Here is a 55,690-nt window from a genome sequence, read left to right as displayed (position 1 = left end):
TGGATTTGATCCTGACCACCGAAGAGGGCGTCGACGACGGCAGCGAGACGCTGACCGAAATGGCGCTGCGCTGGACCGGGGCACCGGGCGGCACATCTTGGAAACGCCGCCCGCTGCGGCTTGCCTTCTGCACCAATTGCATCTTTCGACCCATCGTCCTGCGCAAGCTGGAGCAGGCGGGCATCGACTGGGAGATGGCCGTGCTTTCGGAGGATGATCGCGCGGTAGAAGCCCTGGTCAGTGCGGATCTGGCCGTCGGTGCGCTGCTCGAAGACAGTATTCCGCCACATCAGGAGGCGATCGAGCCGGGCAATGCGCTGCCCGATCTCGGGGTGCAGAAGATCAATCTCTACGCAAGGGCAGGCGGCGACGCGCTGATCGATCCGCTGTCCGACATGCTGCGCCAGGGCTTCTTTGCGCAGCCCGCGCCGGTCAGCCTGCGGATGGCGTGACCACGACCTTGCCGGTCGAGCGGCGGCTGCGCAAAAGCTCGAGCGCCTCTTCCGCGCGCTCGAGCGGCAGCACGTGGCTCACATGTGGCTTGATGCGCCCCTCCTCGTACCATGTGAAGAGGGTGCGCAGGCTGTCGGTCACCACCTCGGGGCGGAATTTCAGATAGCCGCCCCAGTAGAAGCCGATTACGCTCAGGTTCTTGACCAGCAGGTGATTGGCCGGGATTTGCGGCACCTCACCGCTGGCAAAACCTATGCTCAATATGCGTGCCTCGGGATTGCAGGCGCGCATTGCGGCCTTGAACAAATCGCCGCCCACCGGATCGTAGACCACATCGACGCCGCCCAAATCCTTGCAGATGGCGCGGATGTCGTCGGTTTGAGCGTCGATCAGGTGATCCGCCCCGGCCTTGCGTGCCACCTCAAGCTTGTCGCCCCCCCGGGCGCAGGCAATGACGCGCGCGCCCATCAACTTGCCGATCTCGACCGCCGTCAGGCCGACGCCGCCCGCCGCCCCCAACACCAGAAGCGTCTCGCCCGGTCGCAGCCGCGCGCTGTGCTTCAGGGCCACATGGCTCGTGCCATAGGCGATCTGAAAGGCGGCGGCATCGGTGAAATCCATCTTATCAGGCAGGACCACGGCGCGCTCTGCCGGAAAACAGCCATATTCGGCCAAGCCACCCTGGCCGCCGAATACCGCCACGCGCGTGCCGAGCGGCGGGCCTTGGGTATCGGGACCGAGCGCCTCGACCGTGCCCGCCACCTCCATCCCGAGGGTGAACGGGGCCTCGGGTGTGTCCTGATACACGCCCTTGATCATCAGCAGATCCGCAAAATTGAGCCCGCAGGCCGCGATGGCGAGGCCTATTTCGCCGATTTGCGGGGCCGGTCGCGGGATACTGTGCAGCGTCGGAGCGGTACCGGTGGCGGGAATGTGATATGCGCGCATGAGTTGCCAGCCTCGTTCTTGTCCCGAAACGCTACCCTCGGGACGTTGAAGGTTCAATTCGATTCGCCTGTCCGGGCAATCGGCACTGTCGCGCGTGCCGATCCGACCCACCCAAAAAGGTGGTATCCCGTCTAGATTGAGTGTTTTTCGTATAAGGCACGCAGGCGGCTAGCGATATTTCTTGTAATCCGGCCGGGATTTGCTAGTTTGAATTACACGCTGCTGGGATGCGTGGCGTGCTGGTTTTGGAGTATTGGCCCGCCTTCATCAGGTTCGGGACTGGAAGTGAGAGGAGTATCGTATGACGCACCCCGTTGATTTGTACGTCGGGAAAAGAATTCGTCATCGCCGATGGCTTGTCGGTATGACACAACAACAATTGGCCGAAGCGGTCGGGATCAAGTTTCAACAGATCCAGAAATACGAGACCGGAGCAAACCGGGTAAGCGCATCACGCCTCTGGGATATTGCGGACGCACTTGATGTAGAAATTAGTTTCTTCTTCGAAGGTCTTGGAAAAGAAGAGGAAATGCCGAAGCCGGGCAACCTGCCCGTTGATATAATCGGGGATAAGGAAGCACTTGATCTGGTGCGCTCCTACTATGCGATTCCCGAAAACCAGCGTCGTCGCCTGTTCGATCTGGCACGCGTGCTGAGCGAGGTGGCTTGAGCCACCGCGCCTCGCGCGCTAAGTCTCCTCTCGTGTTTTGATCGGGGGCGGGCATGGACAAGGACGCACTCAGAAAAACCGCCCACGCGGTCGCGGATGCGGCACGTAGGGCGGTTTTGCCGTATTTCAGAAGCGCGGGTCTGACTGCGGATAACAAACTCTTTGACGGCAGGTTTGATCCCGTGACCGAAGGCGATCGGGCGACCGAGCTCGCCATGCGCGACGTATTGGCGCGGATGCGTCCGGACGACGCAATCATTGGCGAGGAATATGGTGTGCAGGCCGGGACGAGTGGTCTGACCTGGGTGCTCGATCCGATTGACGGCACGCGCGCATTCATGTCCGGCACGCCGACATGGGGCGTATTGATTGCGGTCGCGGATGAGAGCGGCCCGATATATGGCATCATTGATCAGCCCTATATCGGCGAACGTTTTGAGGGTGGGCTTGGTCATGCGGCGCTCAGCGGACCGCAAGGCCATCGCGATTTGCGGGTGATCGGTGACCGGCCATTATCCGAATCGATCCTGTTCACAACCTTTCCCGAGGTAGGAAGCGAGGCCGAAGGTGCCGCCTTTGCCGATGTGTCCCGCCACGTGAGGCTTACCCGATTTGGTATTGATTGTTATGCCTATTCTCTTATTGCCGCTGGCCAGATCGATCTCGTGATCGAGGCCGGGCTGGCCGTATACGACATTCAGGCACCGATTGCCGTGATCGAGGCTGCAGGCGGGATCGTGACCGACTGGCAGGGCGGTCCGGCACATGCAGGAGGGCGCGTTGTGGCGGCCGGTGGGCGGGAGCAGCATGCAGAGGCGCTTGAAATCCTGTCACGGATCGCCTAGCGACTGCCTGCGCGGTTCTGGCCCCTTTCCGCCGTGCACCTGCTTCCAGAGGGGGTGAGGAAGCACATATAAGGGGCGGAACAAATGGCCGAATACCTGATACAGGCTGCGGATTACGTGATCACGATAGATGACGCGCGCCGGGAATTACGCGGTGCGGATATCCTGATTCGCGATGGTGTGATTGCAGAAGTGGGCCATGGGCTGGAGAGTTCGGGCGAGGTGATCCGGGCCACGGGATGCATCGTCACGCCGGGGTTGGTGAACACACATCACCATTTGTTCCAAACCCTTACAAGGGCCGTGCCGGGCGGGCAGGATGCGCTGTTGTTCGGGTGGCTCAAGACACTCTATCCGATTTGGGCGCGGTTCGGACCGGAGGAAATGCGCGTCTCTGCGATGATTGGCCTGGCCGAATTGGCACGCTCAGGATGCACGCTAAGCGCCGATCACCTCTACCTTTTTCCGAATGGGGCCCGGCTCGATGATACGATCGAGGCGGCAGTGGAGGTCGGTCTGCGGTTTCATCCCACGCGCGGCGCGATGAGCATCGGTGAGAGCGCCGGAGGCTTGCCGCCGGATGCGCTGGTGGAAGATGAAAAGTACATCCTGGGTGATTGTATTCGCGTCATAGATCGCTTTCACGACCCAAGGGACGGTTCGATGTGCCGGGTGGGTGTCGCCCCTTGCTCTCCGTTCTCGGTCAGCCGCGACCTGATGCGCGAATCTGCCAATCTCGCCCGCAATCAAGGGGTTATGATGCATACCCACCTTGCTGAAAATGCCGAAGACGTCACCTATTCGCTGGAACGGTTCGGGTGTCGACCGGGGCAGTATGCCGAGGATCTGGGCTGGACCGGGCCGGATGTCTGGCATGCGCATTGCGTGAAACTTGACGGTCAGGAGATTGAGTTATTTTCAGAAACAAGAACCGGCGTTGCGCATTGCCCCTGCTCCAACTGTCGGTTGGGTTCGGGAATCGCCCCGGTTCGCGAAATGCGGGACCGGGGTGTTCGGGTCGGGCTGGGCGTCGATGGCTCGGCCAGCAACGATTCGGCCAACATGATGGCCGAGACGCGGCAGGCGATGCTGTTGCAGCGGGTGTCACGCGGGGCGGACGCGATGAGCGCACGCGAGGCCCTCGAGATCGCGACGCGTGGCGGTGCGGAGGTTCTGGGGCGTAACGACTGTGGCCAGATCTCCCCGGGAAAGCGCGCCGATATCGCGATCTGGGATGTCAGCGGCATCGAAAGTGCTGGCAGTTGGGACCCCGCCGCGCTGGTGCTGGCAGGGCCGCAAGAGGTGCGCGACCTGTTCGTCGAGGGCCGTCAGGTGGTGCGGGATGGGCATATCACCACGCTCGATCTGCCGCAGGTGATCGCGCAGCAGACCCGGCTGGCGCGGCGTCTGGCGGAGCGGGTATAGCCTTCACCCGAAGATGCGGGGCGTGAGGTTCAGGATCGTCTCAGCCATCTCGGCACTGATCTGGCGCACGGCGGCCAGCACCTTCTGGTGGACACCATGTCCGGTGGCGACGGGGGCCTCGATGCTCGCGCCCTGGATAAGGTCGGGGGGGGGCTCGCGCGCATAGCCGTCACCAAACTTGGCGTCGATGGCCCGAACCGCATCGGCAAGATGGCAGGCTTGGGTGCTGTCGGTCGTTGCGGGCGCCCGTCACTGTCCGATGCAAGAGACAAGGCAGCGGGCCCAATTGTCTGCAAGCGAACCGCTCAGACCGCGCGCCCCGCGACCCAGACCTGCGCGACCGCGCGATCATCGCCCATCATGATCGTCGGAAAGAGCGCCTCCCATATATCGCCTGCACGCTCCGAACGCTGCGCAATGGCCGGCGTCGAGACCAGATCGAGCGCCACCAGATCCGCCTCCATCCCCGGGGCGATAGTGCCGATAAGATGGCCCATATGCAGCGCTTGCGCCGACCCGGCGGTGCCAAGCCAGAGAAGTTGCGCCGGGTGCAGGGCCGTGCCGGTCAGCTGCCCGATTTCATAGGCCGCCGCCATTGTGCGCAGCATCGAGAAGGATGAACCGCCCCCGGTATCGGTGGCAAGGCCCACACGATGGCCCTCGGCCACGCGGGCGGCCATGTCGAAAAGGCCCGAGCCGATAAACGTGTTCGAGGTAGGGCAATGGATCAGCGCCGCGCCCACCTCGCGCAGCCGGTCCCGTTCACGCGGGGTGAGGTGGATGGCGTGGCCGTAGAGCCCGCGCTCGCCCAACAGCCCGTACATCTCATAGGTATCGAGATAATCGCGCGCCTCCGGGTAGAGGGATTTCACCCACTCGATCTCGTCGGTCTGCTCGCTCAGATGGGTCTGCATCAGGCAATCGGGATGGTCCGCCCAGAGGTGCCCCAACGCACCCAGTTGCTCGGGCGTTGAGGTAGGCGAAAAGCGCGGGGTGATGGCGTAAGACAGCCGATCCACCCCGTGCCAGCGGTCGAGCAGACGGCGCGAGTCGTCATAGGCCGACTGCGGTGTGTCGCGCAGGCCGTCGGGCGCGTTGCGGTCCATGCAGGTCTTGCCCGCCACCGCGCGCAGCCCGCGCGCCTGCGCCGCCTCGAAAAAGGCGGTCACGCTGGCGGGGTGGATGGTGCAATAGCTGACGCAGGTGGTGGTGCCATGCGCCAACGTCAGGTCGAGATAGCGGGCGGCAATCTCGGCGGCATAGGCGGGATCGGCAAAACGCATTTCCTCGGGAAAGGTGTAGGTATTCAGCCAGTCGATCAGGCGCTTGCCCCAGCTGGCGATCATCGCGGTCTGCGGATAATGGACATGCGCGTCGACAAAGCCCGCGGTAATCAGATGCGCGCCCATGTCGTGACGCCGGGCCTGCGGATAGGCGGCGCGCAACTCGGCGACGGGGCCGATGGCGGCGATATGTCCACCCTCGATCACCAGTGCCTCGTGCAGGCGGGCGGAGTTGGCCGGGTCGCCATCGAAGGGCGTGCGGTCAAAGGCCAGGATCTGGCCGGTGAGGAGGGTTTGGTCGGTCATGGTGTCCGTCTGTCGAGGGGCTGTGCAGCGCCACGATACGCGCGGTAGAAGGCGGCGTAAATCATCCCAATGTCATTGTTTTTCGCGCGGCGCTTGATTACTCCTGCACCAAGGCGGCGTGAGGGGAGGGCGAGATGGCAGAGCAGAACCAGGAGACCGGGAACGAGCGCGACGAGGACGGCTATCCGCTGAACAAACAGGCCGTGTCGCGGATCATGTATGCCGTTGATACCGATGACCGCGAGATGCTCTGGGCCGAGATGGAGCCGCTGCACCCCGCCGACATCGCCGACCTTCTGGAACAGAGCAACGCCTATGACCGGCGGCGGCTGATCACACTCTATGGCGGGGAATTCGACGGCGACATCCTGTCGGAACTCGACGAGTCGATTCGCGAAGAGGTGATCGGCCTCTTGCATCCCGAAGTTCTGGCCGAGGCGGTGCGCGAACTTGATTCCGATGACGTGGTCGATCTGGTTGAGGACCTTGAGGATAAACAGCAGGACGCGATCCTTGAATATCTCGAGGACAGCGACCGTCTGGCGGTGCAGCAATCGCTGACCTATCCGGACTATTCCGCAGGCCGTTTGATGCAGCGCGAGGTGGTGATGGCACCCGAGCATTGGAGCGTGGGCGATGTCATCGACTTCATGCGCAATGCCGAGGACCTGCCGGAGCAGTTTTATCACATCATTCTGGTCGATCCGCGCCTGCATCCGGTGGGCAATGTGACGCTGGGGCGGATCATGGCGGCGCGGCGCGATGTGGCGCTGAATGATCTGGTCGAGGAGACGTTTCACGTCATCCCGGTCACTCAGTACGAGGGGGATGTGGCCTATGCGTTCAACCAGTATCACCTGATTTCCGCGCCGGTCGTCGATGAAGAGGGTCGGCTCGTGGGCGTCATCACCATCGACGACGCGATGATCGTGCTCGATGAAGAGCATGAAGAGGACATCATGCGCCTTGCCGGTGTCGGCGAGGGCGGGCTCAACGACAGCGTGATCGCGACCTCCAAACAGCGGGTGCCGTGGCTGGCGGTGAACCTCGCGACGGCGATTCTCGCCTCGCTGGTGATCGCGCAGTTCGAGGCGGCGATTGCACAGCTGGTGGCCCTGGCGGTACTGATGCCGATCGTGGCCTCGATGGGGGGCAATGCTGCGACGCAGTCGCTGACCGTCGCAGTGCGGGCGCTCGCGACCAAGGACTTGACCGGATCGAACGTCTGGCGCGTGCTGATGCGCGAGGTGCTGGTGGGTCTGATCAACGGGGTGATCTTTGCCGCCGCCATGGGCGTCGTGGGGGCGGTGTGGTTCGGAGGGCCGGAGCTTGGTTATGTGACCGCCGCCGCAATGGTGATCAATCTGGTCGTTGCCGGGTTTGCCGGGGCGGGCATTCCCGTGGTCATGGATCGGCTGGGTGTGGACCCGGCGCTTGGCTCTGGCACGTTTGTCACCACGGTGACCGATGTGGTCGGGTTCTGCGCCTTTCTGGGGCTGGCGGCGATGTTCCTGTTATGAGCGATTTGGCAGAGATCAAGCAGGTGGCACGCAAGGCCGCCTTTGCCCGACGGGCGGCGGCGCACCGGGCGGATGCCGGGGCTGGCGCGGGCCTGCTCTCAAGCGTTCTGGCGGGCTATCGCGGCGTGCCGCTGGCGGGCTACATGCCGATCCGGTCCGAGATCGACCCGCTGCCCGCGATGGCCGAGGCCGCAGCACATGGCCCCGTCGCCGTGCCGGTCATCGCGGGCGCGGGCCTGCCGCTCGATTTTTCGGTGTGGGAACCGGACTGTGCGCTGCGCGAGGGCCCATTCGGCGCAATGGTGCCCGAGGTCGACCGCTTCATCGAGCCGGAAATCCTGATCGTGCCGCTGGTGGCCTTCGACCGCGCAGGCGGGCGGCTCGGCTATGGGGGCGGGTTCTATGACCGCACGCTGGAGCGTCTGCGCAGCCGTCGCGCGACCCTGGCGATCGGTTTCGCCTATACCGCGCAGGAGGCCGAAGGTCTGCCGCTGGAGCCGACCGATCAGCCGCTCGACATGGTGGTGACAGAGGCCGAGGTGATCTCGTTCCGATAGGCGGGATGAGAGGAGACCCGAACGCGGGACCCTCAAGGGGGGTGTCGGAGGTGATGCGGGCAGGGCACTTGTAGGTTTGGCACGGTTGCGGACGTTCGCGACACACGCGAAATATAACCCGTCCCTGCCCGGCTGTTGCGTCATACCGGGTTGCAGCTGTCGGTATTAATGGCCTGAAGCGAACATTGCGCCTCGCCAGAAGATGCCGCAGGACGGCGTCATGCCAGAGGCATGCCTTCGGCATGACGATTGCGCGGCACGCTCAGAGCGTCTCGCACGGGATGCGGCAGAGCCAGATAAATCCCAAACCAAGCACCCATCTCTCACCAATTCAAAGCACCGTCAGCCACGGGCGAAGGCCTTTTGCAAAGGCCTTCCCACCCCGCTCAGAACCGGGCTCAGAACCGATCCAGCAACCGTTCGAGATAGTCGCGTTCCACGTCTGGCCGGTCGCCCTCGCCCGAGCGCCGCCGGATTTCGTCCAGCAGATCGCGGGCCCGGCGATAGACATCCTCGCCCTGCAAGAGATTGTCCTGCGTGCCCGCGCGTCGCCCCTGCCCGGCCTCGCGGCCCAAGGGATCGGCCTGCGCCTGCCCCGGCGCGCCCTGCTGATCGCCCTGCCCGCCCGGGTTTTGTTCGTTGGCCATCGCCTCGCCCATGTTGCGCATACCTTCGCGCAGTGCCTCCATGGCGTCGGCCTGGTCGTCGATGGCCCCCGCGAGATCGTCGTTGCGCAGCGCCTCCTCGGCCCCTTCCATCGCACGTTCGGCCCGTTCCAGTGCATCGCGCGCGGCCTCGCCGGCCTCGCCACCGAGCCCCGGCAGGCCCTGCCGCTGCCGCTCCAGTTCACGGCGCAGCGCCTCTTGCCGGTCAGCCAGTTCGCCTTCGGCCCCCTGCTGCCCGCCTTGGCCCTGATCGTCAGCGCGCTCCTGACCTTCACCGCCCTGACCCTGTTGCTGGCCACCCTGACCGCCCTGCCCGGGCTGGCTCTCATGGCTCTGGCCCCGGCCCTCGCCGCCGCTCTGGCCCTCATTGCTCTGCGATTGCCCGGATTGTGCGCCGGGGTTGAACTGTTCCTGCAAATCGCGGAACGCCTGATCCGACAGGCCTTGCTGCTCGCGCAGCGTCTCGGCCAGGCCCTCCATCGCCTGTTGCCCCGGCGACTGGCCCTGCTGGCCCTGGCCTTGGGTGACCTGCATGTTCTCCATCATCTGCTGGAACTCTTCCAGAGCCTGCTGCGCCTCGGCAAAGCGGCCTTGCTCCATCAGTTCCTGAATGCGGTCCATCATGTCCTGCAGATCCTGGCTGTTCATCTGCATCATGTTCTCGGCGCTCTGCTGATCGCCGCTGTTCTCGGGGTCCTCGCGCTGCGCCTGCTGCATCTTCTGGCGCAGGTAATCCTGCGTGGCGTCGCGCAAGTCCTGCATCAGCCGGGCGATTTCCTCCTCGCTGGCGCCGTTCTTCATCGCCTCGCTCAGGCGTTCCTGCGCGGCGCGCATCCGCTCCAGCGCGTCGCCCACATCCCCGTCTTCCAGCAGCACGCCCAGATCCCACAGCGCCTGCGCGATCTCGTCGCGCTCGTCGCCGTTCAGCCCGTCCCCACTGTCGGTCATCGCCTCAAGCTGCCGCAGGATCACCCGCAGCCGCAGATAGGCCTTCTCGGACCGGAAAAGCCCCTCGCGCGGCTTGTAGGACACCGCCCGCAGCACCTGCGCCACCCGGGTCGCATTGTCGCGCGACCACAGCAGATCGCGCCGCTGTTCGATCACTGCTGCCGCCATCGGGTTGAAAAACCGCCGCGCGGGCAGGTCCATCTCGACCGGCTTTGACAGCCCCTCCTGCCCCGCCGCATCCTCGACCCGCAAGCGCAAAGTCACCGGCAGATGCGCCCATGGATGCTCGGAAAGGTTTTCGATCAGTGTCTCGGTAAACTCACTGCGATCCCCCGCAAGCGGCATCGGCAGGTCGAGCCGAATGGCCTGGCGCGGCTCCGGCTCGGTGCTGAGCCCGTGGCGCCGGTTAATGCGGTCCATGTCCAGTTCGAAGACAGCCCCTCCGGCCACCACGCCATAATCGTCGCGCGCCTCGAAGGGCTGGCTCATCTGACCGTCAAAAGCGGTCTTGGCCTCGTTCTCCAGGATCCGAACGTCAGGCGCGGCATCGGCGATCGCCTCGACCTGCCAGCTGCGGCCACCGGGGCCGTCGATACGCATCTCGCCATCCTGCGCAATGGTGAATTCCTGTTCCGTCCCAGTCGCGAGCGGCACGTCACCGGCCCGGCCCGAGACCGTCTCATTCAGGCTGAGCGCGCCGACCTCGCCGTAGAACCGAAGAGTGATCTCGCTGCCCTCGGGCACGCGAATCTGCCCTGACTGATCGGCCAGGTAAAGGCTCGGCAACCCGGTATAGGCGGGCGGCTCGATCCAGCCTTCCCATGTCGGGCCAGAGGCGAGCGCCGCGCCGCCGCCCGCACCGGGCACCATCTCGGCCACCGAGCCTGCCCGCCAGACCGAGCCGAAGAGCAACGCCACCACCAGCCCCAGAAGCGCCACGTAACGCAATCCGAACGGATCCTGCCGCGACAGGCGCAGATCGGGCTCGACCGCCTTTGCCCCAGCCGCGCGCGCCGCCATCCGCGCCTGATGCGCCCGCCACAGCGCCTGTGACCCGGTATCCTGCGCGCCCACCGCCTGTGTGTCGGCCAACGCCGCCAGCGGCCGCCCCGGCAACGTCGCATCCAGCCGCGCCAGTGCCTCGGCCCAGGTCGGAAAACGGAACCGCGTGACCCCCCGCGCGGCAAAGACCACCAGCGCCAGACCGCACAGCAGCACAGCAGCCCAGACCGACTCGACGCTTGCGATATCCTGCACGCCCAGCATGGCGAGCGCCGCCGCACCCGCCAAAAGGCTCCAAACCGGCCAGAAGGCGCGCACCAGCCGCTCGGCGGTCAGCCCGGCCCAGGTCAGCGCCAAGGGCCGCCGCAGCCGCGCCGTCACGTCGTTCAGGGGCTTTCGCGTCTTTGCCATGGGCCACGCCTCTCTTGGGTCAGACGCGGGTATCGCGTCAGAGCCATTCGGGGATGGTATCGCGATTTATCATTTCGTCAAAGGTCGGGCGCGCCCGGATCACGGCAAAGTCACGCCCATTGACCAGAACCTCGGGGATCAGGGGGCGCGTATTGTACTCGCTCGACATCACCGCGCCATAGGCCCCGGCACTGCGAAACGCCACCAGATCGTCCTCGCGCAGAGGCGGCAACATCCGCCCCTTGGCAAAAGTATCGCCCGATTCGCAGACCGGGCCGACCACGTCATAGGCGCTCTGCTCGACACCCGGGGCCGGTTCGACCACGGGAATGATATCGTGATGGGCGTCATACATGGCCGGGCGGATCAGATCGTTCATCGCGGCATCGAGGATCAGGAAATCGCGGCCTTCGCCTTCTTTCACATAGATCACTTTGCTGACTAAAATCCCGGCATTCCCGGCCACCAGCCGCCCCGGTTCGATCTCGATCTCGCAGCCCAGATGGCCCAATGTCTCGCGAATTAGCGCGCCGTATTCGGTGGGCAGCGGCGGTGCCTCGTTCGAGCGGGTATAAGGAATACCAAGGCCACCCCCAAGGTCGAGCCGGCGAATATCATGCCCCTCGGCGCGCAATTTCTCCGTCAGGTCGGCCACCTTCTGATAGGCTTGGCGGAACGGCTCCAACTCGGTCAGTTGGCTGCCGATATGCACGTCGATGCCGATCACTTCCAGCCCCGGCAGGGCGGCGGCCTCGGCATAGACCGCGCGGGCGCGCGATATGGGAATGCCGAACTTGTTCTCGCTCTTGCCGGTGGCAATCTTGGCATGGGTTTTCGCGTCCACATCCGGATTGACCCGCACGGTGATGGGGGCCACGACCCCCAGGCTCACCGCCTCCTCGCTCAGCGCGCGCATCTCGGGCTCGCTCTCGACATTGAACTGCCGGATGCCGCCCTCCAGCGCCAGACGCATCTCATCCCGGGTTTTGCCGACGCCGGAAAAGACGATGCGCTCTCCTGGCACGCCCGCCGCCCGCGCACGCAGGTATTCCCCGCCCGACACCACATCCATCCCCGCGCCCAGCCCCGCCAATGTGCGCAGAATGGCCTGATTGCTCGCCGCCTTCATGGCATAGCAGACCAGATGCTCTGTTCCCGCCAGCGCCTCGTCGAACAGCCGGAAATGCCGCACCAGCGTCGCGGTGGAATAGCAGTAGAACGGCGTGCCCACCGCGCGGGCGATCTCCGTCAGCGGCACATTCTCGGCATGCAACACGCCGTCACGATAGAGAAAATGATCCACGCGCGCTCCCGCCCCGTTTCATCGTTCCAAAAATACTCAAATCCGGCCCTTACACCTCTCGCGGCATCCGCAGAAAAAGGTAGAGCGGCAAGCCACAGCTTACCCCGATGGAGAAGGACGCCGGAATCGCGATCAGCCCCGTCCAATGCCGGTGCCGCAGCACCTCGACCAGCACCCAGACGGTCAGTGCCAGCGCCGCGATGGTCAGGGCCCAGACCAACCCCGAACTCGCCGCATTCACGTGCCAGGCGTCGACCATGCCGCCAAGGTCAAAGCCGTTCTCGCGAAACCACGCGAGAGAATAATACACCGGATGCACGGCCCCCCAGACGGCCAGCGCCGCGAACACCCATCTCACAGGCCCAGCCCCACACCAAGGTTGACGCCACCCACGCGCACCCCGGTGCCGACGCGCGTATGCACGCCGCCGCTGCCCGCGCTCACCGTGGTGTTGACCGACGGCCGCACCGGCTCGCCATCCACGCCGCAGCCCAGAAGGGCCATGAGACCGAGACCGACCAAAATTGCTCTCATCATGCCAGACGCTCCTTCCACCGTGCCACCTGCGTGCGCACTTGTTCGGGGGCGGTGCCGCCATAGCTCATCCTTGACGCCACCGAATTATGCACACCCAGCACATCATAGACCGACGCGTCGATTTCGCCATGCACTTGCTTCATCTCGTCAAGGCTCAGGTCCGGCAGGTCACAGCCCTTGGCCTCGGCGCGGGCCACCAGTGCACCGGTCACATGATGCGCCTCGCGAAACGGCATGCCCGCAACCCGCACCAACCAATCCGCCAGATCCGTCGCGGTGGAAAAGCCCGACCCGGCGGCAGCCTCCAGATTGTCGGTTTGTGCCTGCATATCGCGCACCATCCCCTCCATAGCCGCCAGCGCCAGCATCAGGTTGTCGGCGGCATCGAATACCTGTTCCTTGTCCTCCTGCATGTCCTTGGAATAGGCCAGCGGCAGCCCCTTCATCACCATCATCAGCGCCACATTGGCCCCGAAGATCCGTCCCACCTTGGCGCGGATCAGCTCCGCCGCGTCGGGGTTCTTCTTTTGCGGCATGATGCTCGACCCGGTCGAGAACCGGTCCGACAGCGCCACGAACCGGAACTGCGCCGAGGACCAGATCACCAGTTCCTCGGCAAAGCGACTGAGATGCATGGCGCAGATGCTCGCCATGCCGAGGAACTCCAGCGCGAAATCCCGATCGCTCACCGCATCGAGGGAATTGGCGCAGGGCCGGTCAAACCCCAACGCCCGCGCCGTCATCTCGCGGTCAATCGGAAAGCTGGTTCCGGCCAGCGCAGCCGCGCCCAAGGGGCATTCGTTCATCCGCGCGCGCGCATCGCGCACCCGGCTCAGGTCGCGCCCGAACATCTCGACATAGGCCATCATGTGATGGCCCCATGTGACCGGCTGTGCGGTCTGCAGATGGGTGAAGCCGGGCATCACCCACTCCGCCCCCGCCTCGGCCTGTGCGACCAACGCGCGCATCAGCGCCACCAGCGCCCCATCGGCGGCATCCAGTTGATCCCGCACCCAGAGCCGAAAATCCGTCGCCACCTGATCATTGCGGCTCCGCCCGGTATGCAGCCGCCCGGCGGGCTCCCCCACCAACGCCTTCAACCGTGCCTCGACATTCATGTGAATATCCTCCAGCGCCGTCGAAAACTCGAACTCCCCGCCTTCAATTTCTGACAAGACCGTGAGAAGCCCTTCCCTCATCGCCTCGGCATCCTTATCACTGACGATACCCGTGGCGGCCAGCATGGCGGCATGGGCACGCGACCCGGCGATATCCTGCGCCGCCATCCGCTTGTCGAATGAGATCGAGGCATTAATTGCCTCCATGATCGCATCCGGCCCGGCGGCAAAGCGGCCGCCCCACATCTGGTTCGAGGTCGTGTCAGTCATGTCTTTTGCCCTTCGGAGGGATTTATGAAAACCATTCGTCAGATCGTCCTTTATATGGCCCTCGCCCTCGGTGCAAACGCCGCAGTGGCCGATACAGCCGCGCTCAACGCGCTGCGCGAGGGGGACATGAAGAAACTGATGTTCCATTCCGCGCCCAAGCCCGCGCCGCAGGTGGAATTCGAGCGCGAGGACGGTGCCACCGCCACGCTTGCCGACTATCAGGGCAAGCATATCGTGCTCAATTTCTGGGCCACATGGTGCGCGCCCTGCCGGGTGGAAATGCCGATGCTGTCGAACCTTCAGGCGCAGATGGGCGGCGAGGACTTCGCCGTCGTCACCATCGCCACCGGCCGCAACCCGCCCCCGGCGATGAAGGCGTTCTTTGACGAGATCGGCGTCGACAACCTGCCCCTCCACCGCGACCCCAAAAGCGCGCTCGCGCGTCAAATGGGCGTCTTCGGCCTGCCCATCACGGTGATACTCGACCCGGAGGGAAATGAGATCGCCCGCCTGCAAGGCGACGCCCATTGGGACAGCGAGAGCGCCAAGGCGATTATTGCGGCGTTGATTGATGGGGGTGGGGGGAGTTGAGGGGCAACCGCCGCGCTTAGGGCAGCCTCAGTGGAAAGGTCAAACAAACCGACCCCGGGACAAGTATATTAAACCGATAAACGAAAGCGTTGCTTGAACGCTCCATTCATTATTGCGTTTGCCTCATTAAGTCTAAAAACCATGCACAGTAAGGCTCACCCCAGTCCTTAAGCTGGCTTGGCAACGGGTTCTTGGCGATTCTGCTTCCATTCAAGCCGGTATCGGCGGGAAATTCAGAAAATTGTATAATTGACTCGTGATTTTCTAATTTTCCCGTGAAGAATGAAACACGGCGGCCCTGAGAGAAATCAAAGACTTCAACGTTTGCTGTACTTCCGCCAAACTCAATGTCACCACTAATTAGAATGCCTTTGTGAGGCATGCCAAGATCGCAAGAGCCCTGCCACCAAATTCGGCCATCAAGTTTGTTCCCATCATACACCTCCAGCTCTAAGGCAGCCTTCACGGGGCTAGATAATCTCAAGTCGTTAATATCCACTCTTCCTTCTGGAAACGCGTCGAAAATTCCTGACCATTCCGACGGAGAATAAAATAACTCCTCCACATATTTGGTGGCTTTCGGATAATAATCGCCAAAGTCTCCAATCAGTTTTGGTAACCCCAAAACATATGCAAAAGTTCCGGCAGCCACTACTAAAGCTGGATAGATTAGCTTCGGGTAACGCCAGACACGAGAAATATGGCACTTGATTTGACCCGCTCTTCCTCTGGGAGCCTTCGCCTGTTCTCGCGCGTCAGCCCTTTTTTGAGCCCTTTTGAGATTCAGTTTTTTCATTCTTCTTACCTGCCTACCCATCACTTCTTAACCCAAACTTATCACTCCTGTCCCTCTCATCCGAACATGATATTCTGCACCGGAGGTATAGGTCTGCACCGCGCGCCGAACCCAACCGCCCTCTTGCCATCCCCCCCCCAAACCCTTGCCTGCCCCCCTCAAACCCCCTAAAGCCAGCCCATGCTTGACGAGACCGACGATATCCATCCGCTCTTTCACGGGGCCCCCGCCAGCACCGAGTTCAAGAAGCTGCGCAAGCGCATCGTGCGGCACACGCGCGAGGCGGTGGAGCAGTACGGCATGGTTGAGCCGGGCGGCAAATGGCTGGTCTGTCTGTCGGGCGGCAAGGACAGTTACACGCTGCTCGCCGTGCTGCACGAGTTGCAATGGCGCGGCCTCCTGCCGGTGGAGTTGCTGGCCTGCAATCTCGATCAGGGGCAGCCCGGATTTCCCGCCACCGTCCTGCCCGAATTCCTGCAACAGCGTGGCGTGCCGCACCGGATCGAGTATCAGGACACCTATTCCATCGTCGTCGACAAGGTGCCGCAGGGGCGCACCTATTGCGCGCTTTGCTCCCGTTTGCGGCGGGGCAATCTCTACCGCATCGCGCGCGAGGAGGGGTGTACGGCGGTCGTGCTCGGCCATCACCGCGACGATATCCTTGAGACGTTCTTCATGAACCTCTTTCACGGCGGGCGGCTGGCCACGATGCCGCCCAAGCTGGTGAACGAGGAGGGCGATCTGTTTCTCTACCGCCCCCTCGCCCATGTCGCCGAGGCCGATTGCGAGCGGTTCGCGCGGGCGATGAATTACCCGATCATTCCCTGCGATCTGTGCGGAAGCCAAGACGGGTTGCAACGCCAGCAGGTGAAGCAGATCCTCGACGGGTGGGAGGCCAATTCGCCGGGCCGCCGTCAGGTGATGTTTCGCGCGCTGATGAACGCCCGGCCCTCGCATCTGCTCGACCCCAAGCTGTTTGATTTCGCGGGGCTGAGCACAGAGCCGCTAAAATCCGACGGAAATCCCGAAGGCTTGCCCAAGCTTCGTTAACCTTTGCCTGCCATGCTACGCCCCAACGAGGGGAAAGATGTCACACCTGTTGGGTAAATCTGGGATAATTCGGGCGTATCTGCCTGCGGCCTTCGTCTTTCTGCTGGCCGTGGCGCTGGCCCTGTCGTGGTTCGGGGCACAGGCGCTGGTCTTTGCCTTACCCTTTGTTTGTCTTGGTCTTATCCCGCTCTCGCAGGATCGACGGCGCACCGGCGATGCCGCCACGGACCTGCGCCGCGCGCTTGACCGGGAACTGGATAAGCCCCTGAACTCAGGCCATGATTTCGCCTGCATCCTGCTGCGGATCACGCCTGCGCAGATCACCCCGCTGACCCTAACACGCCTGCGCCAGTCGATCCGCCCCGACGACCGGATTTTCGATCTGTCGGAGGGCCAGATCGCCCTCCTCCTCGCCCCGGTACCCGGCCTCGGCGAATCGGCGCTTCCCACCCTTGGTCTCAGGTTCCAAGCCATTGTGAAAGAACAGGTTTTTACCGAGGATTCCCCACTTCATCCGACCGCATCATTGGCCCTTTGCCTTGCCCCGGCAGGGCGCACCCGGTCCGGCACCGCGCTGCTCGACGGCCTCACGGTGACGCTCGAAGAGGCGGCCCGTCGCGGACCCTCTACCTTGCTTGTCCATGACCCCGGTCCATCCTCGCGGCGCTAGCGTGACCGCGAAACGGGCCCCGCCACGCAGAGGCGGCGAATCCTCGCGCCCGCCTGCAAAACAACGGAATCCGCTTGACCTTTGGGGCCGCACTCTGTTGAACGCGCGGGACAGATAACAGACGGACGGCCCCCGGATATGGATGATCAGAACAAGAACCTCATACTCGCGACGGCGCTCAGCTTTCTCGTGATCCTTGTCTGGTTCGTGATGTTTCCGCCACCGGACACCGCGCCGACCGATCCCAACGCGCCGATTACCGCGACCGACGGAGAACTGACCCCTTCCACACCGTCGGCGGATGCCCCGGCCAGCACCGCAGGTGCGGCAGCCACCGGCACCGAGACCGCCGAAACCCCCGACGCCCCGCGGCTCGACATCGAGACGCCAAGCCTGACCGGCACGGTCTCGCTACAGGGCGGGCGGATCGACGAGTTGCTGCTCAAGACCTATCATGAGACCATCGACCCCTCCTCCGAGATCGTGCGCCTGCTGTCGCCCGTTGGCAGCGAAACGCCTTATTATGCGCTCTATGGCTGGGCCCCCGGCGCGGGCCTGACCATCGACAATGTACCCGGAGCCAACACGCTCTGGCAGGTCGAGAGCGGCGAGACCCTGACGCCCGATAACCCCGTCACGCTGGTCTGGGACAACGGCGCGGGCCTGATCTTTCGCCGCGAGTTGAGCGTCGATGAGGACTTCATGTTCTCGGTGCGTCAGAGTGTCGAGAACACCGGCGAGAGCGAGGTGAGCCTTGCGCCTTACGGCATTCTCGCGCGGCACGGGCGGCCGGATGATCTGAAGAATTTCTTCATCCTGCACGAGGGCATCGTCGGCATGGCCGACGGCACGCTCGCGGAAATCGACTATGACGATGTCGAGGAATACGAATTCAACCCGCGCGAAGGCGCGCCTGCCGAGGTCACGCAGGTCACCGAGAATGGCTGGATCGGGTTCACCGATCACTACTGGATGACCGCGCTGATCCCCGAGCAAGGCAACCCGTTCAAGGCGGTCACCAAATACGACCCGCAGCGCGGCATTTTCCAGACCGAGACGGTGCAGGCGACGCGCAGCCTCGCCCCAGGCGAGACCTCGGTCGCCGAAACCCGGCTGTTTGCCGGGGCCAAGGAATGGGCCATCATCCGCAACTACGAAAACGAGGAAGGCGTCCAAGGTTTTCTCGACTCGATCGACTGGGGCTGGTTCTTTTTCCTGACCAAGCCGATCTTTGCGGTTCTGCACTGGCTCAACGCGCTTATCGGCAACATGGGCTGGGCGATCATCGGCCTGACCCTGCTGATCAAAGTCATCCTGCTGCCGCTGGCCTTTAAATCCTACGTCTCGATGGCGAAGATGAAAGAGCTTCAGCCGGAGATGGAGAAGATCAAGGAGAGCGCCGGCGACGACCGTCAGAAGCTCCAGCAGGAGATGATGGCGCTCTACAAGAAGGAAAAGGTCAACCCGGCCTCGGGCTGTCTGCCGATCCTGTTGCAGATCCCGATTTTCTTTTCGCTCTACAAGGTGATCTTCGTCACGCTGGAATTGCGGCACGCATCCTGGATCGGTTGGATCAACGACCTGTCGGCGCCTGACCCGTCGTCGCTCTACAATCTCTGGGGCATCCTGCCCTGGGCCGCGCCGGAACCGGGCTCGATCACGGCTCTGATCTTCATCGGTATCCTGCCGCTCTGCCTTGGCGTGTCGATGTGGCTGCAGCAAAAGCTGAATCCGTCGCCGACCGATCCGACGCAAAAGATGATCTTTGCCTGGATGCCCTGGGTCTTCATGTTCATGCTGGGCAGCTTTGCCAGCGGCCTTGTGGTCTACTGGATCGCGAACAACTTGATCACCTTCACGCAGCAATACCTGATCATGCGCAGCCAGGGCTACAAGCCGGACGTGTTCGGCAACATCATGTCCGGCTTCAAGCGGGACAAGGCGGCCCCGGATACGGGCAAGAAGAAGTGATGACACGGGTCAGCGCCCTCTGGCGGCACCCTATCAAGGGGCACGGGCGCGAGGCGCTGACCGATGTCACCCTTGCCGCAGGGCAGGCCATGCCATGGGACAGGCTTTGGGCCGTGGCGCATGAACTGGCGCGCCTGACCGAAGGCGAATGGGCCCCGTGCACCAATTTCTCCATCGGGGCCAAGGCCCCGGCGCTGATGGCGATCAACGCGCGAGTGGACGAGACGGCGGGTCTGGTGACGCTGAGCCATCCCGACCGGCCCGACCTGACGTTTGATCCTGACCGCGACAACCAGGCGTTTCTCGATTGGGTGCGGCCGCTGATGCCGGACAACCGTGCGCAATCGCTGCGGTTTTTCCGGCTCGAAGGGCGCGGGGTGACGGATACGGATTACCCGTCGGTGAGCCTGCTCAACCTTGCGTCCAACGCCGATCTGGCGGCGCGCATGGGGGCCGAGGTGTCGCCGCTGCGCTGGCGCTGCAACATCCATCTCGATGGGCTGGCGCCCTGGGCAGAGTTCGATCTAGTGGGGCGGACGCTGCGCATCGGTGACGCGGAATTGCAGGTGCGCGAGCCGATCCGGCGCTGCATGGCGACCACCGCCAACCCGGCCACCGGCGCGCGCGATCTCGACACGTTGGGCGCGCTCAACGCCAATTGGAACCATCAGGATTTCGGCATCTATGCCGAGGTCACCCGGACCGGTGCCATCGCCGTCGGCGCCCCGATAGAGGTGCTGTGATGCAGATGCATTTTCCCGAAGCCGAGGCCCCCGACCCGGCCAGCGCCGAGCAGGGCCGCAAGCTCTTCGCCGGGCCGGTCGATTTTCTCAAGGGCGTGGTGGCGATGTCAGGCCTGCCCCCCGCCGACCGGCTGGAGGTCTGCTTCGCCGGGCGCTCGAACGTGGGCAAGTCGACGCTCATCAATGCGCTGACCGGACGCAAAGCGCTGGCGCGGGCCTCGAACACGCCGGGGCGCACGCAGGAGATCAACTATTTCACCTTGGGCGACAGCCGCTACCTGGTCGACCTGCCCGGCTATGGCTATGCCAACGCGCCGCTCGATGTGGTGCGCAAATGGCAGGCGCTGCTCAAGCAGTATCTGTCGGGCCGCCAGACCCTGCGCCGCGCCTTCGTACTGGTCGATGCCCGCCACGGGATCAAGCCGGTGGACGAAGAGATCATGACGCTGCTCGACAGCTCTGCCGTGACCTTTCAATGCGTGCTGACCAAAACCGACAAGATCAGCGAGAGCGCCCGCGAAAAGGTGCTGGAGCAGGTCCGCGGCAAGCTGGCGCCGCATCCGGCGGCCTATCCCGAACTGATTCTCACATCGAGTGAGAAAGGCTCTGGCATCGCGACCCTGCGCAGCGTGATCGCAACGCTGGAATAGCCCTGCCCGCTACCCTGCCCGCGTCTCGACGATCGAGGACCGCTCCAATGTGCGGTGCACCGGGCATTTGTCGGCGATCTCCATCAGCTTGTCGCGCTGCTCCGCAGTCAGATCGCCCTCGAGCCGCACCACGCGGGTGAACTTGTCGGCCTTGGCGTCGCTGCGGCTGTCGGCATCCTGCGCGTGCACCTTGTCGTGGCAGACATCGACGCTGACGTGATCCAGCGGCCAGCCCTTGCGGCGGGCATACATGCGGATGGTCATCGAGGTACAGGCCCCCAGCCCTGCGGCGAGAAAGCCATAGGGCGACATGCCGCGATCGGTGCCGCCATAGGCCGAGGGCTCGTCGGCCAGCATGTGATGGCCGGGGCCCGCGTTCACATCCTGCAAAAACCCCTCCGCATCGGCCTCGGAGACGCGAACCACGCCTTCGGGCGCGCCAGGCGGGGGGGCCGGCGGCGAAAGGTCGAGATACCGCGTGGCCCAGGCCGCGATCACCTGCGCGGCATATTCGGCATCCTCGGGATTGCTGATCAGGTGATCGGCATCGTCGAGCGTGACAAAGCTTTTGGGGTGTTTGGCCGCCTTGAAGATCTCGGCGGCGTTTTCGATCCCGACGGTCGCGTCGCGCGTGGCATGCATGACGAGGAGCGCGCGGCGCAAATGCGCGATCCGCTCGCCGAGGTTCTCGGCGCGCACATCCTCGACAAAGGATTTGCCGATCCGGATGGGTCGCCCGCCAAGCGTGACCTCGGCCACGCCATCGGCCTCGATCTGCTCCAGCGCGCCGTCGAAATTATGCGTCACATGGCTGGGATCGAAGGGGGCACCGATGGTGGCGACGGCGCGCACGCTGTCGATCTTGCCCGCCGCCGCGAGCACCGCCGCACCGCCCAGGCTATGCCCGATCAGCAGGCGCGGGGCCATATCGCGCGCGGAAAGCGCCTCGGCGGCCAACTCCAGATCGCGCACATTCGAGGTAAAGGAGGTGTTCTCGAACTCGCCCCCTGAATGGCCCAGCCCGGTGAAATCGAAGCGCAGCACCGCGATGCCTGCACCTGCCAGTCGCGCGGCGATGCGCCGGGCGGCGGGAATGTCCTTGGAGCAGGTAAAGCAATGCGCAAAAAGTGCGGTCGCGAGATGCGGCCCCTCCGGCAGATCGAGCCGCGCGACGAGATCGTCGCCGGAATGTCCGGTGAAGGTGAGGCGTTCGGTGGGCATGGCAGGTCCTCTTGCAAATCGCGTTGTCCTGAGACTAGGCAACCGCCCGACGCATCGCTACCCCCCGCCGGAAGGCGTCACGCGAAGGTGAGGGTTTGTCGCAATTTCTTCAAATCCTGCGCATTTCGCAGGGCAGCAGCCACCGGGCATTAACGGTTGCGCGCCATCCTGGACCGGGGTTGAAGGAAAGGGGTGCCCATGCTTTGGCAGGTCCAAACGCGAGGAGATCAAATCCGCTTCACCGTGGCGATGGCACTGATCGTTCTGGCGATCAGCACAGCGCTGCGCCCCCTGATGCTCCCGCCCGAGCTTGTGGCACCGACGCTTTTTCCGGGGTCCGTTATGGCAATTATGATCGCTGCACCGATCGGCTGGATCGTCGCGCGACGCCTGCGGGCCGTGCATGATCTCAGCGCGCGGCTGGAACACGCGCTGCATCACGATCTGCTGACCGGCGTGCGTACGCGGGCCAGCTTTCACGAGGCCGTGGCCGCGCTCGAAGGCCAGCCCTGCGCGGTGATCGTCGCGGATATCGACCATTTCAAAGGGTTCAACGATTGCCATGGCCATTTCGCGGGCGATCAAGCCCTGCGCCAGTTCGCGACCATCCTGGCCAGCAATTGCCGGGGCACGGACCTCGTCGCACGGTTCGGGGGCGAGGAATTCGTGATCGTGCTGCCGGGGGTCGACATGAAACAGGGCGGCAGGATCGCAGACCGCCTCGCCGACCGGGTGCGTTCGAGCGCCATCTACGTGGGAGAGCGCAGCCTGTCGCTGACCGCGAGTTTCGGTGTTGCGCCGGTGCAAGCGGGTGGAGACATGGATCAGGCGATCCAGCAGGCCGACCGGGCGCTATATCAGGCCAAGCACGCCGGGCGTGACCGCGTGTGCCGTTATCACCCCGGGTTGGACGGTCCGGCGACGCTGCGCGAAGTGAGTTGACCCCACACAACAGGTAAAATCACGAAACGTGATGTCATAGATCATAAACATTCGTTTTCATGATGAAAGGCGCATGCCTACCTCTTGTCCTGTACCCACCATACAAAGGACAGCACGATGCCACACGATATCCATCTCACCCCCGCCTCCCGCCCCGGTCACATGCCCCGCTTTGCTCTGGGGCTTGGCCTTCTGGCGCTGCTTGTGGCGATCCTCGCCTCAAGTCCCGCGCCGGAACCGAGCAACACGACCGCCGCCGCGCCCGCCCATGAGGATTGGCACGGCAATGTGCGCCGCTCACGCTGACCGGGGTCAGTCGCCCATCAGCGCCGCGTCGAACGGATAGCGCGTCAGGTTCTCGTACCCGTCCTCGGTGATGAGAACCTGATCCTCCAGCTTGATCGAGAAATCGCCCCCCACCTCGCCCACCAGCGCCTCGACGCAGAGCACCATGCCGGCCTCCAGCGGATAATCAAAGGCGCCGGGCACGGCGCGATCCGGATAGGCCACCAGCGGCCACTCATCGCAGAGCCCGACGCCGTGCATCAGACAGCCGTATTTCTGCGCCTGATAGCGGTCCTCCAGAACATGGGTGTTGGCGCTAAGTTCGGGGATCATCACGCCGGGTCTGAGCATCTCCATGTTGGTCTGGATATGCTCGACCGCATGGCGCATGGCGTGGATCATGTCGGGGCGTGGGCGTGCATCACCGATCCACCAGCTGCGCGAGATATCGACGCAGATGCCGTAGCTGCCTATGAGGTCAGTGTCGAAACTGACGATCTCGTTATTCTGCGCGATGCGCGGCCCGCATTCCTGAAACCACGGGTTGGTGCGTGGCCCCGAGGCCAGAAGCCGCGTCTCGATCCATTCACCGCCACGACGGATGTTCTCGGCATGCAGCACCGCCCAGATGTCATCCTCGCTGGTCTGGCCGAGCGGCACATTGGCGCGCGCGAACGCCTCCATCTCGGCGACTGCCGCCTCGCAGGCGTGGCTCGCGCAGCGCATGGCGCGGATCTCATCTGGCCCCTTGACGCTGCGCGCCTTCTCGGTGACCTCCTCGCCCTCCATCATCGTCAGCCCCTGCACCTCGAGCGCGCGCAAGCCATGCACCATCGGCTTGTCCACCGCCAGCCGCCGGTTGCCCGGCGCATGCTCGGCCAGGATCGCGCGCACGTCACCCGCAAAGGCATCGGCGGCCACGTCCGCCTTGTCGCCCCGGTCGAAATAAAACAGATCAGCACCCGAGCGCACCTCGCGCACCAGCGGGTTGAACGACGACAGGAACGGCGCGTTCTTGTAATCCCACATCACCATGTGCCCGTCGGCACAGAGCAGCACGGCGCGGAACGGGTTATGCGCGTTCCACAGCTGCATGTTGGTGCTGTCAGTGGCGTAGCGGATGTTCAAGGGGTCGAACATCAAAAGGCCCGCATAATCGCGGTCAACGATATGCTGCGTCAGCCGCGCCCAGCGATAGCGGCGCATTTCCTGCAGGTCGGGCAACTCAAGCCCCGCCGCCGCCCATTCGGCAAAGGCCAGTTGCGTCGGCCCGATCTCGATCCGGTCGGCATTGTTGGGCGTGTTGTCGCCCAGGGTGGCCCCGCGCGTCGGGTCGATCTTGCGGGTGTCGCGGTAATGGGTGTTCATCGGCGGTCCTCCTCCTACAACAAGAGTGGCAGATACCGCGCGCGTGGCGCGCCAGATTGCGACATGGCGCGTGGTCGTATTCTTGCCGTGCCTGCGACGTGACGCAAGGTTCCGCTTGAACCAGTCCGCGCGACCGGGATGATCCGGCCGCAAAGGAGCGCTTTCATGACCACGATCATCGACGATTATATCACCACCCTCACGCCCAGGGCGCGCGGGCGCATCAAGGGGGTGGCCAAGCTGATCATCGCTGATCATGGCACCGTCATGCTGACCGAATACGGGGCCGCGCAGGGCGACGAGGCGGCGGATGTGGTCCTGTCGGCCAGCGACGAGGTGTTCCGCAACATCCTGTCAGGCGCGCAAAACCCGGTCATGGCCTACATGTCGGGCAAGCTGAAGGTCGAGGGCAATGTACAACGCGCGCTCAAGGTCAGCGGCATCCTGACCGACGGGTGATCCGCAGGGCCGGTCTCAGATGCGCAGGAACGGCTGTGCGAGGCGGGGTATGATCGACCGGAAACGCAGCGGCGCGTCTGTCGCGGCAAGGCAGATGCAATCCGCGCCGATATCGGCTACCGGGGTGTGGTTCAGGTCTTCGTTCGCCACCTCGATATCGCCGGGGCCGAAATGATCGACCTCGTCGACGAAAGCGCCTTGCAAAACCAGCGTCAGTTCGGTGCCGCGATGGCCATGATCGGGCACCGAGGCCCCGGCGGGAATAAAGAGCAGCCGCGCCGTGGCATCGCGCGATGTGGGCAGGATCGCCTGCTTGACCCCCATGCCCACGGGCCGCCAGCGCACGCTGTCCAGATCACCGCCGATATAGTCGCGCAGCGGTGCGGGCACGCCATGCGACACCCTGCGCGGTGCAGGTTTCTCGACCGCCGCACCACCCCGGATGAGCGCCATCGTCGCCGCAAGGCTGTCGGCCCCCATCTCGACACTTTCGCACCGGTCCAGCAAGGTGCCGCCCACCGTGTCGAACGAGGCGAGCCGTGCGCGGCACTCATCGCACATCGAAATATGCGTCGCCACCGTCAGGCTGAACGCCTCGGGCAATGTCCCTGCGGAATAGGCCATCAGCAGGGCGTCGGTCAGATGATGTTTGATCATGGTTTCGGTCATGGCATTCACTTCATTTCATTGCGTGGCGCAAACGGTCCAGCGCCAGTCTGATACGTGATTTGATCGTGCCGAGCGGCAGCCCGGTCTGCTCGGCGATCTCGGAATGGCTCAGATCGCCGAAATACGCCTTTTCGATCAGCACCCTCTGTTTTTCGGGCAGGGCGGCGATGGCGTCGCCCAATTGGTCGCTTTCCTGTTGCAGGGCCAGAACATCGGCCTGGTCCGGTTCCGGGTCCTGACCCCAGGGCAGATCCTCGGGCTCGGGGCGTTTTTGCTTGCGCAGCGCGTCAATCTTGCGATTCCGCGCGATCGTGAAGATCCAGGTCGCGGCAGAGGCGCGCGCGGGGTCGAACATGTGCGCCTTCTGCCAAAGGGCAGCCATCACCTCCTGCGTGCATTCCTCGGCCAGTGTCGCATCCGCGCCCGAGCGCATCAGGAAGGCTTTGACGCGGGGCGCGAAATGCGCGAACAGCCGGGCAAAGGCGGCCTCGTCCTGAGCGTCGCGGATACGGGCGATGCAAGCCACCCATTCCTCGTTCTCCGCCTGTCTTTTCGTTCCGGTCTTCGATGTCACGATTGCCGTTCCTGCCATCTCGCCTGCGATAGGCCATCTCTTACCACGCGCCGCCGACACGGGCGAGGGCGCAGGCGCGTCAATGGATGTGGCATCGGTGTACATGGACCTTGTACGCGGGCAGGCAAGGATCGGATCACCGGGCCGGTCGGATTTCTTTCTAATCCGTTTCCGGATCCGCCGCGTAAGTCTGTGCAACACTCAGAACGCAGGTAAACATATCCATGCCATTCGAAACAGGCGCCATTGCGCGCAAGCGGATTGCCGTAATCGGCGCGGGGATCTCGGGGATGGGCGCGGCGGAACGCCTTTCAGCCTCTCACAATGTGGTGCTTTTCGAGGCCGAGCCGCGCCTTGGCGGCCATGCCCGCACCATCATCGCGGGCAAGCATGGCGACCGCCCGGTCGATACCGGCTTTATCGTCTTCAACTATGCCACCTATCCGCATCTGACCGCGCTGTTCGACCGGTTGGGCGTGCCCGTGGTCAAGAGCAACATGAGCTTTGGCGCCTCGATCAGGGGCGGGACATTCGAATACGGGCTCGACGGTGCGGCGGCGTTCTTTGCACAAAGGCGCAACGCGCTCAACCCGCGCTTTCTTGCCATGCTGCGCGACGTCTTCCGCTTCAACGCGGGCGCACTCGCCGCCTCGGCAGAGCCGGGTCTGACCATCGGCGGGCTGATCGAGAAAATGCGCCTTGGCCGCTATTTCCGTGATTATTACCTGCGGCCCTTTTCCGGAGCGATCTGGTCAACTCCGGTCGAGAAGATCCTCGATTTCCCGGCCCATGCCATGGTGCAGTTTTTCAAGAACCACGGTCTTCTGGGCTTTGACGATCAGCATCAGTGGTTCACGGTTCAAGGCGGTTCTGTCGCCTATGTCAACCGGCTGGAGCAGGCGATGCGCAGTAAGGGCGTCGATATCCGCCTCGGCGCGCCCGTGGACGGGGTCATCCGTCTGGAGGATGGCGTCAAGATCCGCGCGACAGGCGGTGACTGGGAGCTGTTCGACGAGGTGGTGATCGCAGCCCATGGCGACGACGCGCTGCACCTGCTGTCCGATGCTGACGAAATCGAGCGCGCCGATCTTGGGGCGATCACCTATCAGCCCAATGACATCACGCTGCATGCCGACGCCTCGGTGATGCCCAGGCGGCGCGCGGTCTGGTCGTCCTGGAACTATACCGAGGCAAAGGCCAAACGCACCGGCCAGATCGATCTCACCTACTGGATGAACAGCCTGCAACCGATCCCGCAGGACGATCCGCATTTCGTCACCCTCAACACCACGCGCCCCATCCGCGAGGACCTGATCTACGATCAGGTGACATTGCGCCACCCGGTCTATGACATGGCCACCCTCGCCGCACAGGGCCGGGTGCGGGCGATGAACGGGCGGCGCAACACGTGGTTCTGCGGCGCGTGGATGCGGCACGGATTTCACGAAGACGGGCTGTCGAGCGGTCTGGAAGTGGCCGAGGCGATCTGCGCCCGCGACGCTCTGGCGATGGCGGCGGAATGAGCAGGGTTGATCATATCGCGGGCCACACCTGGCACGGGCGCAAGGGCGCGGTCGAGAATGCCTTTCGCTACGGGATCGACTATGTTCTTCTGGATGCCGAGGCAGAGCCGCATGCGCCGTTGATCTTTGGCCGCAATCGCCGCGCGCCCGTCTCGCTGTGGGACAGCGATCATGGCGGCGCGCCAGGGCACGGGCGGGGTGCGGCATGGGTGCGTGAGACGCTGGCAGAACGCGGCCTGCCCGCGCCCGACCGGATCGAGCTGTTGGCGCAGCCGCGCATGCTGGGGCACGTGTTCAACCCCGTCTCGTTCTGGATCTGCCGCGACGCGCAAGATGACGTGCGGGTGATCATCGCCGAGGTGTCCAACACTTATGGCGAGCGGCATTCCTACCTGTGTCATCGCGATGATCTGGAACCGATCACAGCTCAGGACCGTCTCCATGCGACCAAGATCTTTTACGTTTCGCCCTTCCTGCGGATCGAAGGCGGCTATGAATTCCGCTTTGATCTGCGGCCCGACCGGATCGGCATCTGGATAGATTTCTCGGGCGGCAATGGCGGGATGATCGCCACACTGGTCGGGCCGCGAAAGCCACTTACGACCGGGGGTATGATCATGGCCGCACTGCGTCGGCCGTTCGGCTCGCGCCGGGTACTGGGCCTCATCCACTGGCAGGCGCTCAAGCTGTGGTGGAAGGGCGCGCGCTTCCGCTCGCCGCCGCAGCCACCCTCCGACGAAATCAGCCGGTGAGCCATGCCGCCACCATATCCGCGCCGGGCATTGCCCCGCGACTGCCCGGCTTCGCCGTATTCGCCGCGCTTCTGGCCGCGGCGGGGCTGCCGCTCTATATTCACGCGCCCAAGTTTTACGTCGATGAATATGGCCTCTCGCTGGCCGCTCTCGGCTCGGTGCTCTTCGTGCTACGCCTGCTCGACGTGGTGCAGGACCCGCTGCTTGGACGGCTGAGCGCGCGGCTGCGCAGGCACCGCGCAGTGAGCGTTGCGGTGGCTGTCGTGGCAATGGCGGCGGCGATGCTTGGATTGTTCGCCGTGACCCCGTTGATTGCGCCGCTCTGGTGGTTTGCAGCCATGCTCACCGTGGTCTTTTCCGCCTTCAGCTACCTCACCATCTGCTTTTACGCCCAAGGCGTGGCAAGCGCCGCGTATCTGCCGGGTCAGGGCCATCTGCGCCTCGCCCGCTGGCGCGAAACCGGCGCGCTTCTGGGCATCTGCGCCGCCGCCGTGGCCCCGCTGGCGCTTGGCGGTTATACCGGGTTTGCGGTGGGTTTTGCCGCCCTCGCCCTAGTCGCAGCCCTTGCCATGACCGGGCAGTGGGGGGCCGCGGATGTTCCCGACGGCACCGGGTTCGCCCCGGTCCTGCGCGATCAAACCGCGCGCCGGTTGCTGATCGTGGCGCTGTTCAACGCAGCCCCCGTCGCGGTCAGTTCCACGCTCTTTCTGTTCTTTGTCGAAAGCCGATTGCAGGCCCCGGGATGGGAGGGGCCGTTCCTGCTTATCTTCTTCCTGTCCGCCGCCCTGGCTGCGCCGGTCTGGGGTAAGCTGGCCGAGGTCTACGGGGCCAAGCGCGTGCTGCTCGGCGCCATGGTGCTGGCCATCGCGGCCTTTGCCTGGGCAATCCTGCTGGGCGCGGGAGATCTCTGGGCCTTCGGCATCATCTGCGTCGTGTCGGGCGCGGCTGTGGGCGCCGACATGACGCTGCTGCCCGCGCTCTTCGCGCACCGCCTGTCGGATATCTCGCCCGGTGCCGCCGAAGGCTTTGGCCTTTGGTCCTTCGTGTCGAAATTCACCCTCGCGCTGGCCGCCGTAGGCCTCTTGCCGCTGTTGCAGGCGGGCGGGTTTTCGGCGGGACAGGACAACGACGAGGGTGCGCTGCGCCTGCTCAGCCTGCTCTATGGCGGGCTGCCCTGCGCGCTCAAACTCATGGCCATTGCGCTCTTGGCCCGAACACCGATTGAGGAAAGGAACTGACCCGATGGACGCTTTTGGTTTCATCTTGCTGGGGGCCGCGATCATGCTGGCGCTGACGCTGCTAAATGAGCGGCTCACAGGGTTTTCCGCACAAACCCCACGGGACTACGCGCAGCTTGAACCGCGCTTTGACCTGCGCGAGCATCTCAACGGCCCGATCAAATGCGAGGGCGTGATCTATGGCCCGTTGGGCCGTGTCGCCTCGCGCTTCACCGGCGAATTCGAGGCGCAGTGGCAGGGCAATCGCGGCATCATGCGCGAGCATTTCCACTATGACAGCGGCAACAGCCAGGATCGCGAATGGCAGCTGGAACTGGGCAATGACGGCAGTATCCGGGCAGAGGCCGATGATCTGGTCGGCCCCGGCAGCGGTCAGCAGATGGGCGCGGCCACGCGGCTCTCCTATCGCATCCGCCTGCCCAAGCAGGCGGGCGGCCATGTCCTCAGCGTGACCGACTGGATGTATCTCACGCCGGGTGGCGTGGTGGTCAACCGTAGCCAGTTTCGCAAGTTCGGGGTCAAGGTGGCGGAACTCGTGGCAACGATGCGCCGGGTGGAGGCATGACCGACTGGCAGGGCAAACGCTATTGGCTGGTGGGCGCAAGCGAGGGGCTGGGTGCGGCCCTTGCCCACAAGATCAGCGCGGCGGGGGCCGAGGTGATCGTGTCGGCCCGCAATGCCGAGCGGCTTGAAGAATTGGTGCAGAGCCTGCCGGGTCGCGCACGCGCCGTGGCGATGGATGCGCGCGACGGTGCCAGCGTTACCGAGGCCGCCGCCGAGGTGGGCGCGGTCGACGGTCTGGTCTATCTCGCCGGTGTCTACTGGCCGATGCCCGCGACCGAATGGCAGGCCGGAGAGGTGACGGCCATGGCCGATGTGAATTTCACCGGTGCGGTGCGTGTGCTGGGCGCGGTGATCCCCGGCATGGTGGCGCGCGATGCGGGCCATGTGGTGCTCACGGGCTCGCTCTCGGGGTTTCGCGGCCTGCCGGGAGCGATCGGCTACACCGCCTCCAAGGCGGGGGTGATGAACCTCGCCGAATCGATGCGCGCCGATCTGTGGCGCACCGGCGTGCGCGTGCAGCTGGCCAATCCCGGCTTCATCAAGACGCGGCTGACCGACAAGAACAATTTCAAGATGCCGTTCCTCATGTCGCCCGAGGATGCGGCGCAGGAGATGTTCGAATTGATGTGCGATGACAGCGCCTTTCAGCGCCATTTCCCACGCCTGTTCAGCTATCTCTTCCGCCTGTCCCGGTTTTTGCCGGACTGGGCCTATTACCGGCTATTTGCGTAAGATCAAGGACGGGGGACGACCCGCGCGGCATTCCTGTGCTAGAATAGCACAACAGGAGGGGATGCCATGATCGACATCACAGTGCACAAGATCGCGCAGATCATTTTGATGTCCCGGGAACTGGACCGGGCAGAGGGGGAACTGCGCGCCTTCATCGAACGATTGAGCGAGGAGGAACAGGCCAGCCTCGTCGCCGTCATGTGGATCGGACGCGGCAGCTTCGAGGCCGAGGATCTGGAAGAGGCCAAGCGCACCGCCTCTGAGGAGGCGACGACCCCCTGCGCCGATTACCTGCTCGGCACGCCGCATTTGTCGGATCATCTGGAAAACGGGCTCGATGCGCTCGGGCTGTCGGCCTCGGATGATGAGGATGAGCTGATCCGGGGCGGCTGATTCCTGCGGGCGTCACCCCTCTTGAATACCTTCCAGATAGGCCATCAGCGCCGCCAGAGGGCGCGGCGTCGGTGTCAGCACCCCGTCGCCCACATCGACCGGAACGGTATCGCCTTCCAGCAGCAGCCCAAATTCCGGCATATCCTTGCCCGGCAGGTCGGTGCGGTCATATCCGTCGATCACCGACAGCACATGCGCGCGCGGGAATTCCCCGTCCATCGTCAGTTGCGTGAGATCCGAAGGCGGCGGCACCATGCCCGCGGCCCACGGCCCGTCGCCCTTGCCCGAGGCCCCGTGGCACTGCGCGCACTTATCGGCATAGATTGCGGCCCCCTCGCGCGCATCCGGCATGGATACTGTCTGCGCGCAGGCCGCAAGTGCCGCTGCTGTCAAAATGGCTATGGTCCGCATCGCTCGCCCCTTGTTCTTTTCCCGAAAGGTAGCAAGCGGGCCAAAGCCGCGCAATGATCCAGATCAGGCCAACTCGCCCGCCAGCCCCCTGTCAATCAGCGCCACCGTCTCCTGAACGCCATAAAGTGCTATGAACCCGCCAAAGCGCGGCCCCTGCGAGGCCCCGAGCAGCACCTCGTAAAGCGCCTTGAACCAGTCGCGCAGCGGGTCGAACCGGTCACGGCCCACGGCATAGACGATGGATTGCAGCGCCTCGTCCTCCACCGGCCCGTCATAGGCTGCCAGTTGGTCGCGCAGATCGGTCAGTGCCTCGCGCTCCAGATCGGTAGGCGCGCGATAGGTCTTGGCGGGGGCGACGAAATCCTCGTAATAGCGCACCGCGTAACCGGCGGCGGCATCCATGTCGGGATGGGTCTCGGCGCTCGTCTCGGGCGCGTAGCGGCGGATAAAGCCCCAGAGCGTCTCCTTGTCATGCGCGGCCGAAACCGAGGCCAGGTTCAGCAGCATCGAGAACGGCACCACCATACGGCTCTCGGGCACGTCGCCATTATGGATGTGATGAACCGGGTTGTTCAGGCGCTGCGTGATGTCCTGCCCGGCATAGGCGCGCAATTGCTGGTGATACTCATCCACCGCCTTGGGGATCACGTCGAAATGCATGCGCTTGGCGGTCTTGGGCTTTTGATACATGAAATAGCTCAGGGATTCCGTCGCGGCATAGCTCAGCCATTCGTCGATCGAGATTCCGTTGCCACTCGACTTGGAGATCTTCTGCCCGTTCTCATCCAGAAACAGCTCATAGGTGAAATGCTCCGGCGCGCGCATCCCAAGCGCGCGGCAGATGCCGTCATAGATCGGCGTGTTGGTGGAATGGTCCTTGCCATACATCTCGAAATCGACGCCGAGCGCGGCCCAACGGGCGCCGAAATCGGGCTTCCATTGCAGCTTCACATTGCCGCCCGTCACCGGCAGCGTCCATTCTCGGCCGGTCTCGTCGTCAAAGGTCACGGTGCCGTCCTTGGCGTTGACCTCCTTCATCGGGACATAAAGGACACGCCCCGTTTCGGGATGGATGGGCAGGAAGATCGAATAGGTCTGCTGACGCTCCTCGCGCAGGGATTTCAGCATGATCTTCATGATGTCGTCATAGCGCGCGGCGGCGCGCAGCAGCACCTCGTCGAACTGCCCCGAGGCGTAGAACTCGGTCGCCGAAATGAACTCATACTCGAACCCGAACGTGTCGAGAAATCGGCGCAGCATGGCGTTGTTATGCGCGCCAAAGCTGTCATGCGTGCCAAACGGGTCGGGCACCGAGGTCAGCGGCTTTTGCAGATGCTCGGCCAACATCTCACGGTTGGGCACATTGCCCGGCACCTTGCGCATCCCGTCGAGATCGTCGGAGAAGCAGATCAACCGCGTCGGAATATCGCTGATCACCTCAAAGGCGCGGCGGATCATCGTGGTGCGCAACACCTCGCCGAAGGTGCCAATATGCGGCAGGCCAGAAGGGCCATAGCCGGTCTCGAACAGCACATGGCCCTTTTCCGGCGGGTTTTTCTCATACCGTTTGAGCACGCGGCGCGCCTCTTCAAAAGGCCAGGCTTTCGAATTCATCGCGGCTTCGCGCATCTCGGACATCGGATCGTCTCCTGCAACGCCGGTCAGGCCACCGGCAAGGCTTCGCCGGTTCCTATTGCGGGGGGGCGGAACAGTCAATATTCTGCACTGCAACACCGCCCGGCTTGAAAGGCTCAGAATGACCGATCCGATCTCCCACCCGTTGACCCCGCAGGACTGTCTTGTCGCGGTCATGATCGCCGTTTCCGCCTCGGACGAGGACATGCGCACCGCGGAACTCGTCAAGATCGAGAGCACGGTGAACAACCTGCCGATCTTTGCCGCCTACGATCTCGACCGCCTGCGGGTGATGTCGCAGACGGTGTTTGATCTCTTCAGCGTCGAGGATGGGCTCGACGCGCTGTTCGGCCTCATACGCGACAACCTGCCCGAGCAACTGTTCGAGACCGCTTATGCGCTCGCCTGCGATGTGGCGGCGGCCGACGGTAGGCTCAATGACCGCGAATTGCGCCTGTTGGAGGAAATCCGCTACGAGCTGAACATCGACCGGCTGCATGCGGCGGCCATCGAACGGGGCGCGCGGGCCCGGCACTTGACCATCTGAACCGGGGCCGAGCCGCGCAATTGCCCCTCGCACCCCGGCCCCAACTCTCCTATAACCCGGGCGGAACACACGGGGAGTCGCAGCCATGACCGGAGAATTATCGCCCATCGACAAGGCCAAGTTCGTGGCGGCCAAACGCTCGGTGGATTTCGTCGAGGACGGGATGCGCGTGGGTCTTGGCACCGGCAGCACAGCCGCCTGGATGGTGCGCTGCCTGGGCGAGATGGTGCGCGAGGACGGGCTAAAGATCAGGGGCGTGCCCACCTCGACCCGTACCGCCGAACTGGCCCGCGAAGTGGGCATCGAGGTGATCAGCCTCGACGAGGCCAAATGGCTCGACGTCACCATCGACGGGGCCGATGAATTCGACGCCAATCTCAACCTGATCAAGGGCGGCGGCGGTGCGCTCTTGCAGGAAAAGATCGTGGCAACGGCAAGCGATCAGATGGTGGTGATCGCCGATGTCGGCAAGGAGGTCGAGGCGCTCGGCGCCTTCCCCCTGCCGGTCGAGGTGATCCCCTTCGGCTGGCAGACCACCAAGTCGCTGGTCGAGGAGTTGCTGATCAACATGGACGTTCTGGGCCGCGACGCGACGCTGCGGATGAACGGCGAGCGGCCCTTCATCACCGATGAGGGCAATTACATCATCGACCTGCACCTGGGCCGCATCGGCAACGCGCATCAACTGTCGATGGCGCTCAACCAGATGCCGGGGGTGGTCGAGAACGGGCTCTTTCTCGATATCTGCGACGTGGTGATCCTCGGTTACGGGGATGGCCGGGTCGAGACGCGCGACATCAACGAGGGCACGGTCGAGGAAGACCGGCTTGATTTCGTCGAGAACGACAATCTTTTCACTGATCTGAACGACTGATACAAGGAACCGGCATGGCATTCGACTACGATCTTTTCGTGATTGGCGGCGGCTCCGGCGGGGTGCGCGCAGCGCGGGTGGCCGCGCAAGGCGGGGCAAAGGTCGCGCTTGCCGAAGAGGACCGCTACGGTGGCACCTGCGTGATCCGGGGCTGCGTGCCGAAAAAGCTGATGGTCTTCGCCTCGGAATATCACGCGGCCATGGCCGACGCGCAATCCTATGGCTGGACGGTGCATGCCGGTGGCTTTGACTGGGATGCGTTCAAGACCAAGTTGCACACTGAGCTTGACCGGCTCGAAGGGGTCTATCGCGGCATCCTGCGCAACAACGGGGTCGAGAGTTTCGACGCCCGTGCGCGGCTGGTCGATCCGCATACCGTGGAACTGGCCGACGGAACACGAAAGAGCGCGCGGCATATCCTGATCGCCACCGGCGGACGGCCCGTGAAACCCGATCTGCCGGGGGCCGAACACGCCATCACCTCGAACGACATCTTTCACCTTGAAACGCTGCCCAAGTCGATTCTGATCATCGGCGGCGGCTATATCGCCTGCGAGTTTGCCTGCATCCTCAACGGCCTCGGCGTGCAGGTGACGCAGTTCTATCGCGGCGCGCAGATCCTGCGCGGCTTTGACGGCGAGGCGCGCGGGCTGGTCTCGGACGAGATGATCCAATCCGGTATCGACCTGCATCTTGGCACCAATATCGAGGCGATGGAGCCCGCCGAGGATGGCTATCGCGTCACCGCCACCAACGGCACCGAGGCCATGTATCAACAGGTGATGTTCGCCACCGGACGCGCCCCCAACACCGAGGATCTGGGGCTTGAGGCCGCAGGCGTCGCCACCGGGCGCAAGGGCGAAATCGTGGTCGATGAGTATAGCCAGACCGGCGTTCCTTCCGTCTATGCCATCGGCGATGTGACCGATCGGGTGAACCTCACCCCGGTGGCGATCCGCGAGGGCATGGCCTTCGTGGAAACCGTGTTCAACGGCAACCCGACTCCGGTCGATCACGACCTTATCCCGACCGCGATCTTCACCCAACCCGAGATGGGCACCGTGGGCCTGAGCGAAGAAGCGGCGCGCGATCAGGAGCCGATCGATGTCTACTGCACCTCGTTCAAACCGATGCAGACCGCCTTTGCCGGCCGCCCCGATCGGGTGCTGATGAAACTCGTCGTAAGCCGGGAAACCCGCAAGGTGCTGGGGTGTCATATCGTAGCACCCGGTGCGGGCGAAATGATCCAGCTGGCAGGCATCGCCGTAAAGATGGGTGCCACCAAAGAGGATTTCGACCGCACAGTCGCGGTGCACCCGACCATGTCGGAAGAGCTGGTAACAATGAAAACGCCTATCTGACGGCTTGATTTTTCGCCTGTGCTGCACAGGTAGAAGGCAAAGTCGCAAACGGCTGGGACAACAAGGGAAGAGACAACGTATGGCTGGAAATTCTGGCGGCCCCTGGGGCGGCGGCGGCAATTCGGGCGGCGGCAACGGCGGCGACCGTGGCCCCAACAAGGGCGGCGGGCGACGCCCCCCTGAAGGCGGCTCGCAACTGCCCGAGATCGACGATCTGGTGCGCAAGGGTCAGGACCAGCTTCGCGTTCTGATGGGCGGTCGCGGTGGCGGCGCGAACGGCACCGGCGGGGGTGGCGGCGACGGCCCGCAATTCGGCAAGGGCACGATCGGTCTGGCCGCACTCGGCGCGGTAGCGCTCTGGGTGTTCGCCAGCCTCTATACCGTCAAACCCGAAGAACAATCCGTCGAGTTGTTTCTCGGCGAGTATTACCAGACCGGACAGCCCGGCCTGAACTTCGCGCCTTGGCCGGTCGTGAGCCACGAGATCGTCAACGTGACCTCGGAGCGCACCGAGGATATCGGCGAGCGACAGGGGCGCGGCAATAAAGGGCTGATGCTGACCACCGATGCCAATATCGTGGACATCAACTTTCAGGTGGTCTGGAACATCGCCGACCCGGCCCTGCTCCTGTTCAACATCCGCGATCCGCAACTGACCGTACAGGCGGTGTCCGAATCCGTGATGCGCGAAATCATCGCGGCCTCGAACCTTGCCCCGATCCTCAACCGCGACCGTGGCATCATCGCTGACACCGCGATGGAGGACATTCAGGCGACCATGGACGAATACAAAAGCGGCATTCGCATCGTTCGTGTCAACCTCGACAAGGCCGACCCGCCGCGCGAGGTGATCGACGCCTTCCGCGAGGTGCAGGCCGCCGAACAGGAACGCGACCGCCTGCAACGCCAGGCCGACGCCTACGCCAACCGCGTGCTCGCCGAGGCCCGTGGTGAGGCCGCGCAGACGCTGGAAGAGGCCGAAGGCTACCGCGCCCGCGTGGTCAACGAGGCGCAAGGTGACGCCAGCCGCTTCACCTCGGTTCTCGAGGAATACTTGAAAGCACCCGAAGTCACGCGCAAGCGCCTCTATCTGGAGCGCATGGAGCAGGTTCTGGGCGATATCGACAAGACGATCCTCGATCAGTCGGTTATCGGATCCGGCGAAGGCAGTGGCATAGTGCCGTACCTGCCGCTGAACGAACTGCGCCGCAACAGCGCCACCAATCAGGGGAACTGAGATCATGGGCAAGACGAAGTTTATCATTCCGTTCCTCGTCGTGGTCGTCTTTCTCGGCCTCTCCTCGATCTTCGTGGTGGACGAGCGTGAAAAGGCCCTGGTCCTTCAGTTCGGCCAGATCAAGGACGTCAAGGAAGAGCCGGGACTCGCCTTCAAGATCCCCTTCATCCAGGAGGTCGTGCGCTATGACGACCGGATCCTGTCGCTCGATACCGACACGATCGAAGTCACCCCGTCGGATGACCGCCGTCTCGTGGTCGATGCCTTCGCGCGCTACCGGATCAACGACGTGGTCCAGTTCCGCCAAGCCGTCGGCGTGGGCGGTCTCGCGGTAGCCGAGAATCGCCTGTCCTCGGTTCTCAACGCTCAGATCCGCGAGGTGCTGGGTGCCGATCAGGTGACGTCCGACACCATCCTCTCCGAGGATCGGCGCGAATTGATGCGCCGCATCCAGCGACAGTCTCAACTCAGCGCGCAGGGTCTTGGCCTCGACGTGGTCGACGTGCGCCTCAAGCAGACCAACCTGCCGGAGCAGAACCTTGACGCCACCTTCGCCCGGATGCGCGCCGAGCGGGAACGCGAGGCCGCCGACGAGATCGCCAGAGGTAACGAGGCGGCGCAGCGCGTGCGTGCCCTTGCCGACCGGACCGTGACCGAAACCCTGTCGGATGCCGAGCGCGAAGCGCAGGTGATCCGGGGCGAGGCCGACGCCGAACGCAGCGCGATCTATGCCGCCGCCTACGGCGCGGATCAGGAGTTCTATTCTTTCTACCGTTCGCTCGAAGCGTATGAAAAGGCGCTTCAGGGCAGCAATTCCTCGATGGTGATGACACCGGACAGCGAATTCTTCGATTATCTGCGTTCGGGTACTCCCGACCAATGATCGAAACCGCGCTTCTGGCCCTCGGGCTGGTGCTGATCGTGGAGGGGCTGGTCTATGCGCTGGCCCCTTCGCTTATCGACCAGATGCTTGTCGCCCTCGCCACCCTGCCGCCCGAGGCACGTCGGCTTCTGGGATTTCTCGCGCTGGTGATCGGGTTAATGCTGGTCTGGGCCGCCAAGACCCTCGGGGCCTGACTGCACGCAGGATGCTTGCGCGCTTAACTCGGCGGCCTGAGCCTGGCCTTTCGCACCCGTCGCAGCACCGTCGAGCGATTGACACCCAACCGGCGCGCCGCGCGCGACATGTTCCAGCCGCAGGCATCGAGCAGCGCTTCGAGATCCTGCTCCGGGGTGCCGTCATGCGCTGACGCAAGCGAGGGCGCGGGCAGGTCCGGCAGGTCGATCACCCGGCCTTCCGTCACCGCGACCGCGACCCGGATCGCGTTTTCCAGTTCACGGATATTGCCGGGCCAGTGGCGTGCCGCCAGTTCGGCACGGGCGGCCGGCGACAGGCTCAGATCCCGGTCGCTCAGCCGTCGCAACAGCCGGTCGATCAGCCAATCGACATCGTGCCGCAGCCGCAGCGGCGGCAGACGCAGCCGGTCGCCCATCAACCGAAAGAAAAGATCGGCGCGAAACCGCCCCTCCTGCGTGGCGCGCGCCAAATCGCAGCGCGCCGAGGCGACGGGGCGCAGATCTCCGCGCGCCTCTAGTAGCGTCAGAAGCGCGGCCTGCCCCCGCGCACACAGATCCTCGATCCCCTTGAGAAAGAGCGTGCCGGGCGTGGCCCCGGCCAATGCCCCGATCGCCCCTGGGTCAAGCCCGGCGCAGACCTGCGCATGAAAGGCCCGGCCCGGCGGTCCGCAGACATGCAGGGCGCGCGCCAGCATTTCCTTGCCGGTGCCGGTCTCGCCCTCGATCAGCAGGGGCACCGGCGTTGCGGCCAGGCGCGCGGCGCGCAGCAAGACAGGTTCGAGCACCGGATCGGGCCCGGCAAACCCGCCGAGCGCGCCCGGCAGATCGGAGGACGGCGTGGGGCCGCGCGCCACCCGCGCCACCTGTGGCGCGATGGCGTGACCGAAAAGACCGCGCCCGTCCTTGAGGCGCAGCACCCGGTCCTCGGTGGGGCGACCGCGCATCAGGTCGGGCAGGTCGTCGACGGATATGTCGAGCACCCGGTTGATGGGCATGCCGATGAGGTCTCCCTGCCCTTCCGACACCAGCAGATCGCGCGCGCCATGGGTCATGCCCACGATCCGTCCCGACCCGTCCAGCGCCACCGCCGCCTCCGGATCGACCTCGAGGAACTCGGGCGAGGCCGAAAACCGCAGCACCCAATCGCGCCGCGTCATCGCCATCAGATTCGCCATCTCCACCCGCCGCACCGACGCACGCACGAGGTTCATCGCAAGGTTTTGGCTCGATTTCGGCGAGGGCGAGCGCAGCAACGAGATATCGAGCACCGCCGTCAACTGCCCCTGCATGTCGTAGATCGGCGCGGCGGTGCAGGACAGCGGCGTATGCGTCACGCCAAAATGATCGCTCTGGTGGATCGTCACCGCCTCGCCGGTCACAAGGCAGGAGCCGACGCCGCAGGTGCCGGCAAGATTCTCGGACCAGTCCGAGCCCAGGTGCAGCCCGGCCTGCCGCAACTCGTCCTCAAAGCGCGGATCGCCGAAGAAGTCCACGCAGACCCCTTCGGCATCAGCCAGCAGCAACACGTAATTCTGCCCCGCAACCTGCCGGAACAGCGCATGCAACCCCGAGCGCGCGGTGGCGATCAACCGCTCGGATTGCTCGCGGTGGCGGCGCAGTTCGGCATCGGTCACGATATGCGCCGCCTCGGCCCGGGCGGGATCCATGCCGTAGGTCTCGACGCAGCGCCGCCAACTGTCGAGCACCAGCGCATCGCGCCCGCCCGGGTCGGCCTGTCCGCTCAGTGCGCGGTCGATCTCTGTCACATGGGCCAGATCGGTCATCACGTCCTCCCGTGTTTGGGCGACCATAACACAACTCGCCGCCCTACGACGATTGGCATTTGGTCGGTGTGGCGCCCCCTTTCGCCACGCCGGAAAGGGCGCTAAAAGCACGCCGAGTGACATCCGCGCCACCACGCGCCCGAGACCGGAACCCGACCGCATGTTCACAGCCACCCTGATCGCGCGCCCCGCCACGCTGGAGCCTGCCCTTGTCGAAAGCCTGCGCAATGCCTGGGGCGGCGGCGATGTGCTCTGGCTGGCCCCGGACGAGGCCGCCGAATTTCCCCTCGCCGAGATCCCCGGCAACCGCTGGGAGGTTTGGGCCGATCTGCAGGCGCAAAGCGTCGACCTGGTGGTGCAACCCACCGCGGGGCGGCGCAAGCGGATGCTGCTGGCGGATATGGACAGCACGATGATCGAGCAGGAATGCATCGACGAGCTGGCCGAGGTCGCAGGCGTCGGCGCGCATGTGCGCGAGATCACCGCGCGGGCGATGAATGGCGAGCTTGATTTCGAAGCGGCCCTGCTGGAACGTGTGGCGCTGCTCAGGGGCCTCGATGAGGCGGTGATCGGCGAGGTGCTGCGCACCCGCATCACCTACATGCCGGGCGGTGCCACGCTGGTGGCGACGATGCGCGCACAGGGCGCCTATTGCGCGCTGGTCTCGGGCGGGTTCACCGCCTTCACCGATGCCGTCGCGGCGCATCTGGGCTTTGACGAGCACCGCGCCAACACGCTGCTGGCCGAGGGTGGCACGCTAGTAGGCGATGTTGCGCGGCCCATTCTGGGGCGCGCCGCCAAGGTGCAGGCGCTGGAAGAAATCAGCACCCGTTTGGGGATTTCCGAGGCGGACGTGATCGCCGTCGGCGACGGGGCGAATGATCTGGGCATGCTCGGGCGCGCGGGCGCGGGCGTGGCACTGCATGCCAAGCCCTCGGTGGCCGCAGACTGCGATATCCGCATCACTCACGGCGATTTGACGGCACTGTTGTATGTGCAGGGCTACGGTCGCGAAGAGTTCCATGGCTCTGCCTCTTAACTATTGATCGTATATCATCTTTCAGGCAGATTAAGCGCAACCGATCCGGCAACAAATCCTGGGGGGATGAGTTGCAAGGAGACCCGGCGTGGCCGAAGTGGAAATATTCGTGACCGGGGACGAGGTCGGCACCTTTTCCAGCGTTTCGACATCCGGCAACAGCAACGGCGTTAAGGTGACCCTGCAAGGGGTCGAGCCGCTTGGCACATCCAGCGACGTGTTCCGCGTCGTGATCCGGCAGGTGAACCCGGGCGACAACCTGTTCAGCAACGGGCAGTTCGTCGATATCTACGCCTGGCCCGACGCTGATCCGCCCGAACCGCCGATTTTTTCAAACCTCAATCCCCAGCACGACCAGTTTCAGGGGCGGGCCTCATCCGCCGAGCATCAGGTCATCACCAGCCCGGCGAATATCGTGTTCGATATCAACGGGCTGACCGCAGGCACCGTGCAATTCGGCCCGGGGCTGGAACCGCGCCGCGACCAGCAACTCTCGTTCGACACGTTCTCTCCCGATGCGCCGGTCTTTCCCTGTTTTGCCGCCGGCACCCTGATCGAGACCGAGACCGGGCCGCTTCCGGTCGAGGTGATCCGCGCGGGCGATCTGGTGCGCACCCTCGATCATGGTCTGCAACCCGTGCGGTGGAGCGGCCAACGCGAAGTTCCGGGGCGCGGTCCCATGGCCCCGATCGAGATCGCGGCAGGGGCGCTTGGCAACTGGCGCAAGCTGGTGGTGTCACCGCAACATCGGATGCTGATTGGCGACTGGCGCACGGAAATGTATTTCGGCCAACCGCAGGTGCTGGTCGCGGCGCTGCATCTTGTGAACGGCGACACGATCCGTCAGGTGCCTCGATCACGGGTGCGCTATGTGCATCTGGCGTTCGATCGGCACGAGGTGGTTCTTGCCGAGGGTATCCCGAGCGAGAGCCTGCATCTGGGCGAGATGGCACTCGGCGCGCTGAGTGCGGCGGAGCATGCGGAGCTCAAGGCGTTGTTCCCGGAGCTATTCAATGTCGATCCCATGGACGGGGACATGGCGGATGCAGCCGCGCGGCGCTGTCTGCGCCGGTGGGAAACCAGATTGGTCGCCTGACCCGCAGGCGGGCGGGCGTTCGGGGCACACGTGGTGGCGTGCCCCGAACGTTGAATCAGCCTTCGCTCGGCGGCAGGATGCCTTCCTCTTTCGCGGCGGCGAGTTCCTCTTCGTTGAGCGCGCCGTCGGCATCGGCGTCGGCCTCCATGAAGGCTTCCGACGGGGCTTCGGGCATGGCCTGCTGGAACTCCGACATGGTGATATACCCATCGCCATTGGCATCCATCGACGCGAATTCCCCCGCCAGCGCGAGGCCAGGCAGGGCAAGGGTCAGGGCAAAGCCGGTGGCAAGCGTTGTCTTGGTCATCTCAGACATCCTTTCGTTTCAGTGTTCGGGCCACGCCTCTGCGCGACCGTGGCACCAAGATGGGACCGTCCGGTCACCCTGTCATCGGATCGCACCAAACACCTGAAAAACATGCGGAAATCAGCCAAAACGCAGGGGCGCCATGGGCGGACCAACGCCGTCCGCGCGATCCGGGCGGGAACCTGCCCGTGCGCACGCTGCGTTCAGGCGGAACACCGCCCGAAAAGGGCACCTTGCCCGATCGGTGAAAGATTGCCGAGGGCCGCGACTCAGGCGAGCGCGGCGGCGGGCTTGATCATCCCCGTCTCGATTCCGCGCCAGTTGACGATCGGCGCGTTGCGGAACCTGCGCGCGGTAGGGTGTTCGGGATCGAGCGCGCCAAGCCGCACGAGGATTGAAGCGATGGCGCATTCCGCGCCGCGCGTGCCGCCATCGGCGATCTTGAGCGCGACCCCCAGCCTGCGCTGCGGCAGGATCGCGATAAAGAACGCCTCGGCCCCGGTCTTGAGCGCTACCGGCTCGGAACAGGCGCGCATCAACTCGGTGCAGGCGCGCCCTTTGCCCGCCACCAGTTCGGGATGCGCCACCATCGCCTGCCAGAGCCGCACGGCGGCGTTCTCGACCATGCCGCCGGTCTCGGACGCGCCCGCAAACCACGCCATCGCGCGCGCCATGCCATGCAGGGAACAGGCCGGGTTCGGCGCGGAACAGCCGTCGATGCCGAAATAGGGCGAGGTCTCGCCGGTGATTTCCTCAAACGCCTCCATCACCGCCTTTTGTACAGGGTGGTCGGGCGCGACATAATCTGGCCCGCCGCCAAGATGGCGATTGAGCGTCAGAAACCCGGCATGCTTGCCCGAGCAGTTGTTATGCACCTGACAGGGTGCAGTCTCGGAGCAGAGCAGGAGCTTGTGGGCGTCTTTGTCCCACGGCATATGCGCACCACAGCGGAAATCGTCATCCGAAAGCCCCAGATCCCCGACCCAGCGGCGCACCCGTGACGTGTGGATTTCACCGCCCTCATGCGACGCACAGGCCAGCGCCAATTGTTCCGTCCCGAGCCCATGCGCATGCGCCGCCCCGCTGGTGATCAGCGGCAACGCCTGCAACATCTTGGCCGAGGAGCGTGGCAGCACAACCTCTTCGGGGTTGCCCCAGGCCTCGACGATCCCGCCCGACGCATCGCAGATCACCGCGTGACCCAGATGCACGCTCTCGGGGCGCGGGCCGCGCCAGATTTCGGTCAGGGGAATGGGGCTGGTCATTCGGGGGCTCCGGTTCATAAAGGCGAGAGGGCTGTGCGAACTGTGCGAAAATCCGCCAATACCATCTTTCATTACTCGCCTGTTTCAGGCTAATGTTGCACTGTCGAGACAGGACTGGCCGCATATCAAAAGAATTCCGGGAAGGAATGCAAGCGGCCCTTTAAATTGAGGCTCAGGACAGCTTGGAGGCTGGACATATGGTATCACGATTTGCGGGCGGACTGGCACTGGCACTGGCAGCGTTGATGGCAACGGCCCCCCTCGCGCAGGACACCAGCAACAATCAGGTCGCCGCCAATACGGCGTGGAGCGTGTTCGAGGACAGCGACCCGCGCGAATGCTGGGCGGTCTCGGCCCCCACCGAAACGGTCAATACCCGCGACGGGCGCGTCGTTGCCGTGCGGCGGGGCGATATCCTGCTGATGACCTTCTTTCGCCCCGGCGCGGGCGTGCAGGGGCAGATCACCTTTACCGGCGGCTATCCCTTTGCCGGTGGTTCAACCGTCAACATGAAGATCGACGGCAGCGAGTTCGAGCTGTTCACCGAAGGCGAATGGGCCTGGCCTGCCACCACCGAGGACGATGCCAAGATCCTCGCGGCGATGAAGCGTGGGGCGGATGCGGTGCTGACGGCGCGATCCTCGCGCGGCACGCAGACCAAGGATACGTTCTCGCTCATGGGCTATACGGCGGCGGTCGGAGAGGCCGAGAAACGCTGCCAGTAACGCGGCGGACCACAGGAAAAAAGGCGGCGGGCCGGATCGGCACCGCCGCTTTCTTTTCGCTCAGCGCAGCACCTTGCCCCCGGGCCACTCCATCGCGGTGTCGAGCCGGATGGTCTGCGTCGCGCCTGCGGGCAGATCGAACTCCCATGCCAGGATACCGCGCCGATCATCGACATTTTCACCGGTCGGCTCGGGCGAGGCGCTCCAGGTGATCTCCAGATCCTCCTGTTCCGACACCGGCACCCGGTCGATCACCCGCAGCGGCCAGACCGTATCGGTCAAGTTCTCGACCTCGATCATGACGCTCTCCGACATCTCGTTGGACTTGCGGACAAGGCCCCGGTCGCCCTCGTTGCGATCCCGCAGCACGCGGCTCAGGCGGAGACCGTCGACCGGGCCGAAGGACAGCTTCGCGTCCTCCCCGGCGGCGATCAGGTCAAGGCCGCGCTGCCCGACATACCGACCATCCAGATAGAACCGCGCCTCGGACGTGGGCAACAGGATCTCGCCCGTGTCATTGGTGAAATCGGCCATTACGTAGGCGGTCTGATCGACCATCGGTACTGCCTGCGCAACGATTTCGGCCTCGGCCTCCAGCGTTCCCAGCATCAGCCGCACATGATCCGCCCCGGTCGCGACATCGACCGGCGCCGGGTAGCGGTAGGTCACCGAAAGACCGTCGAAATCGGCCTCCGCCGTCACGCTATCGGCCATCTCGGCCATCGGCGCGGCCAGTGACATCGCCGCCTCGCCCCCCTTCTGACGCGCAAGCGGCCGGACCTCCTCCGGGTCAACAACACGCGGCACCCAGGGCCAGATCTGCCCGGGCTCTGTCTGCTCCGACGGGCGCGAGGTCGAGAGGCTCAGCGCCACATCCTGCCAGTTCTCGCCGGTGGATTGGCGCACAAGGGCCCCGCGCTCGATCCGCAGCGCGCCGCTGTCGCGGGCGAGATGCAGGTCATATAGCGGCTGCCAGCCTGCATTGGGGATGGTATAGGTGACGGTCATGCGCCCCTCGGTCGCCGTCTCGGCGGTGATCGCAACGGCCAGCATGGCGCGCGCCTCCTGCTCGGGGACAAGTGCGGCAAGCGCCCTGCGCGCGTCCTTTAGCGCCGCGTCCTGATCGGCAAGCGCACGGGTCGCGGCCTCGGCCCGGCGGGTGGCGTCAAGCGCGACCTGACGCGCAGCAAGGGTTTCGCTGCCGATCATCTGCGACAGCGCACGCAGACGGTCGAGGTCGAGCGTGGCCACATCGTCGCCCTGCCCGATCCGGTCGAGAAAGGCGAGGCGCGCGCGCGCCGCCTCGGCCTCCAGCCGGATATCCTCGATCCCGGCGCGGGCGGTGCGCAGCGCCTCTTCCAGCCGCTCCACCTCGGCGCGGGCGGCCAGCAGGTCCGGGCTCTCGGCGATGTCGCGGGGCGGCACATAATCGCGCCGCGTCGTCACCCCGCCGATGCGGGCACCCTCCACGCTGACCCGCACCGAGGCAAGCGGCGTGCCGCGCGGCAGATCGGCGAGGATCAATTCATGCGCGCCCTCAGGCGCGGCAAAGGGCACCTCGCGGGTCACCGTCGCACCCTGCGGATAGAGGGTCACGTCGCTGACCCGACTGCCGAGCGCGATATCGTCGGCAAGCGCGGGGGGCGCCACCAACATGAGCGAAAGACAAAGGGCACGCATCGGGCATCACTCCTCTATGATCTGCGAAATATGTCAGCGCTTCGCCATGCAAGTGCAAGCGCGGCGCACCGCCTTGCGCGGATTCGCGCCGCAGCAGTGTCAGGCGCGGGCGGGCAGGCCTTGGCGATAGCGGGCCAGAACCGCCGGATCGGGCACCAATGGCGTGCCAAGCTGTTCTGCCAGATCAAAGAACCCCTGCCCCGGCACTCCGGAATGACGGTTGACCACCTGTGCCGCCACAAAGGGCCGACCGGCGGCGGCATCCTCGCGCATCGTGGTTTCCAGCGCTGCGGTCACCTTGCGCACCGAGCCGGGCAGATAGAGCCCCACGCCCCGCGCCAGCGCGCCATAGGTGATCGGTATCTCCTCGGGGCCGAGCCGCGCAAGATGCGCGCGCAGCCGGTCGGCGAGGGTTTGATCCTGCGCCTTTTCCGGTGTCGATCTGCGCGGCGGCGGCACCTCGAAAATCCGGCCGTCGTCGTGCAGATCCGCAGCCCAGGCCCGGGTCGGCGCAAACACGGCGACGCGGGTGATTGGACCGCTCTGACCGGCGCGCGTCTCGACATGACGCTCGATATCGCCATTGGCGAGGCCCGCCGACAGCGTGTCCGGTGTCAGCCCGAGACGCCGTGCCAGAAACTCCGGGTCGATCCGCAACTCGCCCTCACTGCGATCCACGACCGTGGCGGGAACCGGGCGCATCAACTTTGGCGACGGGCCATCATCGGACGTGTAATAGGGGTTCACCCCGGCGTCGTGATCGGTCACGTCGATGATCTCCGCGATCTCGGGCAGGGCCGCGCGCAGCATCGTCTCGATCCCCTCGCGCAGGGTTTGCGACGAGGCCGCACAGCCCTGGCACCCCCCGGCAAAGCGCAGATAGACGCGGGCCTTCTCCACCCGGTCAACGCGCACACTGCCGCCATGCGCGGCAATCGCCGGATTGGCCTGCCGGTCGAGCAGGTCCTGCACCCGGCTCAAGATGCGCGCATCGTCATCCCGGTGCGCCTGCGCCGCGCCAAGCGGATGGTCGCTGGTATCAAGGACCGTGCGGATCGCCTCTGCGATGCGCGGCTTCAGGGCCGCCCAGTCTGCCCCGTCGACGCGCCGGACATGGATCGACGCGCCGCTGACCTGCACCTGCGCCACCCCGTCGATGGCAAAAAGGGCTTCGGCCAAGGGGGCGCTACCCGCCTCGGCCGCCGTGAAGCGCGCACTCTGGCCGGGCTGAATATCGCTGTCGAGCAGGAACCGCATGGCCGTCGGATCGCGGTCTGAGGCCTGGGCGCGGATCCGGCGCCTGGGCTGTGTAACGTCAGACATCTTCGAGATCGCTCGCCTCCATCGCGCGCAGCGCCTTGAAGGTATAAATCCCCGAACGGTGACCATCGCTGAACGCCACACCGATCCCGTAATTTCCGACATTCCAGATCCGCGTGGGTGCCACGTCCAGCGGCACGCTCGCGGGATCGAGCAGGCGCGCGCCCGACATCTCGTCGCGGCAGGCGGCGCATTGGCAGGCGAGCCGCAGGTCGCGCGGGCTCACCGCCATCTCGGCCCCGTCTTCCCATGTGATCCGCAGGGTGGCATCGTCATAGCGCAATGCGACCGGCAATTCCGGGTTGCCGTCCGGATCGACGGCACCGGGGGCGGGCTGTCCCGTGCCCTTGGTCACCTGCCAGTCGAACGGGATGTGCAGACCGCGCCGGGCCCCATCCACACGGCCCGAGAGCGCCGAGGCCACATCGCGATACGCCTGCGCCGCCTTGCTCTGCGGCGCGCTCAGGATGGCGGGCCGCCCGCTATCGCCGCTCTCCACCACCTCCGGGTCAAGCGGCACGCTGCCCAGAAACGGCACCTGCAGCGCCTGCGCAATCCGCGCACCGCCGCCCTGACTGAAAATATCCGTGACCGTGCCGCAGCACGGGCAGGTAAAGCCGCTCATGTTCTCGACCACGCCGAGGATCGGCACGTTGACTTGTTCCATCATCCGCAGCCCGCGCCGCACGATCCGCAGGCTGACGTCCTGCGGCGTCGTCACCACCACCGCACCGGTCAGCGGAAAGGCCTGCGCCAAAGTGAGTTGAATATCCCCCGTCCCCGGCGGTAGGTCGAGCAGCAACAGGTCGATGCCCGCCCAATCGACCTGCGTGATGAACATCTGCAAGTACTTGGTCACCATCGGCCCGCGCAGCACGGCGGGTTTGTCGTCGCTGGTCAGCATCGCCATCGAGATCACCTTGATGCCATGCCCCTCTGCGGGAATCACCTTTTTCGCGGGCGACATGGCGGGAGTGCCGCTCTCGGCCAGCCCCAGCATGCCGGGGATCGAGGGGCCGTAAAGATCGGCATCGACGATCCCGACGCGCAAGCCGCTTTCGCGCAGGGCGAGCGCGAGATTGACCGTCACGGTCGATTTGCCGACACCGCCCTTGCCGCTGCTGACTGCGATCATTGCGGGCAGGCCGCTGCGCGGGTCGTCATTCTGGTTGGTCTGGCTCATGGCTTGGATCCTGTGGGCTCGGTCTCTGTCGGGGTGGTGGAGAAATTCGCGCAAAGCTGACCGATCTCGAACGGGGCAAGGTCGCTGGCCACGCAGGCGCAATAGGCAGCCCCGTCGCGATCTTCGAAATAGCGGCAATCGCCGCAGGTGCCAAAACCGCGATCACCACGACGGCGTGCGAGGTTCGAGGCGATCTCCGGAAGCGCGCGGGCGAGGGTGGTGTGATCGGCCTCGCTCAGCCCGGCAAGGGCCGAAACAAGGTGGCGAAGCGGGTCACGTTCGAGGATCTCGCGGCCTCGCGTCGTCACCTCAAAGCGCGCGCTGCGCTTGTCGGTCTCCGAGGCATGCCGTTCCAGATATCCGCCCCGCACCAATGACTTGATCACCTGCGAGGCCGTGCCCCGTGTCGTCGCCTGAAAGCTGGCAAAGGCCGAGGGCGTGCGCGAGGCCCGGTTGGCGCGGGCAAAGAACCGCAGGGCCGTCCATTGCGCGGCGGTCAGGATATCCTCGCGCCCCTCGGCACGCGCGGATCGCCCGACATGTACCAGCATCTCGGCCAGCTTTTCCAGACGGTCGGTGGTGTGACTTCGGGATGACATGCAAAACCGATATCGAATCGAAACCAGTTTGACAAGAGCGCATACACCTATATGATTTCGAATCGAAACAAGTTATCGTCACAGGCGGGGATCATGAACAAACCCTTCATCCCGAGCGACCCCAAGACACATGGCAACCGGCCCCGTCCGGGCTTTCTCAGCGCACAGCAAGAGCAGCATCTGGCGCGCGCCTGGCAGGAAAACCGCGACGTCGCGGCGCGAAACCGTTTGGTCAACGCCTTCGCCCCGCTCGCCATGGCGACCGCCAAGCGCCATTCGCGCAACAAGAAACTCGACGATCCCGACCTGCTGCAACACGCCTATATCGGCCTGATCAAGGCCGCGAACGGGTTTGACCCGGAAAAGGGCTTTCGCTTCTCGACCTATGCTGCCTGGTGGATCAGGGCCGAATTGCAGGAATACCGCATTCGCACCTGGTCTCTGGTGCAGCGCACGCGCACCGCCAAGTCGCGCAAGGTGTTCTTCAACCTCCACCGGCTCGAGGATGACGTGAACGCCCCCCCCGGCGAGACCCGCGAGGCCAGAAACCTGCGCGTCGCCACCGCCCTCGGGCTCGAGCCGTCAGAGCTTGACGGCTTCAGACTGGCCTTTGCGGGCAATGACAGCTCGCTCAATCAGCCCGCAGCGCAGGGCGAGGGCGATGACATCATTCACCTTCTCGAGGACCCGAATTCCAATGTCGAACAGGATGTCGCTGACCGCCTGGATCGCCGCACCTTCTGGAAGGAGGCGAAGACCCATTTCGGTAAACTGCCCGACCGGGAGCGGGTGATCATCGTCTCGACCGTGCTCAAGGATCCGCCCATGACGCTCGAACAGCTGGGCACGGTCTACGGCATATCGCGCGAGCGTGTCCGGCAATTGCGCGAGCGCGGCCTAGAACGCCTGCGCCATTCGATGCGCGACGCCCTGGGCGATCACCGCGCGATACCAAGCCACGGCTGAGGCACCCGTGACGCATTGTGCCGCGCGCCTGCGCCGCTAGGATGGCCGCGGATACCCGACACGGACAGCAAACCCGGGAGACCTCATGTCCTTCGACGCGATCACAGCCTTTCTGTCCGACCCTGCGACCCACGGCACACCCACGCCGGTCGAGGTGGTCCGGACGCATGGCGCGCTGGTCTTTCTGAGCGAGGCCGACGCCTACAAGGTCAAGCGCCCGGTCACCTACGACTATCTCGATTTCTCGACCCTCGAGAAACGCAAGGCCATGCTGGACCGCGAGCTTGAGCTCAACCGCCCCACCGCACCCGAGATCTACCTCGGGCTGGTGCCGGTCACGCGGGCGGCGGACGGCGGCTTGCGGCTTGGTGGCGAGGGGCAGGTGGTCGAATGGTGCTTGCATATGCGCCGCTTTCCGAAAGGGGCTGAACTGTCGGAAATGGCTGCGCGCGGCATGCTCACACGCACCATCGCCGAGGATTTGGGCCGCGTCGTCGCAGCACTGCACGCGCGCGCCGAGATCCGCGACGCCGACGGTGCCGCGCTCGTCTCTGCGGTCGCGGACGAGTTGGAGACGACGCTGGCCGGGATGACGGATGTCCTGCCGCACGACGCGGTTACGGAGCTGCGCGGCGCTTTGCGGGATCGCATCGACCGGCAGTCGGACCTGCTCCGCGCGCGCGGGCGCGCAGGCTTCATCCGGCGCGGCCATGGCGATCTGCATCTCGGCAATATCGTTCTGCTGGACGGACGCCCGGTGCCCTTCGATGCGCTGGAATTCAGCGAGCGACTCGGCACGCTCGATGTGCTCTACGATCTGGCCTTCCTGCTGATGGACCTGTTGCATCGCGACCTGTCCGAGGCGGCCAATGCGGCGCTGACCTCCTACCTGTTTCACGCGGGTGCGCCCGACCATCTCGACGCTCTGGCACTGATGCCGCTCTTTCTCGCGCTGCGCGCGGCGATTCGCGCGATGGTCTCGGTGCAGGCCGGGCGGCTCTCCGACGAAGACCGCAGCGCCCGCTACGCCGAGGCCCGTGCCTATCTCGACGCGGCGCGCGCGCATCTGTCGCCCCCGCCGCCACGCCTGATTGCCGTGGGCGGGCTTTCGGGCACCGGCAAGACCACCCTCGCAACGCGGCTGTCCCCGCATGTCGGGCCCCCTCCCGGCGCGATCCATCTGCGCAGTGATCTCGAACGCAAGGCCCTTTACGGTGTCGATCCGCTCACCCCTCTGCCCAACACGGCCTATACGCCCGAGGTCAGCGCGCGGGTCTACGACCGGCTTCTCGACAAGGCGCGGCGCGTCTTGTCGGCGGGGCATTCGGTGGTCGTGGATGCCGTCTTCGCACGCGAGGACGAACGTCGCAGGCTCGGCGACTTGGCAAAGGCGTCCGACGCGAACCTTACCGGGCTGTGGCTGACCGTTGATGCCGAAACCATGGTCGAGCGGGTCGAAACCCGGCAGGGCGACGCCTCCGATGCCGATGCCGCCGTCGTGCGCCACCAACTGGAGCAGTTCGGCCCGGCACCGGACTGGGCGCAGATCGATGCCAGCGGCACGCCCGAGGCCACGCTGATACGGGCACTCAGGCGGCTGGACGCGCCTTGAAACGCGGGCTCTGCACGACGCCACCATCGAAAAGCTGCGCGATCTCGGTATCGCTCAAACCCACCACATCGCCCAGAACCGCCTCGGTGTCGGCCCCCAGCACCGGGGCCGCGCGTGGGGCGCTGCGGCCATGCCCAGAGAACACCGCCGGATGCCCCGGCACCGGAAACTGGCCCAGCCCCGGCTGATCGAGCATCTCGAACATCGGGTTCGCCGCGCTCAGGTCGGCATCCTCCGCCAGCGCCTCGCGCAGGGTGTGAAATACCGACCAGGTCAGCCCCGCCGCGTCGAAATCTTCGGCGAAATCACCCACCTCGCGGCAGGCAAACCACGGGCGCAGGATGGCGGTGATCTCGCGGCGCAACTCCCACCGCGCGCCCTCGTCATCCAGATCGCGGCCCTTGCGCCCGGCCAGCGCGGCCATCGCCGCCCCGGTGCCGGTGGCCTTGACCAGCCCACGCCATTGCCGGGCTGTCAGGCCGATCACCATCACCCTCCGCCCGCAGGCGCAGACGAAATCCTGACCGTAAGCACCGTAAAGCGCATTGCCCGATTTTGGCCTGTCCCGCTCGTTGACCACCGCATCTCCGATCATCCCCAGATGCCCCATCGTGGCCGCCGCCACATCCTTGAGCGACAGTTCCACCTCCTGCCCCCGCCCGCGCCGCAGCCGGTCCCGCTCCGCCGTCAATAGCGACGACACCACCAATTGCCCCGCGATCAGATCCCAGGCGGGCAGCGCATGCGCCACCGGCTCCGGCCAGCCCACCGGGCCGGTCATTGCGGGCACGCCAAGCGCCGGATTCACGGTATAATCCACCTGCGGGCGGCCCTGCCGGTCTCCCATCAGGGTGACCATGATCAGATCCTCGCGAAACTTGCTCAGCGTCTCGTAATCCATCCAGCCCCGCACCCGCAGATTGGTCAGGAACAGCCCCGCATCCTCGCCCGGCGCGGTCACGATCCGGGTCACAAGTTCCTGCCCCTCGGGGCGGCGCATATCCACGGCGATGGATTTCTTGCCCTTGTTCAGCCCGGCCCAGAACAGGCTCTGCCCGCTTGGCGCCAGTGGCCAGCGCCCGACATCGAGCCCGCCGCCGATCCGGTCAAAGCGGATCACCTCGGCCCCCATCTGCGCCAGCGTCATCCCCGCCAGCGGCACCGCCACAAAGGCCGAGCCTTCGACCACGCGCATTCCCTTGAGTATTCCGCCCATGCCGTCTCCTCGCCCCTGCGGCCACTATCTTCGGGAGGCAAGTGTGCCGGACGCCGAAAATAAGTCAATATTTCAATAACTTACTTGAATACCATTGCATGCAGAGCGGATTGTGCAGGTGCAGCATCAATACGACACTTTGATTTTCATCACGAATTGCGCGCCAAAGCCCTGCGCCCGGCCCCCCTGTTCTGCGGATGCAACTACCGCGTCGGCGCTCCGGACCGGCGCGGCAGATTGCCCCAGAGCGGCCATGGCAGGCCTATTCGCTCAGAAACCCGCCCGATTGCCGCGACCAGAGCCGGGCGTAAAGCCCGCCCTGCGCGAGGAGCGCGGCATGCGTGCCCTCTTCGACGATGCGCCCCTCGTCCATCACGATCAGCCGGTCCATCGCCGCGATGGTCGAGAGCCGGTGCGCGATGGCGATCACCGTCTTGCCCTGCATCAGCCGGTAAAGCTGCGCCTGAATCGCCGCCTCGACCTCCGAGTCGAGCGCCGACGTCGCTTCGTCCAGCATCAGGATCGGCGCATCCTTTAGGGCGGCGCGCGCAATCGCAATGCGCTGTCGCTGCCCACCCGAAAGCTTGACGCCACGCTCGCCGACATGCGCGTCAAGGCCGCGCCGCCCGCGCGCATCCGACAGCCCGGCGATGAACTCCCCCGCCTCAGCCAGATCGGCGGCAGCCAGGATCTCGGCCTCGGTGGCCCCCGGGCGGCCATAGGCGATGTTGTCGCGCACCGAGCGATGCAGGAGGGCGGTGTCCTGCGTCACCACGCCGATGGCGGCGCGCAGGCTGTCCTGGGTCACCTCGCGGATATCCTGCCCGTCGATCTCGATGCGCCCGCCGCTCAGGTCATGGAACCGCAAAAGCAGGTTCACCAGCGTTGACTTGCCCGCGCCAGAGCGTCCCACGAGACCAACCTTCTCGCCGGGTGCCAGAGCAAGGTCGAGCCCGTCGATCACCGCCGGTTTGGCACCGACCGCCTGATCATAATCGAACCGCACCGCGTCGAACCGGATCGCGCCCTGCGCCACCACCAACGGGCGCGCGACAGGCGTATCCTGCACCTTGCGCGGCATCGACAGCGTCGCGAGCCCGTCGCGCGCGGTGCCGATATTCTCGAACAGGGCCGAAAACTCCCACATGATCCAGTGCGACATGTTCCCCAGCCGCAGCGCCAGCGGGATCGCCACCGCCAGCGCGCCCAGATCAATCCGCCCATGCAGCCACAGCCACAGGCCAAGGCCCGTCACCGCCCCGGCCAAAAACGCGTTGAGCAGATTGACCGCCATGTCCTGCACCGCCACCAGCCGCATCTGCCGGTGCACGGTTTGCAGGAACCCGTCGAGCCCGGTGCGTGCATGCGCCTCTTCCCGCGCGGCATGGCTGAACAGCTTGACCGTGGCGATATTGGTATAGCTGTCGACCACGCGGCCCGTCATATCCGCGCGCGCGTCGGCCTGTTCCTGCGACACCCGGCCCAGACGGGGCACGATCACCGCCAGCATTGCGCCATAGGCCAGCGCCCATAGCGCGAAGGGCACCGCCAGCCTCAGATCCTGCGCCCCGGCCAACACCAGTGCACCGAGGAAATAGGCCAGGATATAGACCGCCACATCCATCAATTTCATCACCGTCTCGCGCACCGCGAGCGCGGTCTGCATCAACCGCGTGGCGATGCGCCCGGCGAATTCATCCTGAAAATATCCCAGCGATTGTCCCAACAGCCAGCGATGCCCCTGCCAACGGATGCGTTGCGGGAAATTGCCCATCAGGGTCTGGTACATGATCAGCGCCCCGATCACGCTGAGCGCGGGCAACACGAACAGCAGCAGCACCCCCATACCGCCCAGCCGTGCGGATTCCTCCGCCAGAAACCGCTCCGGCCCCAGCTCGGCCATGCGATTGACCAGCGTTCCGAGATAGCCCATCAGCACGATCTCGACCGCCGCAAACAGCGCGGAAATGCCCGCCATGGCGATCAGCCACGGCGCCAGCGGGCGCGCGTAATGCCACAGGAACGACCAGAACCGCGCCGGCGGTTGCGTGGGCGGATCGGCGGGATAGGGATCGATCCGCGCTTCGAAATAGTCAAAAATCCGCTTCATCTCCGTCTCCGAAATGCAAGGGGGCGCGCAGATGATCCGCGCGCCCCCTAAATGTCGAAGCGGATCAGTGTTACTCGAGGATTTTGCTGACGACGCCTGCGCCGACGGTGCGGCCGCCTTCGCGGATGGCGAAGCGCAGCCCGTCTTCCATCGCAATGGGCGCGATCAGGTCGACGGTGAACTTCAGGTTATCG

55 protein-coding genes and 1 pseudogene (1 of these 56 cut by a window edge) are annotated in these 55,690 nt (G+C 64.8%); 32 read left to right on the top strand and 24 right to left on the bottom strand.

Annotation, left to right across the window (positions count from 1 at the left end):
- Nucleotides 1-452: the 3' portion of a LysR family transcriptional regulator gene (locus BHD06_RS14995; RefSeq protein ID WP_080457786.1), read on the top strand. The gene continues 424 nt to the left of window position 1, outside the view; the window shows 452 of its 876 coding nt (coding positions 425-876); the start codon falls outside the window, past its left edge; the stop codon is at nucleotides 450-452.
- On the opposite strand, the gene BHD06_RS14990 is transcribed toward BHD06_RS14995, so the two are convergent.
- Entirely contained in the window at nucleotides 433-1,401 is a 969-nt protein-coding gene (locus tag BHD06_RS14990; protein ID WP_080457785.1) for an NADPH:quinone oxidoreductase family protein, read from the bottom strand. The two genes, BHD06_RS14995 and BHD06_RS14990, sit on opposite strands and share 20 nt — an antisense overlap.
- Before the next feature lie 301 nt (nucleotides 1,402-1,702).
- Here BHD06_RS14990 and BHD06_RS14985 point away from each other — a divergent pair, with 301 nt between their 5' ends.
- From BHD06_RS14985 to BHD06_RS14975, 3 genes are all read left to right on the top strand, one after another.
- Nucleotides 1,703-2,071 (top strand): helix-turn-helix domain-containing protein, encoded by a 369-nt coding sequence (locus tag BHD06_RS14985; RefSeq protein WP_080457784.1) that lies wholly within the window; start codon nucleotides 1,703-1,705, stop codon nucleotides 2,069-2,071.
- Nucleotides 2,072-2,124: 53 nt separating this feature from the next.
- A complete protein-coding gene (locus tag BHD06_RS14980; RefSeq protein WP_080457783.1) occupies nucleotides 2,125-2,916 on the top strand; it encodes an inositol monophosphatase family protein in 792 nt (263 codons plus the stop codon).
- 84 nt (nucleotides 2,917-3,000) lie between these two features.
- Nucleotides 3,001-4,341: an 8-oxoguanine deaminase gene (locus tag BHD06_RS14975; RefSeq protein WP_080457782.1), complete on the top strand. Its 1,341-nt coding sequence runs from the start codon at nucleotides 3,001-3,003 to the stop codon at nucleotides 4,339-4,341.
- Between the two features lie 305 nt (nucleotides 4,342-4,646).
- On the opposite strand, the gene guaD is transcribed toward BHD06_RS14975, so the two are convergent.
- On the bottom strand, nucleotides 4,647-5,930 hold the full coding sequence (gene guaD / locus BHD06_RS14970) for a guanine deaminase (RefSeq protein WP_080457781.1): 1,284 nt from the start codon (nucleotides 5,928-5,930) through the stop codon (nucleotides 4,647-4,649).
- 134 nt (nucleotides 5,931-6,064) lie between these two features.
- On the opposite strand from guaD, the gene mgtE reads away from it, so the two are divergent.
- Together mgtE and BHD06_RS14960 are read left to right on the top strand one after the other, a co-directional pair.
- Complete coding sequence (mgtE, locus tag BHD06_RS14965) at nucleotides 6,065-7,450, top strand: magnesium transporter (RefSeq protein WP_080457780.1); 1,386 nt, start codon at nucleotides 6,065-6,067, stop codon at nucleotides 7,448-7,450.
- A complete protein-coding gene (locus BHD06_RS14960; protein ID WP_080457779.1) occupies nucleotides 7,447-8,007 on the top strand; it encodes a 5-formyltetrahydrofolate cyclo-ligase in 561 nt (186 codons plus the stop codon). Before mgtE ends, BHD06_RS14960 begins: the two co-directional genes overlap by 4 nt.
- A 398-nt stretch (nucleotides 8,008-8,405) precedes the next feature.
- On the opposite strand, the gene BHD06_RS14955 is transcribed toward BHD06_RS14960, so the two are convergent.
- From BHD06_RS14955 to argH, 5 genes are read right to left on the bottom strand one after another with little or no spacing between them, the layout of a single operon-like run.
- Nucleotides 8,406-11,033 carry a TIGR02302 family protein gene (locus BHD06_RS14955; RefSeq protein WP_080457778.1) on the bottom strand — a complete coding sequence of 876 codons (2,628 nt, stop codon included), beginning with the start codon at nucleotides 11,031-11,033 and terminating at the stop codon, nucleotides 8,406-8,408.
- A gap of 37 nt (nucleotides 11,034-11,070) precedes the next feature.
- Nucleotides 11,071-12,336 (bottom strand): diaminopimelate decarboxylase, encoded by a 1,266-nt coding sequence (lysA, locus tag BHD06_RS14950; protein WP_080457777.1) that lies wholly within the window; start codon nucleotides 12,334-12,336, stop codon nucleotides 11,071-11,073.
- Between the two features lie 49 nt (nucleotides 12,337-12,385).
- Nucleotides 12,386-12,694, bottom strand: a complete 309-nt coding sequence (locus BHD06_RS24385) for a DUF2834 domain-containing protein (protein WP_254892437.1) — start codon at nucleotides 12,692-12,694, stop codon at nucleotides 12,386-12,388.
- On the bottom strand, nucleotides 12,691-12,873 hold the full coding sequence (locus BHD06_RS24380; RefSeq protein ID WP_254892436.1) for an argininosuccinate lyase: 183 nt from the start codon (nucleotides 12,871-12,873) through the stop codon (nucleotides 12,691-12,693). Before BHD06_RS24380 ends, BHD06_RS24385 begins: the two co-directional genes overlap by 4 nt.
- Nucleotides 12,870-14,261, bottom strand: coding sequence for an argininosuccinate lyase (gene argH / locus BHD06_RS14940; protein WP_080457775.1), 1,392 nt, complete (start codon nucleotides 14,259-14,261; stop codon nucleotides 12,870-12,872). Before argH ends, BHD06_RS24380 begins: the two co-directional genes overlap by 4 nt.
- Nucleotides 14,262-14,285: 24 nt before the next feature.
- Between argH and BHD06_RS14935 the strand changes: the two genes are divergently transcribed.
- Complete coding sequence (locus BHD06_RS14935) at nucleotides 14,286-14,852, top strand: TlpA disulfide reductase family protein (protein ID WP_080457774.1); 567 nt, start codon at nucleotides 14,286-14,288, stop codon at nucleotides 14,850-14,852.
- 109 nt (nucleotides 14,853-14,961) lie between these two features.
- On the opposite strand, the gene BHD06_RS23090 is transcribed toward BHD06_RS14935, so the two are convergent.
- Entirely contained in the window at nucleotides 14,962-15,648 is a 687-nt protein-coding gene (locus BHD06_RS23090) for a hypothetical protein (protein WP_139784753.1), read from the bottom strand.
- A 180-nt stretch (nucleotides 15,649-15,828) separates the two neighbouring features.
- Here BHD06_RS23090 and ttcA point away from each other — a divergent pair, with 180 nt between their 5' ends.
- The 5 genes from ttcA (at nucleotide 15,829) to yihA (ending at nucleotide 20,732) form a co-directional block, all read left to right on the top strand.
- Nucleotides 15,829-16,698: a tRNA 2-thiocytidine(32) synthetase TtcA gene (gene ttcA / locus BHD06_RS14930; RefSeq protein ID WP_080457773.1), complete on the top strand. Its 870-nt coding sequence runs from the start codon at nucleotides 15,829-15,831 to the stop codon at nucleotides 16,696-16,698.
- Between the two features lie 37 nt (nucleotides 16,699-16,735).
- Nucleotides 16,736-17,368 carry a hypothetical protein gene (locus tag BHD06_RS14925; RefSeq protein ID WP_080457772.1) on the top strand — a complete coding sequence of 211 codons (633 nt, stop codon included), beginning with the start codon at nucleotides 16,736-16,738 and terminating at the stop codon, nucleotides 17,366-17,368.
- 138 nt (nucleotides 17,369-17,506) lie between these two features.
- The gene (gene yidC / locus BHD06_RS14920) at nucleotides 17,507-19,339 is read left to right on the top strand and encodes a membrane protein insertase YidC (protein ID WP_080457771.1); all 1,833 of its coding nucleotides are present in this window, start codon (nucleotides 17,507-17,509) and stop codon (nucleotides 19,337-19,339) included.
- Entirely contained in the window at nucleotides 19,339-20,082 is a 744-nt protein-coding gene (locus BHD06_RS14915; RefSeq protein ID WP_080457770.1) for an MOSC domain-containing protein, read from the top strand. The genes yidC and BHD06_RS14915 overlap by 1 nt, the downstream gene beginning before the upstream one ends.
- The gene (gene yihA / locus BHD06_RS14910) at nucleotides 20,082-20,732 is read left to right on the top strand and encodes a ribosome biogenesis GTP-binding protein YihA/YsxC (RefSeq protein ID WP_080457769.1); all 651 of its coding nucleotides are present in this window, start codon (nucleotides 20,082-20,084) and stop codon (nucleotides 20,730-20,732) included. The genes BHD06_RS14915 and yihA overlap by 1 nt, the downstream gene beginning before the upstream one ends.
- Before the next feature lie 9 nt (nucleotides 20,733-20,741).
- Here yihA and BHD06_RS14905 read toward each other — a convergent pair whose 3' ends face one another.
- Nucleotides 20,742-21,953 (bottom strand): bifunctional alpha/beta hydrolase/OsmC family protein, encoded by a 1,212-nt coding sequence (locus tag BHD06_RS14905; protein WP_080457768.1) that lies wholly within the window; start codon nucleotides 21,951-21,953, stop codon nucleotides 20,742-20,744.
- Nucleotides 21,954-22,151: 198 nt separating this feature from the next.
- Here BHD06_RS14905 and BHD06_RS14900 point away from each other — a divergent pair, with 198 nt between their 5' ends.
- Nucleotides 22,152-22,895, top strand: coding sequence for a GGDEF domain-containing protein (locus BHD06_RS14900; protein ID WP_080457767.1), 744 nt, complete (start codon nucleotides 22,152-22,154; stop codon nucleotides 22,893-22,895).
- Between the two features lie 117 nt (nucleotides 22,896-23,012).
- Nucleotides 23,013-23,201 (top strand): hypothetical protein, encoded by a 189-nt coding sequence (locus tag BHD06_RS14895; RefSeq protein WP_080457766.1) that lies wholly within the window; start codon nucleotides 23,013-23,015, stop codon nucleotides 23,199-23,201.
- Between the two features lie 6 nt (nucleotides 23,202-23,207).
- On the opposite strand, the gene dddP is transcribed toward BHD06_RS14895, so the two are convergent.
- Complete coding sequence (dddP, locus tag BHD06_RS14890) at nucleotides 23,208-24,548, bottom strand: dimethylsulfonioproprionate lyase DddP (protein WP_080457765.1); 1,341 nt, start codon at nucleotides 24,546-24,548, stop codon at nucleotides 23,208-23,210.
- 165 nt (nucleotides 24,549-24,713) lie between these two features.
- On the opposite strand from dddP, the gene BHD06_RS14885 reads away from it, so the two are divergent.
- Nucleotides 24,714-25,007 (top strand): SCP2 sterol-binding domain-containing protein, encoded by a 294-nt coding sequence (locus tag BHD06_RS14885; RefSeq protein WP_080457764.1) that lies wholly within the window; start codon nucleotides 24,714-24,716, stop codon nucleotides 25,005-25,007.
- 15 nt (nucleotides 25,008-25,022) lie between these two features.
- Here the strand turns inward: BHD06_RS14885 and BHD06_RS14880 are convergent, their stop codons facing one another.
- Entirely contained in the window at nucleotides 25,023-25,676 is a 654-nt protein-coding gene (locus BHD06_RS14880) for a ChrR family anti-sigma-E factor (RefSeq protein WP_080457828.1), read from the bottom strand.
- Between the two features lie 10 nt (nucleotides 25,677-25,686).
- Nucleotides 25,687-26,268 (bottom strand): sigma-70 family RNA polymerase sigma factor, encoded by a 582-nt coding sequence (locus BHD06_RS14875; RefSeq protein ID WP_217805678.1) that lies wholly within the window; start codon nucleotides 26,266-26,268, stop codon nucleotides 25,687-25,689.
- A gap of 206 nt (nucleotides 26,269-26,474) precedes the next feature.
- Here BHD06_RS14875 and BHD06_RS14870 point away from each other — a divergent pair, with 206 nt between their 5' ends.
- The 6 genes from BHD06_RS14870 to BHD06_RS14845 all read left to right on the top strand — a co-directional run bounded on the left by BHD06_RS14870 (nucleotide 26,475) and on the right by BHD06_RS14845 (nucleotide 31,452).
- A complete protein-coding gene (locus BHD06_RS14870) occupies nucleotides 26,475-27,773 on the top strand; it encodes an NAD(P)/FAD-dependent oxidoreductase (RefSeq protein WP_080457762.1) in 1,299 nt (432 codons plus the stop codon).
- Nucleotides 27,770-28,525 carry a DUF1365 domain-containing protein gene (locus BHD06_RS14865; protein WP_080457761.1) on the top strand — a complete coding sequence of 252 codons (756 nt, stop codon included), beginning with the start codon at nucleotides 27,770-27,772 and terminating at the stop codon, nucleotides 28,523-28,525. The genes BHD06_RS14870 and BHD06_RS14865 overlap by 4 nt, the downstream gene beginning before the upstream one ends.
- Nucleotides 28,522-29,763, top strand: a complete 1,242-nt coding sequence (locus BHD06_RS14860) for an MFS transporter (protein ID WP_254892435.1) — start codon at nucleotides 28,522-28,524, stop codon at nucleotides 29,761-29,763. Before BHD06_RS14865 ends, BHD06_RS14860 begins: the two co-directional genes overlap by 4 nt.
- A gap of 4 nt (nucleotides 29,764-29,767) precedes the next feature.
- Nucleotides 29,768-30,328, top strand: a complete 561-nt coding sequence (locus BHD06_RS14855; protein WP_080457760.1) for a DUF3833 family protein — start codon at nucleotides 29,768-29,770, stop codon at nucleotides 30,326-30,328.
- On the top strand, nucleotides 30,325-31,059 hold the full coding sequence (locus BHD06_RS14850; protein ID WP_080457759.1) for an SDR family oxidoreductase: 735 nt from the start codon (nucleotides 30,325-30,327) through the stop codon (nucleotides 31,057-31,059). Before BHD06_RS14855 ends, BHD06_RS14850 begins: the two co-directional genes overlap by 4 nt.
- Nucleotides 31,060-31,125: 66 nt before the next feature.
- Nucleotides 31,126-31,452 carry a DUF3775 domain-containing protein gene (locus tag BHD06_RS14845; protein ID WP_080457758.1) on the top strand — a complete coding sequence of 109 codons (327 nt, stop codon included), beginning with the start codon at nucleotides 31,126-31,128 and terminating at the stop codon, nucleotides 31,450-31,452.
- Nucleotides 31,453-31,464: 12 nt separating this feature from the next.
- Here the strand turns inward: BHD06_RS14845 and BHD06_RS14840 are convergent, their stop codons facing one another.
- A complete protein-coding gene (locus BHD06_RS14840; RefSeq protein WP_080457757.1) occupies nucleotides 31,465-31,863 on the bottom strand; it encodes a c-type cytochrome in 399 nt (132 codons plus the stop codon).
- A 63-nt stretch (nucleotides 31,864-31,926) separates the two neighbouring features.
- Nucleotides 31,927-33,501 (bottom strand): lysine--tRNA ligase, encoded by a 1,575-nt coding sequence (locus BHD06_RS14835; protein WP_080457756.1) that lies wholly within the window; start codon nucleotides 33,499-33,501, stop codon nucleotides 31,927-31,929.
- Between the two features lie 118 nt (nucleotides 33,502-33,619).
- On the opposite strand from BHD06_RS14835, the gene BHD06_RS14830 reads away from it, so the two are divergent.
- The 6 genes from BHD06_RS14830 (at nucleotide 33,620) to BHD06_RS14805 (ending at nucleotide 38,594) form a co-directional block, all read left to right on the top strand.
- Nucleotides 33,620-34,045, top strand: coding sequence for a tellurite resistance TerB family protein (locus BHD06_RS14830; RefSeq protein ID WP_080457755.1), 426 nt, complete (start codon nucleotides 33,620-33,622; stop codon nucleotides 34,043-34,045).
- Nucleotides 34,046-34,130: 85 nt separating this feature from the next.
- On the top strand, nucleotides 34,131-34,919 hold the full coding sequence (rpiA, locus tag BHD06_RS14825; RefSeq protein ID WP_080457754.1) for a ribose-5-phosphate isomerase RpiA: 789 nt from the start codon (nucleotides 34,131-34,133) through the stop codon (nucleotides 34,917-34,919).
- Nucleotides 34,920-34,933: 14 nt separating this feature from the next.
- Nucleotides 34,934-36,280, top strand: a complete 1,347-nt coding sequence (gor, locus tag BHD06_RS14820; RefSeq protein ID WP_080457753.1) for a glutathione-disulfide reductase — start codon at nucleotides 34,934-34,936, stop codon at nucleotides 36,278-36,280.
- 79 nt (nucleotides 36,281-36,359) lie between these two features.
- Nucleotides 36,360-37,517 (top strand): FtsH protease activity modulator HflK, encoded by a 1,158-nt coding sequence (gene hflK, locus BHD06_RS14815; protein WP_080457752.1) that lies wholly within the window; start codon nucleotides 36,360-36,362, stop codon nucleotides 37,515-37,517.
- Between the two features lie 4 nt (nucleotides 37,518-37,521).
- On the top strand, nucleotides 37,522-38,400 hold the full coding sequence (gene hflC / locus BHD06_RS14810; protein ID WP_080457751.1) for a protease modulator HflC: 879 nt from the start codon (nucleotides 37,522-37,524) through the stop codon (nucleotides 38,398-38,400).
- Nucleotides 38,397-38,594, top strand: a complete 198-nt coding sequence (locus BHD06_RS14805) for a DUF2065 domain-containing protein (protein WP_080457750.1) — start codon at nucleotides 38,397-38,399, stop codon at nucleotides 38,592-38,594. Before hflC ends, BHD06_RS14805 begins: the two co-directional genes overlap by 4 nt.
- Before the next feature lie 23 nt (nucleotides 38,595-38,617).
- On the opposite strand, the gene BHD06_RS14800 is transcribed toward BHD06_RS14805, so the two are convergent.
- Nucleotides 38,618-40,378: a sigma-54-dependent Fis family transcriptional regulator gene (locus BHD06_RS14800; RefSeq protein WP_080457826.1), complete on the bottom strand. Its 1,761-nt coding sequence runs from the start codon at nucleotides 40,376-40,378 to the stop codon at nucleotides 38,618-38,620.
- Nucleotides 40,379-40,538: 160 nt separating this feature from the next.
- On the opposite strand from BHD06_RS14800, the gene serB reads away from it, so the two are divergent.
- Both serB and BHD06_RS14790 read left to right on the top strand, forming a co-directional pair.
- Nucleotides 40,539-41,417, top strand: coding sequence for a phosphoserine phosphatase SerB (serB, locus tag BHD06_RS14795; RefSeq protein WP_080457749.1), 879 nt, complete (start codon nucleotides 40,539-40,541; stop codon nucleotides 41,415-41,417).
- A gap of 88 nt (nucleotides 41,418-41,505) precedes the next feature.
- Nucleotides 41,506-42,513 (top strand): Hint domain-containing protein, encoded by a 1,008-nt coding sequence (locus BHD06_RS14790; protein WP_080457748.1) that lies wholly within the window; start codon nucleotides 41,506-41,508, stop codon nucleotides 42,511-42,513.
- 55 nt (nucleotides 42,514-42,568) lie between these two features.
- On the opposite strand, the gene BHD06_RS14785 is transcribed toward BHD06_RS14790, so the two are convergent.
- Nucleotides 42,569-42,820, bottom strand: coding sequence for a calcium-binding protein (locus BHD06_RS14785; RefSeq protein ID WP_080457825.1), 252 nt, complete (start codon nucleotides 42,818-42,820; stop codon nucleotides 42,569-42,571).
- Nucleotides 42,821-43,089: 269 nt separating this feature from the next.
- Nucleotides 43,090-44,085, bottom strand: coding sequence for an asparaginase (locus BHD06_RS14780; RefSeq protein WP_080457747.1), 996 nt, complete (start codon nucleotides 44,083-44,085; stop codon nucleotides 43,090-43,092).
- Nucleotides 44,086-44,282: 197 nt separating this feature from the next.
- On the opposite strand from BHD06_RS14780, the gene BHD06_RS14775 reads away from it, so the two are divergent.
- Nucleotides 44,283-44,810: an invasion associated locus B family protein gene (locus BHD06_RS14775; RefSeq protein ID WP_176214369.1), complete on the top strand. Its 528-nt coding sequence runs from the start codon at nucleotides 44,283-44,285 to the stop codon at nucleotides 44,808-44,810.
- A gap of 60 nt (nucleotides 44,811-44,870) precedes the next feature.
- Here BHD06_RS14775 and BHD06_RS14770 read toward each other — a convergent pair whose 3' ends face one another.
- From BHD06_RS14770 to BHD06_RS14755, 4 genes are all read right to left on the bottom strand, one after another.
- Entirely contained in the window at nucleotides 44,871-46,490 is a 1,620-nt protein-coding gene (locus tag BHD06_RS14770) for a DUF4139 domain-containing protein (protein ID WP_080457746.1), read from the bottom strand.
- A 99-nt stretch (nucleotides 46,491-46,589) separates the two neighbouring features.
- Complete coding sequence (locus BHD06_RS14765; protein ID WP_176214368.1) at nucleotides 46,590-47,813, bottom strand: NifU family protein; 1,224 nt, start codon at nucleotides 47,811-47,813, stop codon at nucleotides 46,590-46,592.
- Nucleotides 47,806-48,993 (bottom strand): P-loop NTPase, encoded by a 1,188-nt coding sequence (locus BHD06_RS14760; protein ID WP_080457744.1) that lies wholly within the window; start codon nucleotides 48,991-48,993, stop codon nucleotides 47,806-47,808. The genes BHD06_RS14765 and BHD06_RS14760 overlap by 8 nt, the downstream gene beginning before the upstream one ends.
- Entirely contained in the window at nucleotides 48,990-49,592 is a 603-nt protein-coding gene (locus BHD06_RS14755; protein ID WP_080457743.1) for a MarR family winged helix-turn-helix transcriptional regulator, read from the bottom strand. The genes BHD06_RS14760 and BHD06_RS14755 overlap by 4 nt, the downstream gene beginning before the upstream one ends.
- Nucleotides 49,593-49,685: 93 nt before the next feature.
- On the opposite strand from BHD06_RS14755, the gene BHD06_RS14750 reads away from it, so the two are divergent.
- Together BHD06_RS14750 and BHD06_RS14745 are read left to right on the top strand one after the other, a co-directional pair.
- Nucleotides 49,686-50,558: a sigma-70 family RNA polymerase sigma factor gene (locus tag BHD06_RS14750; protein WP_176214367.1), complete on the top strand. Its 873-nt coding sequence runs from the start codon at nucleotides 49,686-49,688 to the stop codon at nucleotides 50,556-50,558.
- Between the two features lie 85 nt (nucleotides 50,559-50,643).
- Nucleotides 50,644-52,170 carry a bifunctional aminoglycoside phosphotransferase/ATP-binding protein gene (locus BHD06_RS14745; RefSeq protein WP_080457741.1) on the top strand — a complete coding sequence of 509 codons (1,527 nt, stop codon included), beginning with the start codon at nucleotides 50,644-50,646 and terminating at the stop codon, nucleotides 52,168-52,170.
- On the opposite strand, the gene BHD06_RS14740 is transcribed toward BHD06_RS14745, so the two are convergent.
- The 3 genes and pseudogenes from BHD06_RS14740 to tuf all read right to left on the bottom strand — a co-directional run.
- The gene (locus BHD06_RS14740) at nucleotides 52,148-53,386 is read right to left on the bottom strand and encodes a CoA transferase (protein WP_080457740.1); all 1,239 of its coding nucleotides are present in this window, start codon (nucleotides 53,384-53,386) and stop codon (nucleotides 52,148-52,150) included. The two genes, BHD06_RS14745 and BHD06_RS14740, sit on opposite strands and share 23 nt — an antisense overlap.
- A 262-nt stretch (nucleotides 53,387-53,648) precedes the next feature.
- Entirely contained in the window at nucleotides 53,649-55,496 is a 1,848-nt protein-coding gene (locus BHD06_RS14735) for an ABC transporter ATP-binding protein (protein WP_080457739.1), read from the bottom strand.
- Nucleotides 55,497-55,566: 70 nt separating this feature from the next.
- Nucleotides 55,567-55,690, bottom strand: a pseudogene (gene tuf / locus BHD06_RS14730) (elongation factor Tu); the annotation flags it as partial.

Origin of the sequence: Roseovarius sp. A-2 (assembly GCF_002072155.1) — a bacterium.
Taxonomy (GTDB): domain Bacteria; phylum Pseudomonadota; class Alphaproteobacteria; order Rhodobacterales; family Rhodobacteraceae; genus Roseovarius.
The sequence above is the reverse complement of the archived record's forward strand: the minus strand, read 5'-3'. Positions and strand labels throughout refer to the sequence as shown.

Coding starts and splice junctions, on each gene's coding strand:
- BHD06_RS14990 (WP_080457785.1), bottom strand. CDS start 1,401: ATGCGCGCATATCACATTCCCGCCACCGGTACCGCTCCGACGCTGCAC.
- BHD06_RS14985 (WP_080457784.1), top strand. CDS start 1,703: ATGACGCACCCCGTTGATTTGTACGTCGGGAAAAGAATTCGTCATCGC.
- BHD06_RS14980 (WP_080457783.1), top strand. CDS start 2,125: ATGGACAAGGACGCACTCAGAAAAACCGCCCACGCGGTCGCGGATGCG.
- BHD06_RS14975 (WP_080457782.1), top strand. CDS start 3,001: ATGGCCGAATACCTGATACAGGCTGCGGATTACGTGATCACGATAGAT.
- guaD (WP_080457781.1), bottom strand. CDS start 5,930: ATGACCGACCAAACCCTCCTCACCGGCCAGATCCTGGCCTTTGACCGC.
- mgtE (WP_080457780.1), top strand. CDS start 6,065: ATGGCAGAGCAGAACCAGGAGACCGGGAACGAGCGCGACGAGGACGGC.
- BHD06_RS14960 (WP_080457779.1), top strand. CDS start 7,447: ATGAGCGATTTGGCAGAGATCAAGCAGGTGGCACGCAAGGCCGCCTTT.
- BHD06_RS14955 (WP_080457778.1), bottom strand. CDS start 11,033: ATGGCAAAGACGCGAAAGCCCCTGAACGACGTGACGGCGCGGCTGCGG.
- BHD06_RS24380 (WP_254892436.1), bottom strand. CDS start 12,873: ATGATGAGAGCAATTTTGGTCGGTCTCGGTCTCATGGCCCTTCTGGGC.
- argH (WP_080457775.1), bottom strand. CDS start 14,261: ATGACTGACACGACCTCGAACCAGATGTGGGGCGGCCGCTTTGCCGCC.
- BHD06_RS14935 (WP_080457774.1), top strand. CDS start 14,286: ATGAAAACCATTCGTCAGATCGTCCTTTATATGGCCCTCGCCCTCGGT.
- BHD06_RS23090 (WP_139784753.1), bottom strand. CDS start 15,648: ATGAAAAAACTGAATCTCAAAAGGGCTCAAAAAAGGGCTGACGCGCGA.
- ttcA (WP_080457773.1), top strand. CDS start 15,829: ATGCTTGACGAGACCGACGATATCCATCCGCTCTTTCACGGGGCCCCC.
- BHD06_RS14925 (WP_080457772.1), top strand. CDS start 16,736: ATGTCACACCTGTTGGGTAAATCTGGGATAATTCGGGCGTATCTGCCT.
- yidC (WP_080457771.1), top strand. CDS start 17,507: ATGGATGATCAGAACAAGAACCTCATACTCGCGACGGCGCTCAGCTTT.
- BHD06_RS14915 (WP_080457770.1), top strand. CDS start 19,339: ATGACACGGGTCAGCGCCCTCTGGCGGCACCCTATCAAGGGGCACGGG.
- yihA (WP_080457769.1), top strand. CDS start 20,082: ATGCAGATGCATTTTCCCGAAGCCGAGGCCCCCGACCCGGCCAGCGCC.
- BHD06_RS14905 (WP_080457768.1), bottom strand. CDS start 21,953: ATGCCCACCGAACGCCTCACCTTCACCGGACATTCCGGCGACGATCTC.
- BHD06_RS14900 (WP_080457767.1), top strand. CDS start 22,152: ATGCTTTGGCAGGTCCAAACGCGAGGAGATCAAATCCGCTTCACCGTG.
- BHD06_RS14895 (WP_080457766.1), top strand. CDS start 23,013: ATGCCACACGATATCCATCTCACCCCCGCCTCCCGCCCCGGTCACATG.
- dddP (WP_080457765.1), bottom strand. CDS start 24,548: ATGAACACCCATTACCGCGACACCCGCAAGATCGACCCGACGCGCGGG.
- BHD06_RS14885 (WP_080457764.1), top strand. CDS start 24,714: ATGACCACGATCATCGACGATTATATCACCACCCTCACGCCCAGGGCG.
- BHD06_RS14880 (WP_080457828.1), bottom strand. CDS start 25,676: ATGACCGAAACCATGATCAAACATCATCTGACCGACGCCCTGCTGATG.
- BHD06_RS14875 (WP_217805678.1), bottom strand. CDS start 26,268: ATGGCAGGAACGGCAATCGTGACATCGAAGACCGGAACGAAAAGACAG.
- BHD06_RS14870 (WP_080457762.1), top strand. CDS start 26,475: ATGCCATTCGAAACAGGCGCCATTGCGCGCAAGCGGATTGCCGTAATC.
- BHD06_RS14865 (WP_080457761.1), top strand. CDS start 27,770: ATGAGCAGGGTTGATCATATCGCGGGCCACACCTGGCACGGGCGCAAG.
- BHD06_RS14855 (WP_080457760.1), top strand. CDS start 29,768: ATGGACGCTTTTGGTTTCATCTTGCTGGGGGCCGCGATCATGCTGGCG.
- BHD06_RS14850 (WP_080457759.1), top strand. CDS start 30,325: ATGACCGACTGGCAGGGCAAACGCTATTGGCTGGTGGGCGCAAGCGAG.
- BHD06_RS14845 (WP_080457758.1), top strand. CDS start 31,126: ATGATCGACATCACAGTGCACAAGATCGCGCAGATCATTTTGATGTCC.
- BHD06_RS14840 (WP_080457757.1), bottom strand. CDS start 31,863: ATGCGGACCATAGCCATTTTGACAGCAGCGGCACTTGCGGCCTGCGCG.
- BHD06_RS14835 (WP_080457756.1), bottom strand. CDS start 33,501: ATGTCCGAGATGCGCGAAGCCGCGATGAATTCGAAAGCCTGGCCTTTT.
- BHD06_RS14830 (WP_080457755.1), top strand. CDS start 33,620: ATGACCGATCCGATCTCCCACCCGTTGACCCCGCAGGACTGTCTTGTC.
- rpiA (WP_080457754.1), top strand. CDS start 34,131: ATGACCGGAGAATTATCGCCCATCGACAAGGCCAAGTTCGTGGCGGCC.
- gor (WP_080457753.1), top strand. CDS start 34,934: ATGGCATTCGACTACGATCTTTTCGTGATTGGCGGCGGCTCCGGCGGG.
- hflK (WP_080457752.1), top strand. CDS start 36,360: ATGGCTGGAAATTCTGGCGGCCCCTGGGGCGGCGGCGGCAATTCGGGC.
- hflC (WP_080457751.1), top strand. CDS start 37,522: ATGGGCAAGACGAAGTTTATCATTCCGTTCCTCGTCGTGGTCGTCTTT.
- BHD06_RS14805 (WP_080457750.1), top strand. CDS start 38,397: ATGATCGAAACCGCGCTTCTGGCCCTCGGGCTGGTGCTGATCGTGGAG.
- BHD06_RS14800 (WP_080457826.1), bottom strand. CDS start 40,378: ATGACCGATCTGGCCCATGTGACAGAGATCGACCGCGCACTGAGCGGA.
- serB (WP_080457749.1), top strand. CDS start 40,539: ATGTTCACAGCCACCCTGATCGCGCGCCCCGCCACGCTGGAGCCTGCC.
- BHD06_RS14785 (WP_080457825.1), bottom strand. CDS start 42,820: ATGACCAAGACAACGCTTGCCACCGGCTTTGCCCTGACCCTTGCCCTG.
- BHD06_RS14780 (WP_080457747.1), bottom strand. CDS start 44,085: ATGACCAGCCCCATTCCCCTGACCGAAATCTGGCGCGGCCCGCGCCCC.
- BHD06_RS14775 (WP_176214369.1), top strand. CDS start 44,283: ATGGTATCACGATTTGCGGGCGGACTGGCACTGGCACTGGCAGCGTTG.
- BHD06_RS14770 (WP_080457746.1), bottom strand. CDS start 46,490: ATGCGTGCCCTTTGTCTTTCGCTCATGTTGGTGGCGCCCCCCGCGCTT.
- BHD06_RS14765 (WP_176214368.1), bottom strand. CDS start 47,813: ATGTCTGACGTTACACAGCCCAGGCGCCGGATCCGCGCCCAGGCCTCA.
- BHD06_RS14760 (WP_080457744.1), bottom strand. CDS start 48,993: ATGAGCCAGACCAACCAGAATGACGACCCGCGCAGCGGCCTGCCCGCA.
- BHD06_RS14755 (WP_080457743.1), bottom strand. CDS start 49,592: ATGTCATCCCGAAGTCACACCACCGACCGTCTGGAAAAGCTGGCCGAG.
- BHD06_RS14750 (WP_176214367.1), top strand. CDS start 49,686: ATGAACAAACCCTTCATCCCGAGCGACCCCAAGACACATGGCAACCGG.
- BHD06_RS14745 (WP_080457741.1), top strand. CDS start 50,644: ATGTCCTTCGACGCGATCACAGCCTTTCTGTCCGACCCTGCGACCCAC.
- BHD06_RS14740 (WP_080457740.1), bottom strand. CDS start 53,386: ATGGGCGGAATACTCAAGGGAATGCGCGTGGTCGAAGGCTCGGCCTTT.
- BHD06_RS14735 (WP_080457739.1), bottom strand. CDS start 55,496: ATGAAGCGGATTTTTGACTATTTCGAAGCGCGGATCGATCCCTATCCC.